This window comes from Amycolatopsis circi (genome assembly GCF_003385235.1).
Classification (GTDB): Bacteria; Actinomycetota; Actinomycetes; order Mycobacteriales; family Pseudonocardiaceae; genus Amycolatopsis; species Amycolatopsis circi.
In genome coordinates, this window is the sequence record NZ_PQIA01000007.1 from 55,956 (window position 1) to 113,230 (window position 57,275).

General features: G+C 68.8%; 51 protein-coding genes and 1 pseudogene (2 of these 52 cut by a window edge). 19 read left to right on the plus strand and 33 right to left on the minus strand.

Annotated elements, in window-relative coordinates; all coding sequences use genetic code 11:
* The 6 genes from D0D37_RS03330 to D0D37_RS03360 form a co-directional block, all read right to left on the minus strand.
* Positions 1–193 carry the 5' portion of a hypothetical protein gene (locus tag D0D37_RS03330; RefSeq protein ID WP_116199009.1) on the minus strand. 638 nt of this gene lie to the left of the window's left edge, so 193 of the gene's 831 nt are visible here — the first part of the coding sequence; the start codon lies at positions 191–193; the stop codon falls past the left edge of the window.
* Positions 190–477 carry a hypothetical protein gene (locus D0D37_RS03335; RefSeq protein WP_009075085.1) on the minus strand — a complete coding sequence of 96 codons (288 nt, stop codon included), beginning with the start codon at positions 475–477 and terminating at the stop codon, positions 190–192. Before D0D37_RS03335 ends, D0D37_RS03330 begins: the two co-directional genes overlap by 4 nt.
* 200 nt (positions 478–677) lie before the next feature.
* Positions 678–1,454, minus strand: coding sequence for a tyrosine-type recombinase/integrase (locus D0D37_RS03340; protein WP_116199010.1), 777 nt, complete (start codon positions 1,452–1,454; stop codon positions 678–680).
* Between the two features lie 568 nt (positions 1,455–2,022).
* Positions 2,023–2,949 (minus strand): helix-turn-helix domain-containing protein, encoded by a 927-nt coding sequence (locus D0D37_RS03350; protein WP_116199011.1) that lies wholly within the window; start codon positions 2,947–2,949, stop codon positions 2,023–2,025.
* A gap of 53 nt (positions 2,950–3,002) precedes the next feature.
* Positions 3,003–3,461, minus strand: coding sequence for a hypothetical protein (locus tag D0D37_RS03355; protein WP_116199012.1), 459 nt, complete (start codon positions 3,459–3,461; stop codon positions 3,003–3,005).
* Between the two features lie 35 nt (positions 3,462–3,496).
* Positions 3,497–3,769 carry a hypothetical protein gene (locus D0D37_RS03360; protein ID WP_244223361.1) on the minus strand — a complete coding sequence of 91 codons (273 nt, stop codon included), beginning with the start codon at positions 3,767–3,769 and terminating at the stop codon, positions 3,497–3,499.
* 156 nt (positions 3,770–3,925) lie between these two features.
* On the opposite strand from D0D37_RS03360, the gene D0D37_RS03365 reads away from it, so the two are divergent.
* Complete coding sequence (locus tag D0D37_RS03365; protein ID WP_116199013.1) at positions 3,926–4,225, plus strand: MafI family immunity protein; 300 nt, start codon at positions 3,926–3,928, stop codon at positions 4,223–4,225.
* 6 nt (positions 4,226–4,231) lie between these two features.
* Here the strand turns inward: D0D37_RS03365 and D0D37_RS03370 are convergent, their stop codons facing one another.
* From D0D37_RS03370 to D0D37_RS03390, 6 genes and pseudogenes are all read right to left on the minus strand, one after another.
* On the minus strand, positions 4,232–4,792 hold the full coding sequence (locus D0D37_RS03370) for a flavoprotein (RefSeq protein ID WP_116199014.1): 561 nt from the start codon (positions 4,790–4,792) through the stop codon (positions 4,232–4,234).
* Between the two features lie 4 nt (positions 4,793–4,796).
* Positions 4,797–6,034, minus strand: a pseudogene (locus D0D37_RS03375) (helix-turn-helix domain-containing protein).
* Positions 6,035–6,094: 60 nt separating this feature from the next.
* Complete coding sequence (locus D0D37_RS03380; RefSeq protein WP_162834059.1) at positions 6,095–7,339, minus strand: pentapeptide repeat-containing protein; 1,245 nt, start codon at positions 7,337–7,339, stop codon at positions 6,095–6,097.
* Between the two features lie 329 nt (positions 7,340–7,668).
* Positions 7,669–8,118: a DUF6313 family protein gene (locus D0D37_RS48715; protein WP_425266895.1), complete on the minus strand. Its 450-nt coding sequence runs from the start codon at positions 8,116–8,118 to the stop codon at positions 7,669–7,671.
* Positions 8,119–8,450: 332 nt separating this feature from the next.
* Positions 8,451–8,609, minus strand: coding sequence for a helix-turn-helix domain-containing protein (locus D0D37_RS03385; RefSeq protein ID WP_162834060.1), 159 nt, complete (start codon positions 8,607–8,609; stop codon positions 8,451–8,453).
* 850 nt (positions 8,610–9,459) lie between these two features.
* Positions 9,460–10,359 carry a helix-turn-helix domain-containing protein gene (locus tag D0D37_RS03390; protein WP_116199017.1) on the minus strand — a complete coding sequence of 300 codons (900 nt, stop codon included), beginning with the start codon at positions 10,357–10,359 and terminating at the stop codon, positions 9,460–9,462.
* A gap of 320 nt (positions 10,360–10,679) precedes the next feature.
* Here D0D37_RS03390 and edd point away from each other — a divergent pair, with 320 nt between their 5' ends.
* Both edd and eda read left to right on the plus strand, forming a co-directional pair.
* Positions 10,680–12,620 carry a phosphogluconate dehydratase gene (gene edd / locus D0D37_RS03395; protein ID WP_116199018.1) on the plus strand — a complete coding sequence of 647 codons (1,941 nt, stop codon included), beginning with the start codon at positions 10,680–10,682 and terminating at the stop codon, positions 12,618–12,620.
* On the plus strand, positions 12,617–13,240 hold the full coding sequence (gene eda, locus D0D37_RS03400) for a bifunctional 4-hydroxy-2-oxoglutarate aldolase/2-dehydro-3-deoxy-phosphogluconate aldolase (protein WP_116199019.1): 624 nt from the start codon (positions 12,617–12,619) through the stop codon (positions 13,238–13,240). The genes edd and eda overlap by 4 nt, the downstream gene beginning before the upstream one ends.
* A gap of 63 nt (positions 13,241–13,303) precedes the next feature.
* Here the strand turns inward: eda and D0D37_RS03405 are convergent, their stop codons facing one another.
* The 4 genes from D0D37_RS03405 to D0D37_RS03420 form a co-directional block, all read right to left on the minus strand.
* Entirely contained in the window at positions 13,304–13,822 is a 519-nt protein-coding gene (locus D0D37_RS03405) for a regulatory protein RecX (RefSeq protein ID WP_116199063.1), read from the minus strand.
* A gap of 609 nt (positions 13,823–14,431) precedes the next feature.
* On the minus strand, positions 14,432–15,475 hold the full coding sequence (recA, locus tag D0D37_RS03410; RefSeq protein ID WP_116199020.1) for a recombinase RecA: 1,044 nt from the start codon (positions 15,473–15,475) through the stop codon (positions 14,432–14,434).
* A gap of 246 nt (positions 15,476–15,721) precedes the next feature.
* Complete coding sequence (locus D0D37_RS03415; RefSeq protein ID WP_116199021.1) at positions 15,722–15,916, minus strand: DUF3046 domain-containing protein; 195 nt, start codon at positions 15,914–15,916, stop codon at positions 15,722–15,724.
* 34 nt (positions 15,917–15,950) lie between these two features.
* Complete coding sequence (locus D0D37_RS03420) at positions 15,951–17,780, minus strand: Hsp70 family protein (protein WP_116199022.1); 1,830 nt, start codon at positions 17,778–17,780, stop codon at positions 15,951–15,953.
* Positions 17,781–17,921: 141 nt separating this feature from the next.
* Between D0D37_RS03420 and D0D37_RS03425 the strand changes: the two genes are divergently transcribed.
* From D0D37_RS03425 to def, 3 genes are all read left to right on the plus strand, one after another.
* Complete coding sequence (locus D0D37_RS03425; protein WP_116199023.1) at positions 17,922–19,130, plus strand: glycosyltransferase family 39 protein; 1,209 nt, start codon at positions 17,922–17,924, stop codon at positions 19,128–19,130.
* An 81-nt stretch (positions 19,131–19,211) separates the two neighbouring features.
* Positions 19,212–23,870 (plus strand): ATP-dependent helicase, encoded by a 4,659-nt coding sequence (locus D0D37_RS03430; RefSeq protein WP_425266891.1) that lies wholly within the window; start codon positions 19,212–19,214, stop codon positions 23,868–23,870.
* A 178-nt stretch (positions 23,871–24,048) separates the two neighbouring features.
* On the plus strand, positions 24,049–24,549 hold the full coding sequence (gene def, locus D0D37_RS03435; RefSeq protein ID WP_037809726.1) for a peptide deformylase: 501 nt from the start codon (positions 24,049–24,051) through the stop codon (positions 24,547–24,549).
* On the opposite strand, the gene D0D37_RS03440 is transcribed toward def, so the two are convergent.
* From D0D37_RS03440 to D0D37_RS47760, 4 genes are all read right to left on the minus strand, one after another.
* Positions 24,482–25,261, minus strand: a complete 780-nt coding sequence (locus D0D37_RS03440) for a GNAT family N-acetyltransferase (RefSeq protein WP_244223364.1) — start codon at positions 25,259–25,261, stop codon at positions 24,482–24,484. The genes def and D0D37_RS03440 overlap by 68 nt on opposite strands.
* Positions 25,262–26,058: 797 nt before the next feature.
* Positions 26,059–26,757 carry a VOC family protein gene (locus D0D37_RS03450; protein WP_116199025.1) on the minus strand — a complete coding sequence of 233 codons (699 nt, stop codon included), beginning with the start codon at positions 26,755–26,757 and terminating at the stop codon, positions 26,059–26,061.
* A 167-nt stretch (positions 26,758–26,924) separates the two neighbouring features.
* Positions 26,925–27,689 (minus strand): maleylpyruvate isomerase family mycothiol-dependent enzyme, encoded by a 765-nt coding sequence (locus D0D37_RS03455; protein ID WP_116199026.1) that lies wholly within the window; start codon positions 27,687–27,689, stop codon positions 26,925–26,927.
* On the minus strand, positions 27,679–28,230 hold the full coding sequence (locus D0D37_RS47760) for an SAV_6107 family HEPN domain-containing protein (RefSeq protein ID WP_116199027.1): 552 nt from the start codon (positions 28,228–28,230) through the stop codon (positions 27,679–27,681). The genes D0D37_RS03455 and D0D37_RS47760 overlap by 11 nt, the downstream gene beginning before the upstream one ends.
* Positions 28,231–29,258: 1,028 nt before the next feature.
* Here D0D37_RS47760 and D0D37_RS03465 point away from each other — a divergent pair.
* Entirely contained in the window at positions 29,259–29,783 is a 525-nt protein-coding gene (locus D0D37_RS03465; protein WP_116199028.1) for a YbaK/EbsC family protein, read from the plus strand.
* Entirely contained in the window at positions 29,780–30,355 is a 576-nt protein-coding gene (locus D0D37_RS03470; protein WP_116199029.1) for a GNAT family N-acetyltransferase, read from the plus strand. Before D0D37_RS03465 ends, D0D37_RS03470 begins: the two co-directional genes overlap by 4 nt.
* On the opposite strand, the gene D0D37_RS03475 is transcribed toward D0D37_RS03470, so the two are convergent.
* From D0D37_RS03475 to D0D37_RS03490, 4 genes are all read right to left on the minus strand, one after another.
* On the minus strand, positions 30,294–31,229 hold the full coding sequence (locus D0D37_RS03475; RefSeq protein ID WP_116199030.1) for a DMT family transporter: 936 nt from the start codon (positions 31,227–31,229) through the stop codon (positions 30,294–30,296). The two genes, D0D37_RS03470 and D0D37_RS03475, sit on opposite strands and share 62 nt — an antisense overlap.
* Positions 31,230–31,432: 203 nt before the next feature.
* Positions 31,433–31,933 carry a GNAT family N-acetyltransferase gene (locus D0D37_RS03480; protein ID WP_116199031.1) on the minus strand — a complete coding sequence of 167 codons (501 nt, stop codon included), beginning with the start codon at positions 31,931–31,933 and terminating at the stop codon, positions 31,433–31,435.
* A 53-nt stretch (positions 31,934–31,986) separates the two neighbouring features.
* Positions 31,987–33,666: a DUF885 domain-containing protein gene (locus D0D37_RS03485; protein WP_208719776.1), complete on the minus strand. Its 1,680-nt coding sequence runs from the start codon at positions 33,664–33,666 to the stop codon at positions 31,987–31,989.
* A gap of 140 nt (positions 33,667–33,806) precedes the next feature.
* Entirely contained in the window at positions 33,807–34,694 is an 888-nt protein-coding gene (locus D0D37_RS03490; protein ID WP_116199033.1) for a methylenetetrahydrofolate reductase, read from the minus strand.
* Between the two features lie 187 nt (positions 34,695–34,881).
* On the opposite strand from D0D37_RS03490, the gene merB reads away from it, so the two are divergent.
* The 4 genes from merB to D0D37_RS03510 all read left to right on the plus strand — a co-directional run bounded on the left by merB (position 34,882) and on the right by D0D37_RS03510 (position 39,084).
* Entirely contained in the window at positions 34,882–35,526 is a 645-nt protein-coding gene (gene merB, locus D0D37_RS03495; protein WP_116199034.1) for an organomercurial lyase, read from the plus strand.
* A 71-nt stretch (positions 35,527–35,597) separates the two neighbouring features.
* Positions 35,598–36,689: a polyprenyl synthetase family protein gene (locus D0D37_RS03500; RefSeq protein WP_116199035.1), complete on the plus strand. Its 1,092-nt coding sequence runs from the start codon at positions 35,598–35,600 to the stop codon at positions 36,687–36,689.
* The gene (gene crtI, locus D0D37_RS03505) at positions 36,689–38,164 is read left to right on the plus strand and encodes a phytoene desaturase family protein (protein WP_116199036.1); all 1,476 of its coding nucleotides are present in this window, start codon (positions 36,689–36,691) and stop codon (positions 38,162–38,164) included. Before D0D37_RS03500 ends, crtI begins: the two co-directional genes overlap by 1 nt.
* Positions 38,161–39,084 carry a phytoene/squalene synthase family protein gene (locus D0D37_RS03510; RefSeq protein ID WP_116199037.1) on the plus strand — a complete coding sequence of 308 codons (924 nt, stop codon included), beginning with the start codon at positions 38,161–38,163 and terminating at the stop codon, positions 39,082–39,084. The genes crtI and D0D37_RS03510 overlap by 4 nt, the downstream gene beginning before the upstream one ends.
* Here D0D37_RS03510 and D0D37_RS03515 read toward each other — a convergent pair.
* A complete protein-coding gene (locus tag D0D37_RS03515) occupies positions 39,056–39,484 on the minus strand; it encodes a pyridoxamine 5'-phosphate oxidase family protein (RefSeq protein WP_116199038.1) in 429 nt (142 codons plus the stop codon). The two genes, D0D37_RS03510 and D0D37_RS03515, sit on opposite strands and share 29 nt — an antisense overlap.
* A 5-nt stretch (positions 39,485–39,489) precedes the next feature.
* Complete coding sequence (locus D0D37_RS03520) at positions 39,490–40,038, minus strand: CGNR zinc finger domain-containing protein (protein WP_116199039.1); 549 nt, start codon at positions 40,036–40,038, stop codon at positions 39,490–39,492.
* Between the two features lie 22 nt (positions 40,039–40,060).
* Between D0D37_RS03520 and D0D37_RS03525 the strand changes: the two genes are divergently transcribed.
* Complete coding sequence (locus D0D37_RS03525; RefSeq protein ID WP_244223362.1) at positions 40,061–41,212, plus strand: MFS transporter; 1,152 nt, start codon at positions 40,061–40,063, stop codon at positions 41,210–41,212.
* Here the strand turns inward: D0D37_RS03525 and D0D37_RS03530 are convergent.
* The 3 genes from D0D37_RS03530 to D0D37_RS03540 form a co-directional block, all read right to left on the minus strand.
* Positions 41,190–42,311, minus strand: coding sequence for a S53 family peptidase (locus D0D37_RS03530; RefSeq protein WP_116199041.1), 1,122 nt, complete (start codon positions 42,309–42,311; stop codon positions 41,190–41,192). The two genes, D0D37_RS03525 and D0D37_RS03530, sit on opposite strands and share 23 nt — an antisense overlap.
* Complete coding sequence (locus tag D0D37_RS03535) at positions 42,308–44,479, minus strand: hypothetical protein (protein WP_162834061.1); 2,172 nt, start codon at positions 44,477–44,479, stop codon at positions 42,308–42,310. Before D0D37_RS03535 ends, D0D37_RS03530 begins: the two co-directional genes overlap by 4 nt.
* A 150-nt stretch (positions 44,480–44,629) precedes the next feature.
* Complete coding sequence (locus D0D37_RS03540; protein WP_116199043.1) at positions 44,630–44,998, minus strand: Rv2175c family DNA-binding protein; 369 nt, start codon at positions 44,996–44,998, stop codon at positions 44,630–44,632.
* Positions 44,999–45,090: 92 nt separating this feature from the next.
* On the opposite strand from D0D37_RS03540, the gene pknB reads away from it, so the two are divergent.
* The 5 genes from pknB (at position 45,091) to D0D37_RS03565 (ending at position 50,950) form a co-directional block, all read left to right on the plus strand.
* Complete coding sequence (gene pknB, locus D0D37_RS03545; protein ID WP_116199044.1) at positions 45,091–47,121, plus strand: Stk1 family PASTA domain-containing Ser/Thr kinase; 2,031 nt, start codon at positions 45,091–45,093, stop codon at positions 47,119–47,121.
* Entirely contained in the window at positions 47,118–47,327 is a 210-nt protein-coding gene (locus D0D37_RS03550) for a hypothetical protein (RefSeq protein ID WP_037809693.1), read from the plus strand. Before pknB ends, D0D37_RS03550 begins: the two co-directional genes overlap by 4 nt.
* A gap of 66 nt (positions 47,328–47,393) precedes the next feature.
* Positions 47,394–48,869, plus strand: coding sequence for an SPFH domain-containing protein (locus D0D37_RS03555; RefSeq protein ID WP_116199045.1), 1,476 nt, complete (start codon positions 47,394–47,396; stop codon positions 48,867–48,869).
* Positions 48,869–49,552, plus strand: a complete 684-nt coding sequence (locus tag D0D37_RS03560; RefSeq protein ID WP_116199046.1) for a hypothetical protein — start codon at positions 48,869–48,871, stop codon at positions 49,550–49,552. The genes D0D37_RS03555 and D0D37_RS03560 overlap by 1 nt, the downstream gene beginning before the upstream one ends.
* Positions 49,553–49,669: 117 nt before the next feature.
* Complete coding sequence (locus tag D0D37_RS03565; RefSeq protein WP_116199047.1) at positions 49,670–50,950, plus strand: wax ester/triacylglycerol synthase family O-acyltransferase; 1,281 nt, start codon at positions 49,670–49,672, stop codon at positions 50,948–50,950.
* A 143-nt stretch (positions 50,951–51,093) separates the two neighbouring features.
* Here the strand turns inward: D0D37_RS03565 and D0D37_RS03570 are convergent, their stop codons facing one another.
* Positions 51,094–52,485 (minus strand): class II 3-deoxy-7-phosphoheptulonate synthase, encoded by a 1,392-nt coding sequence (locus tag D0D37_RS03570; protein ID WP_116199048.1) that lies wholly within the window; start codon positions 52,483–52,485, stop codon positions 51,094–51,096.
* A gap of 52 nt (positions 52,486–52,537) precedes the next feature.
* Positions 52,538–55,633 (minus strand): P-loop NTPase family protein, encoded by a 3,096-nt coding sequence (locus D0D37_RS03575; RefSeq protein ID WP_116199049.1) that lies wholly within the window; start codon positions 55,631–55,633, stop codon positions 52,538–52,540.
* Positions 55,634–55,762: 129 nt separating this feature from the next.
* Here D0D37_RS03575 and D0D37_RS03580 point away from each other — a divergent pair, with 129 nt between their 5' ends.
* Positions 55,763–56,665 (plus strand): NADP-dependent oxidoreductase, encoded by a 903-nt coding sequence (locus D0D37_RS03580; RefSeq protein ID WP_116199050.1) that lies wholly within the window; start codon positions 55,763–55,765, stop codon positions 56,663–56,665.
* On the opposite strand, the gene D0D37_RS03585 is transcribed toward D0D37_RS03580, so the two are convergent.
* Together D0D37_RS03585 and D0D37_RS03590 are read right to left on the minus strand one after the other, a co-directional pair.
* The gene (locus D0D37_RS03585) at positions 56,662–57,033 is read right to left on the minus strand and encodes a MerR family transcriptional regulator (protein WP_116199051.1); all 372 of its coding nucleotides are present in this window, start codon (positions 57,031–57,033) and stop codon (positions 56,662–56,664) included. The genes D0D37_RS03580 and D0D37_RS03585 overlap by 4 nt on opposite strands.
* A gap of 62 nt (positions 57,034–57,095) precedes the next feature.
* Positions 57,096–57,275, minus strand: the 3' end of a protein-coding gene (locus tag D0D37_RS03590; RefSeq protein ID WP_116199052.1) for a glutamate synthase subunit beta. 1,329 nt of this gene lie beyond the right edge of the window; only the last 180 of its 1,509 coding nucleotides appear in the window; the start codon falls outside the window, past its right edge — the gene reads right to left on this strand; it ends in the stop codon at positions 57,096–57,098.

Genomic DNA, 57,275 nt, shown 5'->3' on the forward strand with positions numbered 1-57,275 from the left:
GCACCCAGTAGGCGGTGCGCACGAATGCCCGGACAGTCGCGTAAACGACGAAGGTGGCCAGCCCCAGCACAGTGAGCAGGGGCGACAGCCACCACCGGTCGGTGCGCAGTGTCCGGGCGGCGAGCCGCGCCCGCCCCGGCGCCCGAACGCCGGTGCGGGCGCGGCTGACGTCGTTGTCAGCGGGGGCGCTCACCGCTGGTCGCGCTTGTAGCCACCGACACCTTCGTCGTCTGCGCCGCTCCACAGCGCCGGATCGTAGGGAGTATCGGGAACCGGAACGCGTTCGACGGCTTTCGCCTGCGCGGGCACAGCGGGCGGGTGCCCGTCCAGATCAGCGGTGTCGATGTCGAGCCGCTCGACGTCGTTGGCCAGCCGGCGCACCGCGGACGCGTCGCCGTAGCGCGATCGCAATGCGCCCACGCACTGCCGCAACTGGCCGATGGTGCGCCGGAGTTCGGCGATCTCTGTGGTGGACATCGGAAGCCTCCCTGATGGTGGGGCCGGCAGTTCGGGTGACGATCAACGTCGCCAAGTACGACTCTGCCTCGCGCGGTGCACTGTGACAAGTAGCACATTTACCAGAAGGAAGCATCCTGTACCGGTTGACCTGGGGATTTATGACTAGATAGGGGCCGAAAGTGGGGTCCAGGACGTCACCAGGACGTCAGCCGAACAACTCAGGCCGCCGACGCGAGATCGCTCGACGGGCGGAACACACTGTCGATCGCCGCCCGCGCCCGCTCGTAACTCGTCTCCATGAGGTGGGTATAGACACGGAGAGTGAACGCTTCGCTGGAGTGCCCGAGGTATGCGGAGAGTTCTTTGATACTCACGCCGCGTGACAGCATCAGCGAGGCGGACAGATGCCGGAGCGCGTGCATGCCGTCCCGGTCATTGACATAGGCCAGCCCGGCGGCGACGAACGCGGGCAGCCACACGCCCATGTGAAACGACTGGTTCTTGTACGGCACACCGCTCGGCTTGGTCATGAGCAGATTGACCGTCTCGTAAGCCTGCCCGTCCCGCTCGCCCCACGGCAGCGTGACCGCGACCGGCCGGTACTTCTCGATATAGGCGTCGATCTTCTCCAGCAGGCCGTAGCCGAGCGGGATCTCCCGCACCTTCCGCCCTTTCGGAAGCTTGAACTTCTGCACGCCCTTGACCATCACGAGCTGCCGCGTGCACCGGTAGACCATCTTCTCCCGGTCGATGTTGTCCGGGCTGAACGCCAGCACCTCACCCGGCCGCAGCCCGAGGCCCGCGCCGATGAAGACCGCTGGCTTGAACCGGTCCTCGACGGCTTCCTCCAGGGCGTGCACCCGCTTCTCCGGCCAGACTTGCACCTCCTTGGTCGTCGCGTTCGGCCGAGGGATGGTCGCCTTCTTGAGCGGGTTGGACCGCATCTTCTCGTCGACCACCGCAGCGTCCCAAATGGACAGCACGAGATCGAACACCTGACGCTGGTAGGTGCCCGACAGCTTCCAGCCACCGCGAGCACAGCAAGGCAGGTGCGCCAGTGCGTGGCCAGTTGCCGAACAATCCAGCCACCCACACGCACGAGGCCCCACAGGGCCAGACCGAGGAATGCCAGCGCGGCCAGGGTTTCCGCGATCACGGCGAAGGCCCGGCCGAGTTTGGCCAGCACCCACACCCGCACCGCCAGGCCCACACCGCCGATCAGCACCGTTGCCGCGTTCATCGGCGCGGCGCTCACCGCCCTCAGCCGCGGTGAGGTCAAGCGGCAGCATTCCTTGGCAGGAAGCGCATTTCTTCTCACCCAGAACAAGGCGAGCGAACTTCTTGCATGCAGCGCAACGCATCCGGGTGACCCCCGTTGACGCACGCCGTCCAGAACCGGTTATGTTCGTCATTGTTCACTTCCCAGTGGACAGCGCAGAACCGGTGAAAGTTGGCAGCCAGAGGCCGGTTCTGCGTTTATACGGAACAATTCCAAGCGCGAATGAGCGCGTTGAACACAGCACACGTCGCCGTGCGCTTTCCAGTACCCGCTTGGTTTTTCGACTAGTCGGCGGTCGACTCGTCCGTGGTCGGTTCCTCGCCGGTCAAGAGCTGAGTCAGCCCGGCGTCAGTCGCCCGCCGCTGCGCTTTCACCTCTTTCAGGAGCTGATCGACCACCACCGACAGACGCGCCAGAGATTCCGCCGGAGACAACGCCGCCTCCCTCAGCCGCTGGATCGTCACCTCGTACGAGGCCGCTTCCTTCCCCACCAGAAACACGCCCATCGCGCGATGCGGGCAGTAGACGACATCCGAGGTGTCCTTCAGCGCGTACCGGCTGAACGCCTCCTCCGTCACCGCCTGACTCGGTGCCAGCCGGATCGTCATCGTCCGCGACAGCCCGACCAAGTCCTTGAGGAACCGCGTCTGCCGCAGCATCACCTCGGCATCCCCGAAATGGTTCCGCAGCGCCTCCGACCCGATGAACATCTCCGCCTTCACCGCGCCCGCGCCGAACAGAATCCGGTTGCGATCCATCCGGCTCTCCACGACCTGATCCAGCGCCTCCTTGTCCCGCAAATCCGGGCCAAAGACGAGCCGCGCGTAATCCGGTACCTGCAACAGATCCGGGATCAACAGCGGAGCCCACACCGTCACCGCCGTCGCCACCCGCTCGTGCGCGATCAACGTCGTGTAGTGCGCCGGGTCCGCCTGCGACCCCACCGACGACCAACTCGGCCCTGTCACGCCATGCGCCAGCAGCATGATCCAGGCTTTCCGCTCCCCGGTCACGCCGAGCGCACCGAGCACGTTCGACACCTCTTCCGGGGTCGGGACCCGCTGCCCGAGTTCCCAGTTCGACAACAACGCCGGGTTCACCCCGATCCGCCGCCCCAGCTCCCGCAACCCGAACCGCGCCTCGATCCGCGCATCCCGCAACGCCGCACCCAGGCCGCGTGCTCGCGGGCTCGCCATCTCCGTCCCACGCATCAACCACACCTCCGGCCCGGGATCGTCCCTGTCTGCAAAACGAGAACACCCATCTACGCCGCCTTGCCCTCACCAGACGCCGACGAGGCGCTGGCCGACCGCGACGACGACTTGCCCGCCGCAGCCTTGAACCCCGTCGCCCGGAAGACGTACGTCTGATACTTGAACTCGCCCTGCCCGCCGACACGCGGCTCCGCCGTCAACCCGTCCAGCTCCACCGGCCGCATCCCCGGCAACGCCTCCGCCGTCGTCGGCACCGGCTGAACATCCGCCAGGAACGTCACCTCGAACGACGCCCGCTTCGCCCGCGTCTCACCCGGATCCGTGACCGCAGCCCTCCATTGGCGCTTCCCGGTCACCTCGTCAACCCGTTGCCGCACCGGCCGACCCGCAGCCCGGTCCTCCCGCGACTGATACTCGTTGTCCGGGATCACTTCCCCCACCATCACAAGCCCCTGCGGGAACGCCTCGTCGAAGTCGATCGCGAACCGGTGTCCCTTTTCGATAGCCATGCTGAATTCCCTTTGCTGCTCTAGGTTTTGTGCGCTCAGTCGCGCTCTTCCGGCCACTGGTCGCCGAGAGGAGAGGAGTAGGTGCGGGTACGGTTCTGCGTCTCGCACCACTCGCCGAACTCGCCAGCGGCGACAGCGAGGCTCCGCGCGAACCGCGCGGTGTCCATCAAGCCGCCGATCCGAGCCGGTACCTGGATCACGATCGCGGTCTCATCGCCCCCGGCCACCAACTGGCGAACCCCCGGGGCAGGCGACACGACGGCAGCGCCATATCCGACGAGGGGCTGAATCACCACGTGAATGCCCATGTGCTCTCCCGATGTCTCGGCTTCCGCACGCCCGATTTGGCGCGCTGGAACCAGGAGACACCCGGGTAAGACAGATCACCCGGACAAACTGTCCGGGTAGGTTCGCGCAGGTCAAAAGTGCGTGCTCAGCACCCGCGGAGCCACCAGAATGACCCCGTGACCGAAGACCGCTCGACCCTCTACGCCAGCTGGAACCGCACTCGCCGACACCTGGCAGCGGCGCGAGCCGACATCAGCGACCAGCCGGACGTCGACCTCTCGATCGCAGACGACTTCGTCAAGCACAACGAACTCGGCTTGGCGTTCGACTGCCTGGTCGAGATCGGCGACGAGGTGAACGCGCGAGTGGCGTTCTGGCAAGCACTGGACGAGGCAGCGCGTGAAATGGGGATGTACGAGGAACCGCAATCAGGTTCGGCCAGGCTCTGTCTAGAACGGTTGGCCGCAGCCGAGTAACGTGCCTCAGCTCTCGACCGGCACGGCCTTCTCGATCGCATCGAGCATCGCCGACCAGGGCAATTCCCGGCCGGGAGCGCTGCGCGGCTCGTGCAACGGCCACACGTCGTCGCCGTAAAGCAGCTCGACACCGACGCGCCGCAGGTTCTCGATGTGCATCTCCCAGAACGGCTGACGCGCATGCGCCGCGTTCACGCGCGGGAAAACCACCACCGGCAGATTGTGCGTGCCGATGGCCTCGTTGACCTGCGTCAACGCCTGATTGTCCGCGATGCCGAGCGACATCTTCGCAACCACGTTCGCCGAGGCCGGCGCGACCAGGTAGCAGTCCGGCGCAGGATGCGGACTGCGCTCCGACGGCGACCGCGGCTCAACCCGCACCGGGTAGCCCGTCGCTTCCTCGATCTCCGCCAGCGCACCCGACTCGGCCAGCCAGCGCCCAGCCGTCGGCGTCAACGTCACCGCGACCGTCCACCCCGCAGCCTGCGCAGGACGGATCAGCTTCGGCAGAAGATCTTCAACCCCGCCGGCACCGGAACCGACCAAGCCGAGAACACGCGACGACATCCGCCTACCTCACCGCGCCGCAGCGCTCAGCCAGCGCCAACAGCGCCGAGGACTTCTTGCCCGCCGACGCCGGGGCACGCCGGTACATCGACCGCATCACCTCGCGGACCATCGTGTTGTGCCGGACGACAGTCGGTGCCTTCGTCTCGGCCTCCAGCAATGCGTCGAGCGCTTCATCGTCCTTCGCGACCAGGCTCAACGCCCGCGCGAAGTCGATCAGGTGCGTGACTTGCCGCTCCGCTGGGAGATGATCGACGTTGACACGCGGCGCGGCCTCGATCACCTGCCCGACGTCGCCGAGATCCAGCGCCGCCGACAACCGGTGCAACTCGACGTTGGCCGGTCCGAACCCGGTCTGCCAGTAGTTCGCATCGACGCCGAGCTGGTCCGCCGCCTGCCCCGCGTGGCCGAGAAGGTCATTCGCCGTCGACCAGTCCTGATGCCGAGCCGCGGCCACCGCAGTCCGGAGGTAGAGCATCCCGTAGAGCTCAACGCCGCCGGATCGCCTTCGGCCATGCGCGGCAGCAGCCACTTGGCCGCGACGTCGCCCAGCTCCAGCGCGTCATCGAACCGGCCCACCGCCAGCAGCGCATGCGTCCCCGACCGCGCAGCCGACGCCAGCACCCGCGGATCATCCGCATCATCAGCGGCCTGCATCGCCCGCTCCGCCGCGATCCACGCGAGGTCAGCTTCACCGATCTTGCTCAACGTCGTCGCAGCGAGGTGGTGGACCCGGGCCGACACCGCCGCGCACGCCCGCTTGTATGTCGCGTCGTCTGAGGAGGCGGCTTCCATTGCCTGGCTGGTTTTGATCAGACCAGGCAGCGCCGCGACAACGCGGCCGAGTTCGCCGTTCTGATAGCTGGACCAGACACCTTCCACCAACTGCGCAACCGGCGCGGGGTCGATGTACTCGGGCGACATCGCCGAGGAGAACAAGGTCCGGGAGAGCCGACGCGGAGCCATCAGCGCATCCCGGATCGCCGGGACATCGTCGTTCTTCTCCTGGTCCTCCAGCAAGACCGGTTCGCCGAGCAAGTCGCCCAGCGTCACGCGCAGTGCTTGCGCGACCTCTGCCAGCACGTCCAACCGGCGTATATCCCGCTCGCCGCGCTCGATCTTGCTCAGCCAGTCCTCGGTGCGACCCACCAGGTCGGCAAGCACCGCCTGCGACAGCCCACGCCGCCGCCGGTAGAAGGCAATACGCTCCCCGATGCTGAGCTGATCACCCACACCTCGCATGCGACCATGCTAACAAACACTGCACTCATATGGCCTCTGAACGCCACCTTTATGCGGCTGTCATTCTTGCGGCGAGCTATTGATGTCCACTATCCAGCCTTTAGGGAACCTGACACCTCCCGGGGTCTTGAATTCTGCGCGGTCAAAGTGCGCCGCTCTTGTCGACTCAACTTCACTGAAATCTGCAACACTTTCGAATCTTGACTGATAGAAGTCTGCACGAAATCCAAATAGAGCCCCCATAAAGGAACTGTCGCCAATAAATACGGCTCGATCAAAATCTGCAAGACCGACAAATTCCGAACCTTCGAAATGTGAGGCGCGCGAGAAAGTAGCGTTACCAAAGGTTGCCGCGCTCGCGAAGCCTGCGCTATCAAAGTAAGCAACATCGGAGAAATGCGCATACATGAATTCTGCGGCATCTTCAAAGCGAGCAAGCCGAAACGAAGTAGGCCCAGTGAATTTCACATTAGCGAAGTCAGCTGATTCCAAAAATCGTGAACTGCTGAAGCTTGCAGAGCCCACGAATGTAGATCCATGGAACGACGCGCGTGTCATTTCAGACGAACTAAAGTCGACATTGTAGAGAACCGTTCCACTGAGATCAATCTCAATATCCGACCAGAATTTCGGAGTAGAGATTCGAAGATGCGAAGTCAAAATATTCTGGATGATTATACGTTCCTGCAAATCACGATATTCAGTAACCTTTACCGAATCTCCGGTTGGCTCACCACCCGAGTAAGAAGAAAGTCGCAGGAAACCACATAGAATATTGGCGACCAACTGCCGATACTCAGGGTTGACCTCAGCTAAACCCTCAAGAGCGTAGAGTCCGGAAACTCGAACCTTGGGCTTTTCTGATCCGATGTGCTGTATTATTTGCGAGTAGCGACTGAACACCGAGTCCTCGCGCATCGTCGAAGACTCAAGAGAAGATATTTCAGCAGCTTGAAGAACCCTCTCCTGCGAGGCTTCACGGCGCCCTTGAGCGACCAACATAACCCAGCTTGCCGCGGATGCAATAACCACAGTTCCGATTGGAACGACAATTGAAATCCAAGCCACGTTGCTCAACTTGAAGTTCGGCACGGCAATCGTTACCAGCGCAAGCAGGCAGAGAGCTACGAGGCCGACGAGACTTATGGAAATACTCACACCTCGGCCAAGAACAAGATGCAGCGGCTTTCTCGTGCGAGCTGTTCCGAGCTCTCGCCGCACTTCGCGCGTAAGATTACGTGACATTGACGCGATTGACTTCGTGTCAGCGTCAGGAATAGCATCCCGCAAAAGTTCTTCGGTCAACTTCCTGAAACTGCCGGGCCCACTTAGACCTTTTGAGCTACTCATGCTTTGCCCCCTCCCAACGCTTGCGCCTCCGGCAATATGGGCATCTCATATCGGCTTGTTGCAGCAATAATCCAGCTGCAGCTACAGCCTGTTTAACGGCTTTTAAATTAGAAGCCGAAGGGGATACTGCATCAGTATCAAGAACCCGACTAACCAAGTTTTCCCAATGATCCTCAGCCAAACCCCAGTGGCCCCCATGCACCTTGACGAATAACTCAGCCAACCCCGGCGGTACTTCATACCCACTTCGGGCGTAAATCAAATTACGCAGTGGCGGAATTAGGTTACTCATCTTCACTGCCGTCAAACAATTGGCCGACGGGCTTCTTTCTTCTGCCCGATATTGAAGCAGTAACGACGTGGCCAGCGACAGCTCCAGCTAACGCAGGCGCGGCCAGCCATCCCGCCACGGACAGGATCCACGCCGTTAGAGGACTGCTTGTCGATGCGGGCGAGGTGATTGACAAACTGACATCGTACGCTTCACGCCATCCGATTACGAACCCGTTCAGCACGAAGAGTGCACCAAAGAATACAGCGAAGGGAATTCCCCGAAACAAGATCCAATACTTGAAGGCCGTGTGACGCCCCCGGGAGCGCCACCTCGTGCGCATCCGCGCAAACAATGATCTTGGCGGTGGTGGTGGCAGATCCGGCGCATGAGTGCCAGTTGGCTCAGTCGCATCGATGCGCGAATCAGACGGCATGACTACGCAGGGTACTCCAGTTGGCATCGACAAGCGCTTCAAGATGCTGCCGAATTTGGCTCTAAAGGATCAAGGCGCCGCCGACGGCGGCGCGCAGTCACCACCCGTACGGCGCGCCCATCCGGGTTGCGACACGCCGCCCCCGCTCCGCTATGGGCGGCGCGCCGCCGGATGCGCGCGCCGACGGGCGGCACCGCGCAGCGCGCCACTGCCGACGACAGAGATCCATTGAGCAGCACGGACACCACCCGCCGGGCAAACCACTGCGCAGCGACCGTCAGAGCACCCCTCGCTATCAACGCCTTACGCCGATGCCTGCGCCAAGGCGCGAAATCGGCCGCGCCGTCCGAGCACTCCGATCAGGAGTGGAACCCCATCGCGCGAGTGAGACGCACCAGCATCGGCTGCGAGGGGGCGACCGCACCAGCCTCGAACTGCGTCACGTCGCCGTGTGACACCCCGGCTGCTTCCGCGAGCTGGGATCGCGACCATCCGCGCTCCTCACGGATCAGCCGCACGACCCGACCGGAGTCTTCGGCATCCCAAAGGACTTGCTCCCTGTCCTGGCGAAACCAGTCGACCGTACCCGCCATTTTTCCACCGACCCTCTCTCGGTTACCCAGCCTGTGCGTCTCTCGCCGATGCTACGCAATTCGGCCCGTCGAAGGTTCTTCTCGTCAGCGATTGGGCAAGGCCGCCAATGCTGCTTCCGCCCTCAGCACGAAGGTTCCTCCGCTGAAGCCCTGGCATGCTGGCTGCGAAGCCCAGGGTGTCCACCTCCGGTGTCGGGCCGTCATCCTCGATGCCCGATGATCGAACGCCGCGCCACCGGCATCAAGGGCGCCTACGGCGTCACTTCGCGATGAGCTTCGCTCACCCTTGACCCCGGCACCGTCGCACTCAAGCTGGCGAGGGCGAGAACGACGGATCAGACCGCCCGACGCCTCTCGCGACCCCCGGTTCGCCACTCCGAGTAGTCAGTCGACAGGCACGGCTAGAGGCCGGTCCGCCAGGCCGCAAAGGGGCTCAGACAGACCGGCCTCAGGACGTCTACAGGACGTCAGAGATCCAAACCGGACCAGACTCAACCGGTCCCGACCGACTCGAAAACGCAGGTCAGAGCGTTATCCGGGCGAAGGTCCCCAGGTCAGGAAACCCCCTCGGCAGAAGTAGCACATTTACCAGAAGAAGGCATGTTGTACCTGTTGACCTGGGGATTTCTCGCCAGATAGGGGCCGAAAGCGGGGTCTGGGCCGTCTCTGGGACGTCAGCCGCGCAACTCAAGCCGCCGACGCGCGCCCGGCTGACCCGGGAACACGCTCCCGGCGGACAGAGAGTCATCCGAATGTCACCCGATGCGACAGGCCGCTAGTCCGTCGGATCCTCGCCCGCCAAAAGCTTCGTCAATCCGGCCTCATTCGCCAGTCTCTGGGCTTTCACCTCCTCCGCGAACCCGGCAGCCGCGGCCGACAGTTGGCGTAGCGAATCCGCTCGGGACAGCGCGGACTCGGCCAGCCGTTCGATGGTTTCCGCATACGGGGCAGCCTGTCGACCCACCAGGAAGACACCGGCGCGATGATGCGGGCAGTACACGACTTCCGTCGCATCCCGCTGCCGGTACCAGCTGAATGCGCCTTCCGTAACGGCTTGGCTTGGGACTAGCCGGATCGTCACCGTCTGCGAAATCTCCATGAGGTACCGCATCTGGCGCAGCATTGCCTCGGCGTCGCCGAAGTGGTTCCGCAGCGCCTCGGTCCCGACGAACAGCTGCGCCTCGACCGCCTCCGCGCCGAACAGGATCCTGCTGCGGCTCAAGCGGTTCTCGACGACCTGTTCCAGGATTTCCTTGTCCCGCAACCCTGGACCGAACACCAGCCGCGCGTAGTCGGGGATCTGCAGCAAATCCGGGATCTGCAGCGGAGCCCACACCGTCATCGACTCCGCGTGCCGTTCGTGCCCGGACAAGATCGCGTAGTGCGCCGTATCCGCCTGCGACCCGCGCATGACCCAGCTCGACCCCGCCAGCTCACGCGTCAGCGCCATGATCCGCGTCTTCTTCTCGCCGACCACTCCGAGCGCGCCCAGGACCCCTGCCACGTCCTCGAGCGTCGGGATCCGCTGGCCCAGCTCCCAGCTCGACAGCAGCGCCGGCTCGACCCCGATCCATCGGCCCAGCTCGCGCAAACCCAGGCTCGCCTCGATCCGGGCATTCCGCAATGCCATACCCAGAACGCGCTCGTACGGAGCGGGCATCTCCGAATCTCGCATCCACCGTCACCTCCAGCGGCGGATAGTGCCTGTCCCAAACTGCTGACACCTATTCATGTCGCCCGATCCGTGTCCTCACCCGCAGACGACACGCCTCGCCCTCCTGTACCAGCTCCACGGCGGCATCACCGGCGTCGTCGGCACAGCCGCGCGTCCCGAACCAGCGCCACCGCCCGACGCAGCTCCGGCACCGTCACCCCATAGGGGGCTTCTGAATCGATTTTGTTTCCGGAGGGTTTTCGGGTTACCGTGTGCACCGTCACGTTCCCGCGACGCCAGCGCCGCCGTCTCGCGAACCCGTCACGAGCCGGGAGCTTGAGATGAGCAGCAGCCCGAACCCGACCGCCGCGGTGCACCGCGTTCTTGCCGACGTCACCGACCGGATCGCCGAGCGCAGTGCGGACACGCGGGCGGCGTACCTCGCCCGCAGCGCGGCCGCTTTCGAGGAGGGGCCGGTCCGCCGCGGTCTCGCTTGCAGCAACCTCGCACACGGTTTCGCAGCCATGGACGGCGTCGACAAGCAGGCGCTGCGGCAACTGCGCGCGCCCGGCGTCGCGATCGTGTCCTCCTACAACGACATGCTTTCCGCGCACCAGCCGATGCAGGAATACCCTGCGTGGCTGAAGAAATCGGTCCGTGAAGCCGGAGGTGTCGCGCAGTTCGCCGGCGGGGTGCCCGCGATGTGTGACGGCATCACGCAGGGGCGTCCGGGGATGGAGTTGTCGCTGTTCAGCCGCGAAGTGATCGCGATGGCGACGGCGATCGCGTTGTCTCACGACATGTTCGACGCGGCGTTGCTGCTGGGCGTGTGCGACAAGATCGTGCCGGGGTTGTTGATCGGTGCGCTGTCGTTCGGGCATCTGCCCGCGGTGCTCGTGCCGGCCGGGCCGATGAACTCGGGCTTGCCCAACAAGGAAAAAGCCCGGGTGCGCCAGCTGTACGCGGAGGGGCTCGCGACGCGGGAAGACCTGCTCGACGCGGAAGCGGCGTCGTATCACTCCGCTGGTACCTGCACGTTTTACGGCACCGCCAACTCTAACCAGATGGTGGTCGAGGTGATGGGCCTGCACCTTCCGGGCGCTAGCTTCGTGCCGCCGAACACGCCGTTGCGTCAGGCGCTCACCGAAGAGGTGGGGCGGCGGGTCGTCGAGCTGTCCCGAGGCGAGGCGTACACGCCGATCTCGCAGGTGCTGGACGAAAAAGCGTTCGTGAACGGCATCGTGGCGCTGCTGGCCACCGGCGGGTCGACGAACCACACGATGCACCTGGTGGCGATCGCCGCGGCAGCCGGGATTCAGTTGCGCTGGGACGATTTCTCGGACCTTTCAGCGATCGTTCCGCTGCTGGCGCGCGTGTACCCGAACGGCAGCGCGGACATCAACCACTTCCACGCGGCCGGCGGCATCCAGTTCCTCGTCGGCACGCTGCTCGACGCGGGACTGCTGCACGAGGACGTGCTCACCGTCGCGGGTCCCGGTCTGCGCCGGTACACGCAGGAACCGATTCTGTCGGACGGCGAGCTGGTGTGGCGAGACGTGCCGACGCGGAGCCTCGACGAAGAGGTGCTGCGTCCGGTGTGGCGGCCGTTCGCGCCGGACGGCGGGCTGCGGATGGTGGAGGGCAACTTGGGCCGCGCGGTCACGAAGGTGTCGGCAGTCGCCCCGGAGCACCGTGTGGTCGAGGCTCCGGCGCGGGTGTTCACGTCGCAGGAGGCGTTCAGGGTCGCGTTCGAGGCCGGGGAGCTGGATCGGGACGTGGTCGTGGTGCTGCGGCAGCAGGGTCCGCAGGCGAACGGCATGCCGGAGCTGCACGGGCTGACTCCGGCGTTGGGGGTCCTGATGGACCGCGGATTCCGGGTCGCGCTGCTCACTGACGGACGGATGTCGGGTGCGTCGGGCAAGGTGCCGGCCGCGATTCAGGTGACGCCGGAAGCCGCGGTGGGCGGGCCGATCGCCCGGATCGCCGACGGCGACGTGATCCGCTTCGACGCCCGGTCCGGAACCTTGGACGTGCTGGTCGCGGGCGACGAACTGGCACAGCGGGACTTGGCGGACGCTCCGCCCTCGGAGGCCGCGTGGAGCGGGACCGGACGGGAGCTGTTCGGGGCGTTGCGGCGCGCGATCGGCCCCGCTGACCAGGGCGCGAGCGTGTTCGGGGCGCTCACGCCGGAGCTGGACCTCGCCCGGGGCGTTCCGCCATTCGGAAACGGGACAATGGACGCGTCCCCCTACGCTCTCCAGACCCAGGAGGTCGGTCAGTGACCACCGGCACGGACCTGCTCGCCCTGTCCCCCGTGATGCCCGTCGTGGTGATCGACGACGTCGCCGACGCGGTCCCGACGGCCCGCGCCCTGCACGCCGGCGGGATCGGGGTGATCGAGCTGACGCTGCGCACGCCGGTCGCGCTGGCCGCGATCGAGCGGGTGGCCGCGGAGGTGCCGGACATCGTCGTGGGCGCCGGCACGGTGACGTCGCCGGAGCAGGCGAAACAGGCCGCCGACGCCGGCGCGAAGTTCCTGGTGACGCCGGGCTGCACGGACGCGGTGCTGGACGCCGCGTTCGCCACCGGGCTGCCGTTCCTGCCGGGCGCGGCCACCGTGTCGGAGGCGATGCGGCTGGCCGAACGCGGGTTGAGCGCGCTGAAGTTCTTCCCGGCGGAGGCCAGCGGGGGCGCGGCGTTCTTGAAGTCGATCGCCGGACCGCTGCCGCAGCTGCAGTTCTGCCCGACCGGCGGGATCACGGTGTCGTCGGCCCCGTCGTATCTGGCGCTGCCGAACGTCGGCTGCATCGGCGGATCGTGGCTGACGCCTGCGAAACTGTTGGCGGCCAAGGACTTCGCTGCCGTCGAGAAGCTGGCCGCCGAAGCTGCCGCGTTGCGCTGAGCCTTTCCGGAAACCCGTCACCTTCGCGCTGGAGGTGGCGGGTTTCTTGGTGTCCGAGGCCGGTCAGTCGACCGTCGCGTCGTCCAGCAGACTGGATTCCGCCCCGAACTCGCGAAGTTCGTCGCGGATCACCGTGTACGCCAGTCCTTGCGGATAGCCCTTGCGCGCGAGGAACCCGAGCAGCCTGCGGATCGCGGTCTGCTCGTCGACGTTCCCGAGCGACCTGAGCCGTTTGCGCACCAGCTCTCGGGCACGTTGTTCCTCGGACTCCCGGTCGACTTCCTCCGCCGCTTGCGCCGCGATCTCGTCGTCGACGCCCTTGCGCCGCAACTCCGCGACCAGCGCCGTGCGCGACAGCCCTTGGTTGGCGTGCCGGTCGCGGACCCAGGCTTCGGCGAATTCGGCGTCGTTGACGAGACCGGCACGGTCCAGCTTGCCGAGCAAGGTTTCGATGGTCTCGCTGTCGAAACCCTTGCGCTGCAACGTCTGCCGCAGCTCCTCGACCGCCCTCGGCCGGGCGGCGAGGAGGTCGAAGCAGATCTCCTTGGCCTTCTTGGCCCGCTCCTCCGGAGGCAACTCCATCGGCTCGACCTTCGGCGCCCTGGCCACGACCACACTCCTTGTTCCCGGTGCCGCCCTCGGACGACGACACCTCCATCTCGACACCGATTTCCCGGCACCGGGCCCCTGTGATTCGGCACGGCACACAATCCCGCCGACCGAACCGCAGCCGCCGAAACCCGCACCAGCTCGAGCTGATCCGGACTCCGCACCGACGCTCTTCGCACCGGCCAGCTCTCTCGCGCAGAGCGTGCCCGTGCGCGCACCGCTTCGGCCCGGCCAAGCACGTCGGACTGGCCAAGCACGCCGTACCGGCAGAGATCCCCACCGCTCCGGCAGCGAGATCCCGGCCGCGATCCGCGCCCGGCCCCGCTGGCCGCGCCAGTCGCCCCGCACCCAGCCGGAGAACCATCGCCGCCGGGCGACAGGACACCGACGCGTCCGGACACCGCCACGCCCGAAGAACCTGTCGCGTCTCACCGAAGAACCCGTCGCGGCGAACCGCACCAGGCCAGATCTCACCGAAGATCCCGGCGCGGCGAAACCGCATCGGGCCCCGGTTTCAGCGGCGGGCCGACGCGCGACCCGAGCACCGGGGAGGGAACCCGCCGATCCCCTCCCCTCCCCGGATCAGAAGTCGACCGGCGCGGGCACTGCCTCGGCTTCGGCGTCGACCTGCGGACCGATGTTGAGCTTCTCCTTGATGCGTTTCTCTATCTCGTTGGCGATGTCCGGGTTGTCGCGCAGGAACTTCCGCGCGTTCTCCTTACCTTGGCCGAGCTGGTCGCCCTCGTACGTGTACCAGGCACCCGACTTGCGCAGAATGCCCTGGTCGACGCCCATGTCGATGAGCGAGCCCTCGCGGGAGACGCCCACGCCGTAGAGGATGTCGAACTCGGCCTGCTTGAAGGGCGGGGCCATCTTGTTCTTGACCACCTTGACGCGGGTGCGGTTGCCGACCGGCTCGCCGCCGTCCTTGAGCGTCTCGATGCGGCGGACGTCGAGCCGGACCGAGGCGTAGAACTTCAGCGCCTTGCCGCCCGTCGTGGTCTCTGGCGAGCCGAACATGACGCCGATCTTCTCGCGCAGCTGGTTGATGAAGATCGCGGTGGTGCCGGAGTTGTTCATCGCACCGGTCATCTTGCGCAGCGCCTGGCTCATCAGGCGGGCCTGGAGGCCGACGTGCGAGTCGCCCATCTCGCCCTCGATCTCGGCGCGCGGCACGAGCGCGGCCACGGAGTCGATGACCAGGATGTCGAGCGCGCCGGAGCGGATCAGCATGTCCGCGATCTCCAGCGCCTGCTCGCCGGTGTCCGGCTGGGACACCAGCAGCGCGTCGGTGTCGACGCCGAGCTTCCTGGCGTACTCCGGGTCCAGCGCGTGCTCCGCGTCGATGAACGCCGCGATGCCGCCGTTGCGCTGCGCGTTCGCCACCGCGTGCAGGGCGACCGTGGTCTTACCCGAGGACTCCGGGCCGTAGACCTCGATGACGCGGCCGCGGGGCAGGCCGCCGATGCCGAGCGCGACGTCGAGAGCGATCGCGCCGGTGGGGATCACGGCGATGGGCGGGCGGTTCTCCTCGCCGAGGCGCATCACCGAGCCCTTGCCGTACTGCTTGTCGATCTGCGCAAGGGCGAGCTCGAGCGCCTTGTCCTTGTCGGGTGCTGCTGGCATGGAAGTCCACCTCGCTGGTTGGGCCTGTGTGTTCGGTTGTCCAGATCAAGCTTGTCCGGGGTCCAAGCTCTGTCCGGTCCGACGCTACGGGGAGGGACCGACAATTCCAGGCGCGGCGACTGATCTGTGGATCGCTGGCCCCGTTGTGCACAACACCATAGACGAACAGGTGTTCGAGGTTTACGGCGACACGCCCATCCGGCGAGGTTTTCGCCCTCCGCCGCGTCCGGTGCCGGAACTCGCAGGTCAGCGCCGCTCCGGCGGCACCTCGAACTCGGCGCAGACCGCTCGCCAGATCTCTTTCGCCGACGTCCCCGAGCTCAGCGCCTCTTCGACCGTGCGCCCGCCGAGCCCGCTGAACACGTGGTCCTCGGCGAGCATCTCGGCGCGTCCGGACCCGAACTCCTCGGCCATCAGCCGTCGGAACACCGTGATACGCATCGGTCGAATGCTAGCTTTCCCGCTCCGCCGGGGATCACTCCCCCGGCTGGACGTTCTGCTCGAAGTAGTCGGCCAGGGCGCCCGGCGTGGCCGCCTGCCCGCCGGAATTCACCTGATAGAGGAACCCGAGGAGGGGTCGGTCCTTCACCGTGAACACGAGGACCGCCGACGACTGCCCGGCCGCCGCCGCGTAGTGCCCTTCGAGGGCGTTGCCCTTCCAATCCGCTTCGGTGCGGTCGCCGCCCGCGGAGGAGAGCAGTCCGTCGGTGTACTGCTTCAGCTCCGCTGCCGACTGCCCCTGCACGTACGTCACCTGAGTGCCCGCGCGGCCCGGGGCGGCGCACGTCGACGCGGCCCCGAGGCTCTTCGCCGGCGCAGCCGGACCGTTGCCCATGCCGGGAGCGCAGCCGCCGTTGTCGGCGACTTTGCCGGCCAGCTGACGCATACAGCCGGTCAGTCCGGACGAGTCGGCTTGCCCCGGCGTACGGCACTCTTCAGCGGTGTACGTCTTTACTGACGAACCCTGTGTTGTCAGGAACACGGTCAGCCCCGCAGCGAGCACGACCACCACAGCCGCCGCGATGCCGATCAACAGCTTGGTGCGGCTCTTCTTCTCCGGCGCAGCGGGCGTGTACGTCGGGAAGTTGGACGGTGCCGGCGAAGGCTGGAACGGCGGCATCGGCTGTGGCTGCGTCGGCGAGTACGCCGGGTAGTTGCCCTGTGGCGCAGCAGGCTGCGCGTACGGCGCACCTGACGCCACCTGGCCCTCGACGTTCTGCGTACGCATCGACAGTCCGTCTTTAGCGACGTGTTGCGCACCCAGCGCGACGGCCGTCTCAGGCTGGTCAAGGCTCGTGGGGACGACGCCGAGCTTCTCCGCGATCATCGAACCGACCAGCGGCAACCGGCTCGAACCGCCGACGAGGTAGATGCCGACGAGACGATCCGAGGTCAGCCCAGCCGAACGCAGTGTCCGCGAAAGCAGCTCCACGCTGCGCAGCATTGCCGGACGCACCAAGCCTTCGAGCTCTCCGCGCGTGACGAGCACGTCCTTGAACGGCTCCGGCATCGGCACCTCTGTCTGCGGATGCCGAGACAGTGCTTCCTTCGCGGCCTTCACGTCTTCTTGCAGCGCGCGTCGCGTACGCCGGTCCGCAGTGGACTCGGGGCGAAGCAGCCGCTGCCAGCGCTGTGGGTCCGAGTGCGACACCTCACGTCCGACGTGGACCATCAGCGCCTGGTCGACGTCGAGGCCGCCGAGGTCGGGCAGACCGTCCTCGGCGAGCACTGTGTAGCCGTTCTGGTTCGCGCCGACGACTGCGACGTCGAAGGTCCCCGCGCCGAGGTCGTACACCGCGAGAGCCTTCCCTGGCGCCAACGCGCGTTCCGGAAACGACGCGAAATGCGCCGCGGCCGCGACTGGCTCCGGCACCAGGACTACGTTTCCGCGAATGCCGGCAAGTCGCGCCGCGCTCAGCAATACGTTGCGGCGCACCGGACCCCACTGCGCGGGGTGTGTGAGACGGACCTCGTCCGGCTGCTCGCCGCCGAGCTGGCGCGTGGTCTCGTCGAGCACCCGGCGCAGGATCGCGGCCAGCGCTTCGTTGACTGGCACGACGTCTGTGCCGAGCAGCAGCGTCTGCTCGTCGATGCGCCGTTTAGGGTTGGGCTCGAACCGTGTCGGGTCGAGCCGCGCGCGACGTTCGGCGTCCCGGCCGACCATGAGCGTGCCGTCTTCCCCGGCGAAAACCGCGGAGGGCATGTTGGCCGACCCGTCGACCTCTACGACGCGAGGCGGCCTGCCGTGCGCGGAAAGGACGGCAACGGTGTTGGACGTCCCGAGGTCCACCGACAGGATCCGCACAGTAATTTCCCCTCGACTCAAGCAGCGCTGGCGGAGATGCTGCCACGTGCCCGGTCACCGTGCGTGCGGACCCGCGAAACTCGCGGCGCGTGCAACCCGGGGAGGCAACGGAACGTCTCGTCTTCCGAGGACGGGGAGGCAATGACAGAGCTAGTGGACAAGACTCGCCGAGACCAGTTCGGACAGTCGGCGACGGGCGGTCCGGCGAGCCCGTGGCGGGTCGCGGCGGGCAAGTGGGGCCGTTCCGGCTATCTGCACGCGGCAGTGCTGTTCCTTGTGGTGCGGCTGATCGGCCTCGGTGCGCTCGCCGCCATGGCCGCGCCCCGGGACCTGCCGCTGGGCGAGCGGCTGCAATCCTGGGACGGCTGGTGGTACCTGCAGATCGCGGAGCACGGCTACACCGGCGTGAGCAATCCGCTCGACGCCGCCGGGCTGCCGTATCCCGACGCTTCGTACGGCTACTTCCCACTGTACCCGGCCTTGACCGGGCTGCTCGAGAAGCTGCCCGGGGTGTCCTACTTCGGGGCGGCCCTCCTTCTGTCGACGCTCGCCGGAATCGCCGCGGCGACGGCGATGTACCGAATCGGCCGGCTGGTCCACAGTCATCGAGCGGGGCTGCTGCTCGCTGTGTTGTGGGGCGCCGCGCCGATGGCGATCGCCGAGAGCATGGTGATGACGGAGGCGCTCTTCACCGCGCTCGCCGCGTGGGCGCTGGTCGGCGTGCTCGAACGCAAGTGGTATCTCGCTGCCACCGCGACGCTGTTCGCTGGGCTCACCCGGTCCACCGCGTGCGTGCTGGTCGCTGTCGTGGTGATCGCCGCGGCCATCGACGTGTGGCGGAACAGACAGCGCTGGAACGCGCTCGTGTGCGTCTTCGTCGCGCCGCTCGGCCTGCTCGGGTACTGGATGTACGTCGCGGTGAAGACCGGCAGCTTGACCGGTTGGCAGGACATCGAGCTTCGCGGCTGGAACACGCGTTTCGACGCCGGTGCCGAAGCCTGGAAATGGATCACGCAAACGCTCTTCACCTCGGGCAACGCCTGGGAAACGCTGGTCGTGCTCGTGACGGTCATGGCGATCGCCCTCGCGGTCATCACGGTGACCGGCCGCCGGATGCCGTGGCCGTTGGCTGCGTATGCGGTGGGCGTCGTGGTGCTGGTCCTGTGCAGCGCCGGGCTGCCCGCCCTGAAGTCGAGGTTCCTTCTTCCCGACTTCGCGCTCCTGCTGCCCGTCGCGATGGGGCTGGCCGGTCGCAAAAGGTCCACGATGATCGCCGCCGCGACCGTGTTCGTGCTGGTCGGGGCCTGGTATTCGGCCTACTCGCTGACCGTGTGGAAGTACGCGATCTAAGCCGATCGGTCACCCACACGAGGGGATCCGGACCCGCGTGCCCTGCCCGGGCCCCGGAAATTGTCGGGGGTGCCGCGCATGATGGATCCCGTGGCAAACAACGTCCTCGACCTCTTCTCCCCGGCGACCAGCACCTGGTTCGCCGGAGCCTTCGCCGCCCCGACGGCCGCGCAGGAAGGGGCCTGGCGGGCCGCACACGCCGGGCAGCACGCCCTGGTCGTGGCGCCCACCGGGTCCGGCAAGACGCTGTCCGCGTTCCTGTGGGCACTGGACCGGCTGTCGGCGGAACCGCCGCCGGCGAACCCGCGCGAGCGGTGCCGAATCCTCTACGTCTCGCCGTTGAAGGCGCTGGCGGTCGACGTGCAGCGCAACCTGCGCGCGCCGCTGGCGGGCATCTCCCAGGCCGCGCACCGGCTGGGCCTGCCCGCGCCGGAGATCGAGGTCGGCATGCGCACCGGCGACACCACGGCGGCGGAGCGCCGGTCGTTCGGGAAAACCCCGCCGGACGTGCTGGTCACCACGCCGGAGTCGCTGTTTCTCATCCTCACGTCCTCGGCGCGGGAATCGCTGAAGGGTGTCGAGACGGTCATCGTCGACGAGGTGCACGCCGTCGCGGGCGGCAAACGCGGCGCGCACCTGGCGTTGTCGCTGGAACGGCTCGACGCGCTGCTGCCCAAACCGGCCCAGCGCATCGGGTTGTCGGCAACGGTGCGTCCGATCGACGAGGTGAGCGCGTTCCTCGCCGGCGGCCGCCCGGTCACCATCGTGCAGCCGAAGCTCGCGAAAACGATCGAGGTGCGGGTGGAGGTGCCGGTCGAGGACATGGCGAACCTCGACGGCCCGGCGCCGTCGCCGATGGAGCGGCTCGACGACCTCACGTCGCTGTCGCAATTGCCGTCGGAGGGCGGGATCGGCACCCAGGAAGAAGTCGCGCGCGCGGCGGTGAAGCGGCCGTCGATCTGGCCAGCGGTCGAGGAACGGGTGCTGGAGCTGATCCGCGCGCACCGCTCCACCATCGTGTTCGGCAACTCGCGGCGGCTCACCGAACGGCTCACCGCACGGCTCAACGAACTCGCTTCCGAGCAGACCGGTCTGTCTCGAAGCGATGCGTTCCCGGCCGAAGCGGTCGGGCAATCCGGTGTCACGACAGGTGCGGAGCCGGTCATCGCGCGGGCGCACCACGGGTCGATGTCCCGCGAGCAGCGCACCCATGTCGAAGAGGAACTGAAGTCCGGGCGGCTGCCGTGCGTGGTGGCCACGTCGTCGCTCGAACTCGGCATCGACATGGGCGCGGTGGACCTGGTCGTGCAGATCGAGGCTCCGCCGACGGTGGCGTCCGGGCTGCAGCGCGTCGGCCGGGCCGGGCACCAGGTCGGCGCGGTGTCGTCCGGCGTGATGTTCCCGAAGTTCCGCGGCGACCTGGTGTCGTGCGCGGTGGTCGCGGAACGGATGGCGACCGGGGCGATCGAGGCGGTGCGGTATCCGCGCAACCCGCTCGACGTGCTCGCCCAGCACGTCGTGGCGATGGTGGCGCTCGAACCGTGGACGGTGCCGGAGCTGGCGGCGCTCGTCCGGCGGGCGGCGCCGTTCAGTTCGCTGCCGGACGACGCGCTGCACGCGGTGCTCGACATGCTCGCCGGCCGCTATCCGAGCGAGGAGTTCGGCGAACTGCGGGCGCGGATCACGTGGGACCGGGTCGGCGGCGAGCTGCGCGGACGGCCGGGTTCGCAGCGGCTGGCGGTCACGTCCGGCGGCACCATCCCGGACCGCGGGCTGTTCACCGTGATGACGCCGGGAGCCGAGGGCAAACCCGGCTCGCGCGTGGGCGAGTTCGACGAGGAGATGGTGTACGAATCGCGGGTCGGCGACACGATCCTGCTCGGCACCTCGTCGTGGCGGATCACCGACATCACCCATGACCGGGTGATCGTCGTGCCCGCTCCGGGCCAGCCCGCCCGGATGCCGTTCTGGAAGGGCGACGCCGCGGGGCGGCCGCTGGAACTGGGGCGGGCGCTCGGCGCGTTCGTCCGCGAACTGTCCACTTCGGACACCGCGACGGCGCGGGACCGGGCCGCCGCGGCCGGGCTCGACCAGCGCGCGTGCGACAACCTGCTGGCGTATCTGGAAGAACAGAAGTCGGCGACCCGGCACGTGCCCAACGATCGCGTCATCCTGCTCGAACGCTACCGCGACGAGCTGGGCGACTGGCGGATCGTGCTGCACTCGCCGTTCGGCGCACAGGTCAACGCTCCGTGGGCGCTCGCGATCGCCGCGCGGATGAGGGAAAACCGCGGGGTCGACGCGCAAGTGGCGCACTCCGACGACGGCATCGTGCTGCGGCTGCCCGACGCGCTCGATGCCGACGGCGGCGAAGTCACCATCGGCGCCGACGACGTCCTGCTGGACCCGGAGGAGGTCGAGCAGCTGATCGTGGCGGAGGTCGGCGGCTCGGCGGTCTTCGCGGCTCGGTTTCGGGAGTGTGCGGCACGCTCGCTGCTGCTGCCGCGTCGTGATCCGCGTCGGCGCACACCGTTGTGGCAGCAACGGCAGCGGGCGTCGCAGCTGTTGTCCGTGGCAGCGAAGTACGAGCGGTTCCCAGTCGTGCTGGAGGCCATGCGCGAGGTTCTCCAGGACGTCTACGACGTCGGCGGTCTGCGGGAGCTGATGTCCGACGTCCGGGCGCGCAAAGTGCGGCTGGTCGAGGTGGAGACGCCGGCCGCGTCGCCGTTCGCACGGAGCCTGTTGTTCGGTTACGTCGGGATGTTCCTGTACGAGACGGACGCCCCGCTGGCCGAACGCCGGGCCGCCGCGCTTTCGCTGGATTCCGCGCTGCTGGCCGAATTGCTGGGCACGGAAGCGATTCGCGAGCTGCTCGATCCGGAGGCCGTGGCCGAGGTCGAACGGTCGTTGCAGCGGCTCGATCCGGACCGGCACGCAAGGTCCGCGGAGGACGCGGCGGACCTGCTGCGGTTCCTGGGCGACCTGTCCATTGCGGAAGCCGCGGAACGAGGGATTCAGCCGGAATGGCTGGCGGAACTCGCCTCGGCACGGCGCGCGATCCAGGTGCGCATCGGCGGCGAGGAGCGGTATCTGGCCATCGAGGACGCCGGACGGGTACGAGACGCGCTGGGCGTCGCGCTCCCGGTCGGCGTGCCCGAGGCGTTCACCGAGCCGGTGGCGGATCCAGTGGGCGATCTGCTCGGCCGCTACGCACGGAGCCGCGGTCCGTTCTCCGCGACCGCCGCGGCAGACCGGTTCGGGCTGGGCACGGCCGTCGTCACCGGAGTGCTCGACCGGCTCACCGGCGAAGGCAGGCTGGTCCGCGGCGAGCTGAGTCCGGTCGGGCATCCGGAAACCCATGGCGTGGGCGTCGAATACTGCGACGCGGCCGTACTGCGGCGGTTGCGACGCGCGTCCCTCGCTCGGCTGCGGGCAGAGGTCGAGCCAGTGGAACCGGCGGCGCTGGGCCGGTTCCTGCCCTCGTGGCACGGAATCGGCGCGCGGCTGCGGTCCGCGCCGACGGCCGACGACGTGCTGTCGGTGGTCGAGCAGCTGGCCGGTGCGCCCTTGCCGGCGAGCGCGGTGGAGTCGCTGATCCTGCCCAGCCGGTTGCCGGGCTACTCCCCCGCGCTGCTCGACGAACTCACCACCGCGGGCGAGGTCATCTGGGCAGGCTGCGGGGCACTCTCCGGCGGGGACGGCTGGCTGGCGCTGGCTCCGTCCGACGTCGCGGACCTCCTGCTGCCCGAGGTCGAGGAGAATCCGCCGACCAGCCCGCTGCACGAAGCGATCGTGACGGCGCTGGAAGGCGGAGCGTTGTTCTTCCGGCAGCTTGTCGACCGGGTCACGCCAGGCCTGGAGCAATCGCCGGACGACGGTGCAGTAGTGGCCGCGCTGTGGGATCTGGTGTGGGCCGGGCTGGTCACCGGCGACACGCTCGCGCCGCTGCGCGCGCAGGTCGCGGGCCACGGCGCGCACAAGCCGCGGCGGCAAGCACCACGCGGCCGGTACGCCCGCATGCGCGCCGGGCGTCCGGCAATGCCGTCACGCACCGGACCGCCGACCGCGGCTGGCCGATGGGCGCTGACCCCGCCTCGCGAAGCCGAGCCGACTCGCCGCGCGCATGCCCGCACCGAGGCATTCCTGGAACGGCACGGCGTCCTCACCCGAGGCGCGCTCGACACTGAACGGGTCACCGGCGGGTTCTCCGGGATCTACAAGGTGTTGCGGGGCATGGAAGACACCGGACAGGTCATCCGCGGCTATGTCGTCGAAGGTCTCGGTGCCGCACAGTTCGCGGCGAAGGGCGCAGTCGACCGGCTGCGTGCCCTCTCCAGCACCGCACCCGCCGCCGCGGGCCGCAACGACACCGCTCGTGCGGTGGTTCTCGCCGCAGCGGATCCAGCACAGCCGTACGGTGCGGCTCTGTCCTGGCCCGCTGCAACAGGCGACACGAAACACCGGCCAGCGCGGAAAGCCGGAGCGCTGGCGGTGTTGGTCGACGGAGTCCCAGCCCTGTACGTCGAACGCGGCGGCCGTTCGTTGCTGAGCTTCACCGAGGAACGCAGCTCGCTGCAAGCCGCTGCGGCGGCCTTGTCGACCGCGGTCCGGGAGGGCTGGCTGGGTCAGTTGGCCGTCCAGCGCGCGGACGGAGAACACGCGCTTACGTCGGAACTGGCCGAAATCCTGCAGGAAGCCGGCTTCCGCGCGACGCCGAAGGGACTCCGGTTGAGAGCTTGACGCCGCCCGGGTTGTCGCTCGGCCAAGCCACGAACGCACGCGCGTCCGGCCTCTGGTTCCGCCGACCGGTCGGCTCTGTCGCGCGGCAGGCGGGCGTGCTCGGCGGACCCGCGTCGGGGAAGCAGGTGGTGTCACTAGACTTCTCGTGGCCCCTCGGTGGACAAAAGGACGTTCGATCATGGCGATGCGCGAGTTGCGCTACTTCGGTGACCCGGTGCTCAAGTCCGTGTGCGACCCGGTGACCACGTTCGACAGCAAGATCGAGGCGCTGGTGAAGGACCTCCTCGACAGCGTGCAGCCGGAGGGCCGGGCCGGGCTCGCGGCACCGCAGATCGGGGTCGGGCTGCGGGTGTTCAGCTACGACGTCGGCGGGCTGACCGGGTACGTCATCAACCCGGAGATCGCCCATCTCTCCGAGGAGACGCACGAGATCGGCGAGGGCTGTCTGTCCGTGCCGGAGCTGTGGTTCCCGACGGTCCGCGCGAAGCACGCCGTTGTGCGCGGCGTCGACCTGCGCAACGAGCCGATCGAGGTCGAGGGCGTCGACGTGCTGGCCCAGTGCCTCCAGCACGAAACGGACCACCTCGACGGAAAGCTCTACCTCGACCGGCTCACTCCCGATCGGAAGAAGCAGGCGCTGCGCGAGGCGCGAGGCAAAGACTGGTTCTGGAACCGCTGACCGTCCGCGGCGTCCGGGCGGCGGAGAGCCGAAGCAGCGTGTCGTCGTCCGGACTGGTTTCGACCTGCATCCCGGCGCGGAGAGCAGTCCGAGCCATGGCGTCGTTGCCCGGAAGACGGACCGCAGTCAGCTCTGTGGTCCCGTCAGCCTTCGCGAGGGCGACCAGCCGGGCTAGCAACGCCGTGCCGATTCCCTGTCGCTGCCAAGCATCCTCGACGAGCAGCGACACCTCGGCTGTGCCGTCGCGCTGAGAGATCAGCTGTCCGAACCCGATCACGTCCCGGCCGCACACCGCGAGCAAGCTGGTTCCGCGCGGCGGCATGAGCAAGCGGTGCAGCCATTTTCGGGGAACCGTGCGCAGGCCAGTGTGGTAGCGATTGAACAATGTCTTCGCCGAACAGCGAAGATGCACCGCACCGATCGCGTCGACGTCGCGCGGAGTGCCTACCCGCAGCACGACCGCGGCCCCGTCCGGACGGTCGAGCACGACCGGGCCAGCCAGATTCTGCTCCGCCGCGGCGAGTAGTTCCAGGAATGCTGCAGCCTGAGCAAGTTCGGGTTCAGCGAACGCGACCCACCGCCGTCGCGCGACGAACGCCTGCCCGTCGCCGAGGGGAAAGACCGCGCGGTGCCCGGCCTCCGTGCGCGCCGGGTTGGCCTCGTTTGCCGGGACGAGCGTGACGAGGTCGGCAGACAGGACCATCCGCAGCATCGGTGCCCGGCAATCGGGATCAGCGATCGCTCGCTGTGCGGCGACGAGCGCAGTTGCGGTCGAGTCGCGAAGTCCGCGGACGGTGGTTTCGGCAATCGTCTCTCGTGCGACGACGCGGGCGGGTGCTGCCGGGGCACGCAGTTCCCCAGCCCCGATGCACAACTCCCCCGAGACGGGAAGCGCAGTTGTTGCTGGGACAGGCGGTTTTCGGGCATCGGTTTCAGCGGCTGTTGTCCGGTTAGCGGCTGGTGTGATTGGCGTAAGGAGTTCTCGGGCGACGGCCTCGGCGATCGAATCTTCGGCGGCGGGCGGAGCGGCAGGGGCGCGCAGTTCGGGGATAGCCGTTTCGGTCATCCCCAGGCAATCGCCGCCTTCGTCGCGGAGGGCGTCTATCAGGAGGTGTGGAGGCAGGCCGGTTGCGGGGCGGAGCACGAATTCGTCTAGGACGCCGCCGGGTACGGGGTGTCTGGTGAGGCCGACGATGCGGCATTCGAGGTCGGCTAGTCGGATTGCGAAGCGGGCCAGCGTTCCGGGGTGGTCGTCGGAGCGCACGCGTACTCGCCAGGTGCCGGTTGGCGGCGGTTTTTCGTTGGCGTTGCCGGGGTTTCGCTCGAGGCGAGAAGGCGGTAGGTGCGCTGACTCGGCGGGAATGGCGTTCGGGAGAAGGCTGCGGGATGTCGGGGGTGTGTTCATGGGACTTACCGTCCCTGACGCGAGTAACCGGAGGTGTCCTGTGGTGTTTCGGGTGTGTCAGAGGGTGGCTGGAAATGCGTGATCTGCGGGAAACGTGGTGCGGGTCAGCGTGGGGTGAGCAGGCGGAATTCGTTGTCTTCCGGGTCGGTGAAGGCGGTTTGGTCGCTATCGATCGGGTGGGCGCCGGCGGCTTGCAGGCGGCGGGTTTCGGCGGCGTGGTCGTCGTGAGGGGCTAAGTCCAAGTGCAGGCGGTTTTTGCCGTGCTTCGGGGTGTTCGCGCGGAGGAATTCGAGGGTGGGGCCGCGGCCGCTGGGGTTGCGGAGGGTGGTGAAGGCGGGCTCGTCGGCGGTGATCGGCCACGCTGTGAGCGGGGACCAGAAGCGGGCTAGGCGCGCGGGGTCCTGTGCGTCGATGACGATTGCCGCTAGGGCAGCGGAATCGGCGTATTCCTCGCGGGGTTCCAGTACGCAGAACTCGTTGTCTTCGGGGTCTGCCAGGACGATCCACGGAACGTTGCGCTGGCCGACGTCGATCGGGCGCGCGCCCAGGGAAACGGCTCGGGCGACCGTTGCGCGTTGGTGTTCGTCCGACGTACTGGAGAGGTCCAGGTGGAGCCGGTTTTTGGTGGTCTTCGGGCGGGAGGTCGGGGCGAAGACCAGGTTGAGTTCGCAGCCGTCTTCGGACGGGGGTTGGACGGTGACCTCGTCCGCGGTGGCCTGCCAGCCTAGGAGGTCGGACCAGAACCTGGCCAGGCGTGCCGGTTGTTCGGCGGCGGTGACCAGGTTGGCCAGACGTGTTGCCATGCCGCCACGGTAACGAGGAGGGCCGACAAAAACGGCGGTTCGGGGGCTGGCTGGATCGGGTGAAAGAACTGTGCCGGCAAGCGCGGGGGTATCGCGCTTGCCGGCACAGCCGGATCGCCGCGGTGGTCAGAGAACCGAGAAGCTTCCCCACTTTCGGTTCTCAGCGGTCACCGGGTGGCTAGTCGCAGCAAGGCCCAGGTTTGGGCGGACAACTCGTGGTCCCCGTCGGTGTGGACCATGGTCACCGGGACTCTTCCCCAGAGCCAGAGGTACACGTTCTCGGGCGAGCCGGTGACTATCGCGTCCGCGGCGTCGGCTTCTCGGGGAGAGCAGCGCCAGGCTTCTGTTTCGCCGGGGCCCGCTCTCGCGATCCAGCTGTGGCCTCCGGTGTGGAAACCCACTGTGCCGTTTCGGGTTCCGGAGATGCCCATGGTGGTGAGCTTGTGTCCGAAGTAGAGGGTGAGGGCTTCGTCGACGCCGTCGGCGGCCAGGTCGGCCGGGACTGTCGAGTCGCCGATTCCGGCTGCGTTTTCGGCGTCGACTCGGTGCACGAGGGTTTCGTGGAGCATGCGACGACGCCAGAACCCGTGGGTCGGGTCGGCGGACCACCAGGTGGCGGCTCGGCCAGCAGGGTCGTGGTCGGCCAGTTCGACCTGTAGTTCGGTGCGGGCGGCGGAATAGAAGTCGACCACCGGCTGGCCGGGAAGGGGCTCGCGCCACGGTTCGGGGCGGCGGCCTTCGCGGATCCAGCCGAGCACTTGCCAGTACACGGAACCGACGTGCTTGAGCAGCTCGTTCAACGTCCAGCCCGGGGCGGTGGGCACCGGCGAATCGGGCGACGCCGAGTGTGCCACCTCCCCCAGCAGTTGCGCCTCCGCTGAGAACGCCTCGAGCAGCCGGCCGTGGTCGACCGTGCCGAGTTCACGCGACATGGGCTTCCCCGGACATCGGCAGGCCGTGCACGACCCGGCGGACCAATTCGAGGAACTGAGCGGTCGCCTGCAGCAGGCCCTCGGCCAGTTCAGCCGTGACGCGGCCGGTGATGCCCGCCTCGGCGGCGGCCCGGGTTTCGGAATGGTCGGCGAAGAATGCCGACCATTCGCGCAGTTCGGGGGCGACGGCGTCGAGCAGCACCCAGCCGCTGGCAGGACGGCCCCGGCCACGACGCGGGCGGCCTCGGACGGCGAGCACCGCACCTGCGCCGCGCAGGGCGGCGAGGTAGGCGCCGATGAAGCGTTCGGCGGGGTCTCGTTCGTTTTCCGCGTGATCGAGTCCGCGGTTGGCCTGGGCGAGGAGGGTGACCGCCTCGGGAGCGGCCGGTGGGCGCAGGGACAGCGGAAGTTGCGGCTGGCCCGGGCCGCCGGAGCGGCGAGCGGACGGTTCGGCGGACGGCCGGACCGCGGCACGGGTGCGGTGGACGACCTGCCTCGGAGGCGAGGAACTGGGGAGGGTGGTTTCGGGGACGTGGTGCACGGTTGGCCTCGAGGTTGGGGAACCTGCTGGGGTGTGCTCGGGCTGGGGAGCGGGAGTGGCCGCCGCAGATGGCGCGGTCGGGCGGTTCTCCGATGGCCGCGAGGCTGGGGAAACTGCCGGAGTGCGCTCGGGCTCGGGAGCAGGAGTGGCCACTGCGGCAGATGGCGCGGCGGAGCTGCTCTCCGACAGCCGCGAGATTGGGGAACTTGCCGGGCCGCGCTCGGGCTCGGAATTAGCCGCCGCAGATGGCGCGGCGGAGCGGTTCTCCGACAGCTTCGAGGTCGGAGAACCTACTGGAGTGCGCTCAGACTGGGGAGCGGAACCGGCCACCGCGGCAGATGAGGCGGTGGGGCTGTTCTCCGACGACCGCAAGGTTGGGGAACCTGCTGGGGTGTGCTCGGGCTCGGGAGCAGGATTGGCCGCCGCGGAGGGTGCAGGAGAGTGGTTCTCCAGGGCAAAGGGCAGTGCGGGGTTGGTCACCGCAGCAGCGGGCCGAGCAGGACTGGTCAGCGAAGTCGACGGCATGGCAGAACCGTTCTCCGACGCGGACCACAAATCGAGGCCAGGCTGTCCAGCCGCGGGGCGAACAGAGCCAGCGGACGTCGGAACCGGAGCAGAGGCAGCCCCGGAAGCCTGAACACCACCGTCCGAGGGGACCGCCGCAGCAGCACCCTCCGCGGCATCGCCCGAGACAGAACCGTCCCCAGCACCGGCGGGCTGTCCGATCGTCGCGCCGAACGTCAGCTGTTCGCCAACCGCACCGGGGCGGGATGGGCGTCCATCGGCAGCACGGTCCGCGGGGGACACGACCGGGACGGACATGGCGACCCTCCTCCTGCTCGGGCGGGCCCGGCCGGTCCCGAGGTGCTTCCCCCACCCCGGGACCGGCCGGTGCGCTCCCACCGGGTATCGAACGTCTGTTCGATCTGTTTCCAGAGTAGCCGCGCCGGCCACTCCGCTCAACCCCGCCGGTGGAATCCGGGCACGTGGTGCGGGACACGGCTGCACCGGCGTGGTCTCATAACGGAGTGAGCACCCACGACCATCCCGCTGTCGCCAAGGTCACCGCCGCGCTGGACGAGGCCGGGCTGCACGCTTCCGCTGACGGAGTGCGAGTGCTGCCCGCCGAGGTGCGCACTGCCGCGCAGGCCGCGGAGGCGCTCGGCGTACCGGTCGGCGCTATCGCCAACAGTCTGGTTTTCCGGGCCCGTACGAGTGCCGGGGCTGAGGTCGCGTTGCTTGCGCTTACTTCCGGGGCGCATCGGGCGAAGGAGTCGCGGCTGGCTGAACTCGCGGGGGTCGCGGAGGTCGGCAAGGCGGACGCGGCGTTCGTCCGGGAGCACACCGGGCAGCCGATCGGGGGCGTCGCGCCGGTGGGGCATCCGGAGAGGCTCGTGACGCTCGTGGACACAGTGTTGCGCGAGTATCCCGAGGTGTGGGCCGCGGCGGGGCATCCGAAATCGATCTTCCCGACCACCTTCGACGCGCTCGTCGCGCTCACCGGGGGCACCCCTGGCGATCTGGCGGGCGAGGGGGAGGATGGTCGACTGTGACCGCCATGTCCTCCTCCGGATGCTCCCGGTACGTGCAGCTCTCCGCCGACGAGTTCCGCTCCCGGCTGCCGGAAGCGCTGGCGATCTACGTGAACGCGATGCGCTACCCCGAGGGCACGGCCGAGCAGCGCGCGCCGATGTGGCTCACTCACGCGTTGCGCGAGGGCTGGCGCTGCATGGCCGCCCTCGACGACAACGGCGTGCTGCTCGGCGTCGCGTACGGCTACAAGGGCCGCGCCGGGCAGTGGTGGCACGAGCAGGTCCGGCACGGCCTCACCCGCCGCGTCGGGGCGGAGGAGGCCGAGCGCTGGCTGTCGGACTACTTCGAGCTCACCGAAATCCACGTGCGCCCGGAGAACCAGGGCAAGCAGATCGGCGAGGACCTGCTGCGCCGGCTGCTCGACGGCGTCCCCAGCGCGAACGTCCTGCTCTCCACTCCGGAGGGCACGAGCCGGGCGTGGAAGCTGTACCGGCGCATGGGGTTCGTCGACGTTCTGCGCGACTACCAGTTCACTGGCGATCCGCGGCCGTTCGCGATTCTCGGGCGGTCGCTTCCGGTAGAACCTCGCTGACCGGCTCCGGACGCCAGTAGCCCACAGCCAGCGCCGCGACCAGCAAGGTCGCGCCGGTCCAGGCCAGCACGCCCAGTCGTTCGCCCAGGAAAGCGACGGACAGAACGGTCGCGGTCAGCGGTTCCAGCAGGGCCGACAGTGCGCCGAGTACGGGATGCGCACCGGCTAGGCCGCGGAAGTACGCGGCGTACGCGGCTGCTGTCGGCACGATGCCGAAGTAGGCCGCGACGAGCAGGACGTCGAGGCGAAGGGGCAGCGCCATTCCCAGCCACGCCGCGGCGGGCGTGAGCAGTAAGCCGCCGATGAGGCAGCCGTACGCAGTGGTCGTCATGGGATCTAGGCCGGGCTTCGCGGTGACTGTCGTCAGGATGGCGAAGCCTGCGCCCGCTAGCAGCGCGAAGAGGATTCCGGCGGGTTGTGCGACAGAGTCCGGAGACCAGCGCAGCAACACCAGACCGGCGACAGCGCCTAGGACGGACAACAGAGTCGTCACGCGCGGGGCGCGGCGGGTACGGATGGCGGACGCTACGGCCAGCGCGACCGGAGAGCTGCCGATGGTGGTCATGGTCGCGACGCTGACTGAGCTGAGCGCGACGGCGGCGAAGTAACTGGCTTGGAAGAACGCGAAAAGAGCGCCGATGAGGACGAGACGGCGCCAAGTTTGCTTGCTGGGAAGGCGAAGTCCGCCGGTGAGGGCGACGTAGACCGCGCTCGCGGCGCCACCGATCAGCAGGCGGTACGTGGCGACGACCAGTGGGTGCAGGCCGGCTTGCTGGGCGAGAAGCGAACCGGACAGGCCGCCGGTTCCCCAGAGCACACCGGCAACGACCAGGGCGACCGACGAGCGGGCGCGCGAAGGCATGGAGACAGACATTCGGAAGTGGGCTCCTGCGTCGAAGGAATCGGAAATCGACGACGCGGGGCAGCGTGCTTCGGCCGGTTCAGGACATCATCCGGTGGCCGCGGGCCCGGTTCGGGCGCACGCGGCGAAAACTGCCCCGCTCAGGAGGCTGGTGGTGGGATGACGACGAGAAGCCACTGCACGGGCGGGAGCCTAACCAGAGACCGAGGAGACAATCAACGGGTTTGTCGCGCGCGGCGCCAGCGGATTTCGCCGTCCTGCCACTCGTCGGTGGCCGTGAGCCCGACCGCGGCGGCGACGGCGGCGGAAGCCCGGTTTTCCGGGTGGATGTGGGCGATGATCGCGTCCACCGGCTGTCGGCAGAGCCAATCGACCAGTCCTCGGGCCGCTTCGGTGGCGATGCCTCGGCCTTGCCACGGAGTGCCCACCACCCAGGCGATTTCGGCGACCGAACCGTCGACCGTCGCCTGAACAGTGCCTGCCAGGCCGGAATCGCGCTCCTGGATAACCCAGTTCAGCCAGGACACCGCGGGGTCGGGCGAGCCCGCGGTCATCCGCCGGTAGCGCGAGCGGAGAGCTGCCACGGAGTCCGGAGCACCGCCGATATAGGTGTGCAGGGACGGATCGGACAGCACCGACGCCATCTCCTCGGCATGCGAGACGGACAGCGGCACCAGGTCCAACCGGGTGGTTTCGATGAGCTGAGCGGTAAACATAGGCAACGAGACTCCCGGGCCAGCAGAAGAAACCCTGGCCCGGGAAAGCAGTCTCAGTCCAGTTGCGCCAGCTGTTCGCGCAGCGTGTCCAGTCCCATGCCGCCCATCTGCAGGGCCTTGGTGTGGAACTGCTTGATGTCGAACGCCGAACCCTGCCGTGCCCGGGCGTCGTCGCGCGCCGCGAGCCAGAGGCGTTCGCCGAGCTTGTACGCGGGGGCCTGGCCCGGCCAGCCGAGGTAGCGGTCGATCTCGTCGTGGACGTGCGCGTGGTCGGTGATCGTGCGGGTCAGCATGAACTCCAGGCCCAGCTCCGGCGTCCAGCGCGAACCCTCGTGGAATCCGGTGCCCGCCGGGATTTCCAGTTCCAGGTGCATGCCGAGGTCGACCACGACGCGGGCGGCGCGGAACATCTGCTCGGACAGCATGCCGAGCAGGTTGCCGTCGTCGGAGAGGTAGCCCAGCTCCTCCATGAGGCGTTCCGCGTACAGCGCCCAGCCTTCGCCGTGCGCCGAGATGAACGTCATCAGCCGCTGGTACTTCGTGAGCGTCTCCGCCTGGTTGACCGCCGTCGCGATCTGCAGGTGGTGGCCCGGGACGCCCTCGTGGTAGACCGTCGAAACCTCGCGCCACGTCGTGAAATCGTTGCGGTCCGCGGGAAGCGACCACCACATCCGGCCGGGGCGGCTGAAGTCCTCGCTCGGTCCGGTGTAGTACGCGCCGACGCCGCCGCCGGGCGGGGCGATCTTGCACTCCAGCGCCATCAACCGGTCCGGGATGTCGAAATGCTTGCCGCGCAACGACTTCAACGCGTCATCGGACAGCTGCTGCATCCACGCTTCGAACTGCGGGCGGCCCTGCACGCGGTAACGCGGGTCGGCGTCGAGCACTGCCGCGGCCTCAGCGGGCGTCGAGCCGGGCTTGATGCGGTTCGCAACCGCGCGCATTTCCGTTTCGAGACGCGAAAACTCGTGCCAGCCCCACTCGTACGCCTCGCGCAGGTCCAGCTCCGCGCCGATGAAGTAGCGCGACCACAGCCGGTAGGTGTCCTCGCCGACGGCGTCCTTGACCGGGGCCTTCGGGGCCAGTTCGGCGCGCAGGAATCCGGCGAACTCCGCGAACGCCTCGTCCGCGGCCCGCGCCCCGGCGGCCAGGTCGGACTTCAGCGAATCGACACCCGCGTCGGCGACCATGCTGGCGAAGAAACCTGGGCCGTCCTTGAGCCCGGCCCAGGTCTCGCACTGCTCGGCCACCTTCGAGACCTGCCGCAGCGCCGAAACCTGTCCCTTGTCCGCCGCGGCCAGCAGCGACGCGCGGACCCCGGCCAGCGCCTCGGGCACCTTCGGCAGCCGGGCCGCGACGTTCGCCCAGTCGGCCGGGGTGTCGGTCGGCATCAGGTCGAAGACCATGCGCAGGCCCTGCACCGGGCTCTCGATCACGTTGAGCGAGGCGGCGTCGAGGCCCGCGTCGTGGATCTCCAGCTCGAGGCCGATCCGCTCGCTGAACACGGCCTTCGCGACCCGCTCCCCCGCGTCCGCCGGTTCCGCGGCGGTCACCGCGGCCAGCGCGCGCCGCGCCAGGTCCGCGCGGGCGTCGTGGCCCGCGGGCGAATAGTCGGTCAGTTGGTCGTCGTAGCCCGCGACGCCGAGCATGGTGGCCGCGACCGGGTCCACGGCCACGTAATCGTCGACGTACCGGTCGCAGATCTCCGGAACGCTCTGTTCGGTGGAAGCCATGTCCGGCACGCTACCGGCCGGAGGCGCCCCGAGCCCACGGAGTACTGTGCCGATCGTTACTAATCCGACCACAGTCACGGCCTAATGGCTTCGCAGCAACGGTTACGTGCCGGATGGGGGTCGGCCTGCTTTTGGTCGGATTAGTAAGTGCGGGCGGGCACCAGCCCGAGCCGGGTGACCACCTCGCGGGTCGCCTTGGACCGGTTGAAGGTGTAGAAGTGCAGGTCGGGCACGCCTTCGGCGATCAATTTCTCGCACAGTTCGGTAACCCAGTCGATCCCGGCCGCGCGGAACGCCTTGGGGTCGTCGGAGAACGGTTCGAGCCGGTCGAGCAGGCGCTGCGACGCCGGGGCTCCGGAGAGTTTGATCGTCGTGTGCAGCGTCCGCAGGGTGGTCAGCGGCATGATGCCGGGCAGCACGAGCGCGTCGCAGACCGCGGCGGCGACCCGGTCTCGCAGCCGCAGGAAATCCTCGGCCTCGAAAAACAGCTGCGCGATCGCGAAATCGGCTCCCGCGCGGAACTTGCGGACCAGGTGCTTCGTGTCCGCTTCCAGGTCCGCCGAACGCGGGTGGCCGTACGGGAACGCCGAGACGCCGACGCAGAAGTCGCCGAGCGAGCGGACCAGCTCGACCAGTTCCTCGGCGTAGGTGAGGCCCTCGGGGTGCGGCACCCAGTCGCCGTAGACGTCGCCGGGCGGGTCGCCGCGCAGCGCGAGGATGTTGCGCACGCCGACCGCCGCGTACCAGCCGATCACGTTCCGCAGTTCGGACACCGAATGGTCGACCGCCGTCAGGTGGGCCATCGGGCAGAGCGTGGTTTCGGTGGCGACGCGGGCGATGCTGCGGATGGTGCCGTCGCGGCTCGAACCGCCCGCGCCGTAGGTGATCGACATGTACGCCGGGTCCAGCGGTTCCAGCTCGCGGATGGCCTTCCACAGGACGGCCTCGTCGGCCTCGTCGCGGGGCGGGAAGAACTCGACGGAGAACGCGGGCCCGTCCCCCCGCAGCCTTTCGATCACCGACGTCATGGGGTGAAATGGTAGTGGCTCGCCTCGAGCCGCGGCAGAGCGTCGAGGTGGGCTTGGCCACGCGCCTACCCCGTGCCGGGAACGTCCGTGAGGGGAACCCTGAGGGACTCTGAGTCCCTCAGGGTTCCCCTCACGGACCGCGAACCCCGCGTACCGTCAGGGGCGAACCCTCCGGGGAGGCGAGCCCATGAGCAGTAAAGACGATCTGGCCTGGGACGAAGACGTGCGCGTGGCCGTCTACCGCGCGTTCGCCGCCCGCGGCCGCCCGCCCACCGCGCCCGAATTGGCCGACGCCGCGCACGGGTCGCTCGCGGTGGCGAAACAGGCGCTGCACCGGATGGCCGACCCGAGATGGCTGTGGCTCGACGAATGCGAGCACGTCGCGCTGGCCGCGCCGTTCGCGGCGGTCCCGCTCGGATTCGCGGTGATGGGCGAGCACACCATGTGGTGGGGCGGGTGCGCCTGGGATTCGTTCGCGATCCCGCACCTCGTCTCCGGCGAGCCCGAGGTGCTGGTGGCGACGCGCTGTCCCGGCTGCGGCGAGCCGTCCGCGCTGGTCGTGCGGCGGGACCGGCCGCCGGGCGGCGCGCAGGTCGCGTACTTCCCGGCTTCGCCCGACCAGCTCGCGGGCGACCGCGGGAAGCAGCGGCTGTACTGCGGAGAGTCCTGTGTGGACAGTCCGGGCGAGGTGCTCGGCCTCGGCGATCTGTGGCATCTCGCGAAAGACTGGTACACGGGCTGTCTCGAACCCGGCTACCGGCCGCGCGGACCGGTCGAGGCGGCGGGCTACTTCGCGGCGAGCGGGCGGCCTGACGCGTTCCGGAGCGGCTGAGCGCGTCTGGTGCGCCACATCCGGGGGCGCCCGGCGTGACCCCGACCGTCCTCGTCCCGGAGGATGAAGGCATGGACGCGCCCGGATTCGACGCCGATCTCCCCGTGCACGTGGAGCGTGCGCTGGCCGATTTCCTCGGCCGGGCGGGGACCGAGATCCTGCGCACCGAGCCGAGCGTCGCGCCCGGGATCGAGGCGCTGTCCGGTTTCGTGCTGGGCGGCGGCAAGCGGATCCGGCCGACGTTCGCCTGGTGGGGCTGGCGCGGCGCGGGCGGCGCGGCGTCCGGACCGCTCGCCGAGGGCGCGCTGCAGGCGGTCGCGAGCCTCGAGCTGATCCAGGCGTGCGCGCTGATCCACGACGACCTCATCGACTCCTCCGACTCGCGCCGCGGCAGGCCGACCGTGCACGTGGCCGCCGAGAAACTGCACGCGGACCGCGGCTGGCTCGGCTCGCCGTCGGTGTTCGGGCTGGCCAGCGCGGTGCTGGTGGGCGACTTGGCGCTGGCCTGGGCCGACGACATGTTCGCCGAGGCTCCGCTGCCCGCGGCCACCATCGCCGCGGCTCGTCCGGCTTGGCGCGCGATGCGCACGGAAGTCCTCGCCGGGCAGTACCTCGACGTCCGCACCCAGGCAGTGGGCGACGCTTCGCCCGAAGCCGCGCTGCGGATCGACCGGCTCAAGACCGCCGCGTACACCGTCCAGCGGCCGCTGCACCTCGGTGCCTCGCTCGCCGGGGCGGACGAGCGGCTGATCGCCACGCTGCTGGAGTTCGGCGGCGACGTCGGCGTGGCGTTCCAGCTGCGCGACGACCTGCTCGGCGTGTTCGGCGACCCGTCGGTGACCGGCAAACCCGCCGGCGACGACCTGCGCGAGGGCAAGCGCACCCTGCTCGTGGCGCTGGGTCTGCAGCTGGCCACTGGGCGGGGCGACCACGTCGCGGCCAAGGTGATCGCCGACGCGATCGGGGCGGCCGACCTGACCAGCGGCACGGTGGACCAGGTGCGCGAGGCGCTGACCTCGGTCGGCGCGGTCGCCGCGGTGGAGCGCCGGATCGACGAGCTGACCGCCTCCGCGAACGCCGCGCTGGAGCGCGCGCACCTGGCCGAGCCCGCCCCGTCGGCACTCGCCGGGCTGATCCGGCTGGCTACTCAGCGGAAGTTCTGATGCGGACGGTGAACGGGCCCGCCGACCACGTGGTGGTCGTCGGCGCCGGGCTGGCCGGGCTGTCGGCGACGCTGCACCTGCTCGGCGCGGGACGGCGGGTGACGCTGCTGGAGCAGCAGAAGATGCCCGGCGGACGGGCCGGGCAGCAGGACTTCGGCGCGAACGCGGTCGACACCGGGGCCAGCGTGCTGACCATGCCGGAACTGGTCGACGAAGCCCTGCACGCCGTCGGAGAATCTCTGGCCGAGACAGTGCCGCTGACCAGGCTCGATCCGGCGTACCGGGCTCGCTTCGCCGACGGCAGCACGCTCGCCGTGCACACCGACGGCGACGCGATGGAAGCCGAGATCCGGTCGTTCGCCGGTCCGGCCGAGGCGGACGGTTACCGGCGGCTGCGGCGGTGGCTCACCGAGCTGTACGCGGCGCAGAAGGACCACTTCATCGGCGCGAACTTCGATTCGCCGCTGGATCTGGTCCGTCCGGAACTCGTGAAGCTCGCCGCGTTGGGCGGCTTCGGACGGTTAGGACCGCGCGTCTCCAGCTTCTTGCACGACGAGCGCGTACGGCGGCTCTTCTCGTTTCAGGCGCTGTACGCGGGTCTCGACCCCGCGCGTGCGCTGGGCGCGTACGGCGTCATCGCGTACATGGACACTGTCGGCGGTGTGTACTACCCGCGCGGCGGCATGGGCGCTATCGCCCGCGCGATGTCCGACGCTGCGACGCGCGCTGGTGCCGAGCTGCGGTTCGGTACGGAAGCTGCATGGCTTGAACGGGTGTCATCTCGCGTACGCGCTGTACGCACGCGTTCGGGCGAGCGTATTGAATGTGACGCCGTGGTGCTCGCGACAGAGCTTTCGGCGGCGTATCGGTTGATCGGCGCGCGTCCGCGTCGTGTGCTGCCCTTGAAGTACTCGCCGTCGGCGTTCGTGCTGCACGGGCACGCGGACCGTTCGTGGCCCGAGTTGGACCACCACACGATCTTTTTCGGCCAGGCTTGGGAGCGGACCTTCGCCGAGATTGTCCGCGAGGGCAAGCTGATGAGCGATCCGTCTCTGCTGGTCACGCGCCCGACCGCGACCCAGCCGTCGCTCGCCGGCGACGGCGGCGAGATCGTCTCCGTGCTCGCTCCGGCTCCGAACCTGAACACTGGTCCGATCGACTGGACGCGCGTCGGCCCGGCTTATCGCGAAGAACTGTTGCGTACGCTGGAATCGCGCGGGCTCACCGGGTTCCGCGAAGAGTACATTGTGGACGAACAGCTGACTCCGGCCGACTGGGCGGCGCGCGGTTTGACCGCCGGGACACCGTTCTCGCTCGCGCACACCTTTCCCCAGACCGGCCCGTTCCGGCCCGCGAACCTGGTGCGGGCGGCGGAAAACGTCGTGCTCGCCGGATGCGGGACGACGCCGGGCGTCGGGATCCCGCCAGTGTTGATCTCCGGACGGCTCGCTGCGGAACGGATCACCGGCCGGTGAGCGAACTCGACGCGGCTGGCATAGTCGAGCCCGCGCTGCGCTCTGCCTATACGGAGTGCCGCCGCATCAACGCCCATCACGGCCGCACGTTTTTCCTTGCCACGCGCCTGCTTCCGGCGCGGGCTCGGCCAGCAGCGCACGCGCTGTACGGCTTCGCGCGGATGGCTGACGAACTGGTCGACAATCCTGAGCCCGGCACCGATCCGGCGGTCACGCTGGACAAAGTCGCCGGGCTCGTCGACGAGGTTTACGACGGGAGCGCCCCGGCCGATCCGGTGCTGGCCGCGCTCGCGGATACGGTGGCTCGCTACGACATCCGGCGTGATTTGGTGGATGCGTTCCTGCATTCCATGCGCATGGATCTGACCGTTACGGAGTACGCGACTTACGCCGATCTTGGCGAGTACATCTACGGTTCGGCTTGTGTGATCGGGCTGCAGATGTTGCCGGTGTTCGGGACTGTCGTGCCGCTGGAGGAGGCTTCGCCTAGCGCGGCGGCGTTGGGGGAAGCGTTTCAGCTGACCAATTTCCTGCGGGACGTCGGGGAGGATCTCGACCGTGGGCGGTTGTATCTGCCTACCTCCGAATTAGCGGCGTTTGGGGTGGACCGGGCTGTGCTGCTGAACGCGCGCCGGGGCGAGCCGGATCCTCGGGTACGGGCGGCGCTGGCGGTGGCGGTTTCGCGGACGCGTGCGGTGTATCGGCGAGCTGAGGCGGGGATTCCGTTGCTGCGGCCGGAATCTCGGCCTTGTGTGCAGACGGCTATTACGTTGTACGAAGGCATTCTCGATGAGATCGAGGCGATGGACTACGCCGTCTTGAACCGGCGCGCGGTCGTGGGCACGGGGCGGCGGCTTGCGGTCGCGTTGCCTGCACTAGTGCGGCGGGCGGTTACTTCCAGGCCGGGACGCCCTCGCTGACCTGGGCTGGCTCGACGCTGGCGTCGTAGGAGCGCAGCCAATCCGGGGTCAACCGGATGAGGGCGAAAGCCTCGTCGAGGGCTCGGGAACCGGGGAACTGGTCCAGGTAGACCTCGCCAGCGTCTCGGCGGGCGGCACCGGATTCGATGACTGCCGGGCCTTCTGCCTGGATCGAAAGGGCGCCAGTGCAGCCGATTACCGCAGCGGCGCGTGGGTTGGCGCGGAGGTTGGCGACTTTGCGTGTGGCGAGGTTGGCGTTGAACAGCAACGATCCGTCCGAGGTGACGGCGAAGCTGACCAGGGCCGCTTCGGGGTGGCCGTTCACCGCAGTGGTGGCGACGACGCCCAGTGGATTGGCCTGGACGAAACGTCTGAACGCCGCCAGGGAAAGAAGCTCCATGGTGGTCAGGTTAGCCGGGCGCGGTGGGCGGCGACGCGTTCCCTTGTGGCGCAACGGGAAGAGCAGTAGCGGCGCGGGCTTCCTCCGCCTAAGTGCGCGAAGGGTTTCCCGCACGACGGCGACGCGCACAGGCCGCCGGGGACGCTCTGGCGGTCGGCCAGCAGGGTCGCTAGGGCCAGCGCGGAGGAGGTGATCAGCCAGGCGCCCCACGGGCCGTCGTCGGTCGCGTCGACGTGCAGGTGCCAGCCGAAGTCGTCGTCGTGTGCGGTCAGGCGCGGGGGTCCGGCGTAGGCGGTGAACAGGGCGTTCAACACCTTGGCTGCCGAAGCGGCGTCTGGTGCGGCGAAGACCTCACGCAGTTCCAGCGCGGCGGCACGTAACTCAGCGACCTCGCGCGCGGAAAGCTGGAGCTGCGGTTCGCCGTGCTCGACCAGTACTGCGGCTACCGAATCCGGGGACGGGTCCTCCGTCAGCAGCACGTCGAGCAGCGCTACGGCACGGCGGACGGCGTCCCGAGCGGAGCGGCCCGCGAAATCCGGCTGCGTTCCAGGCATGAGCCACTGTAACATCTCATCGGTGACAAGCCGTTACAGATTCGCGGCGTATCTGACCGGGGCGACCGCTGCGCGCACTGGCGACGAACTGTCCAGTCCGGCATTGCTGCTGCTCGGCGTGGGTGCTTCGGGGGCGGTCGCGGGGTCGGCGCTGCTGGCCGGGCTCACTGTCGCGGCGGCGGTCGGCGGGCCGTTGCTGGGCGCGGTCCTGGACCGGTCGCGCAGTCCTGGCCGGATCCTTGCGGTCGGGTTGATCGGGTACGCGGCGGGGTTGGCCGCGATCACCGCGCTCTTCGGGACGGCGCCGTTTGCGCTGGTGGTGGGGATTGCCGTGCTGACGGGGTTGCTGGCACCGGCGATCGGGGGCGGGTGGACGGCGCAGGTGCCCGCGCTCGTACCGGCGGCCAAGCTCGGCAGGGCGAGCACGCTCGACGCGATGACGTTCACCGCGGCGGCGCTCGTCGGACCGGGGCTCGCGGGCGTGCTCGCCACGGCTGCAGGGGCGCCGGTTGCGATGGTCGTGGCCGGGGCGCTGGCGTTGCTCGCGGTACCGTTCGCGTGGCGGCTTCCCGCGAGTGGCGAAAAGCCGCGGCCGCGGTTCTTTGAAGCAGCAACGGTTCTCCTCCGAAATCCCGCGCTGCGGCAGTCGACCGCCACCTCGACGCTGTCGTGCGTCGGGATCGGGATGGCGTTCGTCTGCTACCCGCTGGTCGGCGAGCAGCGGCTTGGCGGCGCGGGGTACGGGACATTGTTGCTCATCGGATTGTCGGTCGCGTCGTTGCTGGCGAATGCGGTTCTCTCGCGACGGTCGTATTCGCCGGATCGTGCGATCCAGTTGAGCACTGTCGCTATTGGGATTGGGCTCGCAGGCGCTGCGGTAGCACCGAATGCGCCTCTACTGGTCGCGGCAGTCGCGCTCACGGGAATCGGCGAAGGGCCGCAACTCGCATCATTGTTCGCGGTTCGGCATCGGGAAGCGCCGCCGGAAATGCGGGCGCAGGTGTTCACCACTGCGGCCAGCATCAAGATCGCCGGGATAGCTTTGGGGAACGCAGTAGCTGGGCCGCTGGCCGCCTGCTCCCCCGCCGTCGCATTGGCTGCGGCGGCGGGGATGCAGGTGGTCGCGGCGGTCGCGCATCCGTGGTGGACGGTCAGAAAGCAGCTAGTCCATTAGGAGTTCCATTGCCGGTCGGACCGTCGTAGCCCGGGACGCCGGTGCAGAGGTAGTCTCCGCATTCCTCGAATCCGACATTGTCTCCGCCGACGACATCGTTCAGTTTCCCAGCGTACAGTCGCGAAGCGTCCGGATACTGGTCGTGGTGTCCGGACAAAGCGATGACTCCTGCGATGAACGGCGCCGACGCGCTCGTGCCGCCGACTACCGTCCAGCCGGACAGGACCGTTGTCTCATAGACAGCGGGTCCGGTGGCGGGATCAGCTACCGCAGCGACGTCGGCGACGGTCCGGCCGGGGCAGTTCGGGTCCTTCTGCCACGCGGGTTTCGCCACCCAGGCCGAGCATCCGCTCGACGCGCCCTTCCACACCGATTCGGTCCAGCCGCGCGCGTTGTCCGCTTTGGACAGTGAGGTGCCGCCGACTGCGACGACGCTCGAGTACACCGCGGGTGCGCTCGGTGCCTCGAATCCGCCGTCGCCGCTCGACGCGACTATCGCCACGCCAGGATGCTGGTAGTGCGCGGCGTAATCGCCGGACCAATGGCTTTCCGTTGCACCGTAGCTGTTCGACACGATCGTCGCGCCGAGTTTCACGGCTGAGTCCACTGAGGTGCCGAGTGCTTCGAAGGACGCATCGTCGCCCTCGACCAGCAGGAGTTTGCATTGAGAGCAGGCGGCGGAGGCCATGTCCAGGTCTAAAGCAGTCTCGACCGGCCAGTCGCCTTGCCGCGGTGGAAGTGGTGCGGCATCCCCGTGCTGGTTGACTTTGCGGAAGCAGCCGTTCGCCATGGTGCAGGGCGGGAGGCCGTAGGTTTGTCGATATACCGCCAGGTCCGCTTCGGCGGTCGGGGCGTCGCCAGCGTCGACGATGGCGATCGTTTCGCCTGCTCCGCCGGTGTCGGGTAAGCGGTAGGCGGAACGCAGGTCAGCTAGGCTGTATCCGTTGGCGCGCAGGGCAGCGCGACTGTCCACTTTGGCGTAACAGCGAGCGAATCCCGATGCAACAGGGCCGCAGATGTCTCGTGGGCCGGCGGACGCGACGGACGGGACGAGTGCGGCGAGGACGATCAGCGCCGCCAGGAAACTGATGCGTTTCATCGCTCGGCCTTCCCGACGGTGTAGGCGTTGCTGATCGTCTGCGTGATCGCGTTGCCCGCCTGATCCCGCGCGGTCACCCTCAGCGACGGCGACGTTCCGGCTGGCGGATTCCGCCACATCGCCACGTATTCGCCGAACAGTCCGAAGACCTGCGCGGGCTGCCAGGTGGCCCCGTTGTCGACGGACACCGAAACCGTCGCCGAGGTGATCGGCGAATGCGATCCGGCACCGCTGTAGGCCGCGTGGCCGACGTGCAGCTCAAGCACCTGCATCGGCGAGGACGACGTCGTGGAGAGATCGGAGTCCAGCCGATAATCCACGGTCAGCGCACCAAGGATTCGGCACGGCTGCGTCGGATCGCTGGCCCGGCACCGATGCGGGAGCGGTAGCGCGGCACCGCCTGCGGCCGGGTCGTATTGCAGCGTCAGTTCAGTGCGCAGTTTTCCGGCCTGGCTGACGCCGGGCAGCGCGGTCCGGTCGACGTCCAGCACGCCGCGGAAGGTCGCTGGCGTTTTCGGCGCCTCGACCGACGCACCATAGGCACCGTCCTGATCGAAGACTTGCTGATCGTTGCGGTACAAGGAGAAATGTATCCGCGGCGCGTAGAACAACGGAACCGCGGTGTGGTCCGGTTCGCTGTCCCGCAATTCCGGAATGGCGACCGAAACCGTGCCGCCGGAGTAACATGCCTCGCACAGCCGGTCCCGTTGCCACTGGCCGAGACCGGCGGACAACGGGCCGCGCGACCAGTCGACGGTCGTGGTGCTGCCCGGGCGGTAGGCGTGCGGATCGGCGGTCATGAGCTGGTAGGACGAGCCTTTTTGTTCGTACTGCACCCATTCCCTGGTGTGCGTGGTGCCGAGGTAGTCGGTCAAAACGCCCCGAGCGGGGATGAAGAAACCGCTCGCGCCCAGTCCGTGCCGCTCGATCACCGGGTCCACCGGACCGTTGTCGATCGCGACCGGCATGGTGTCGGCGGGGTCGGCGTACATCCGGTCCCGGACCGTCGCGAGTTCACTGTCCTTAGTGGAAAACGACTGGTTCTCGGCGATGCCCTCGCTGGCGAACGAAAGGTCGACGCGGTACCGGTCCTCCGGCTTGGGCGCTTTGCCGCCCCATTGCACGACGTAGTGCAGCACGCCCTGAGCCGGTTTCGGCACCGGTCGCACGTACTGCTTGGTCGTGCTGCCCACGATGCTGACGGCGAATCCGCGGCCGGTCGGGTCCTCGCGGTAGTAATTGGTGGTGATCAAGTCCTGCGTGGCCGACTTCGGCGCGGCCACCTTGACCTCGGCGGTCGCGAACTTCTCCTCCACGGTCAGGGTCTGCGCGTCCGGAGAGTCGCCGACGGTGAATCCCTCGACCCACGACGTCCGGGTGGCGGTCACGCTCCCGCTGCTGTCGAAGTCGGAGAAGGTCGCGGACGCGGCGTAATGCCCCTCGGGAACCGCGATCCGGGTGACTCCGTCCACGTCGACGTGCCGCAGCAGTTTGGCCGCGGAATCGGTGTTGACCAGCGACACGAGGCCGTTGACCGAGCGGCCCCGCAGGTCGGCGAGACGGAGTTCGAGGATCTTCATCGGATAGCGCGGCTGCTGTTCACGGGGCGCGTCGGCCAGCCGGATCGTCGCGGGCAACGCGCTGCTGCCTGCCGAACGTCCGGCGGCCGCGTCAGCCGCGAGGCGTCGATGCAGGTCAGCGGTGAATTCGGCGGAGGAAGCGAGGTAGCCGGTCGCGGTGTTCCCCGCGGACGAGGTGAGCGTGATCCCAGGCAGCGCCGTCGGGGCCGCGCCAGCCGGGAACGTCAGATCCAGCGGCGTCTTCCCGGACCGCATCCGGGCCAGCGCGGTGACGTCGAACAGCGATTTGTCCAGCTGCCCCAGAAACGGAACGGCCTCGCCGGGAATGACATAACGGTCGCCGCCGTCGGCTTGATACGACTGAAAAGTGGTGCGCGGCGGCGACGAAAAGGCGTAGTTAGTACCGCCGTTCGGACCCGGGAAAACCGTGAGCCGGTCCCCCGTCATCAGCGTCACTTCCCGCGCTTGCGGTGCCGCCGCGAAGGGCGCGACCGCGGCGACCGCGGGCGTTGCCAGCAAAGCGGAACCGCCCAGCACCAGCACCGTCGACGCGATGGCGCAGCGTCTTCTGGAAACCCGTCCTCCCATGCCCGATGCTCCTCTCCAGCATGCGGCAGAGCAGGATTTTCAGGACGGTTTCCGAGGATGGACTGGACCAATTGACCGCGTCAACGAAAAACGCGGTTTCTGTCCGGGAGGGCAATTGTTGTCAGCCCGTCCGGAGCAATGCGGGAAGGGCTAGAACGCCATCGCCTGCGCGCGCCTCTTGACCTCGGTCCCGTGGCTCGTGCGCAGCGCGTTGATCGGCGTGCTGCCGGGGAGCGTGTCGTCGGGGGCGAAGAGCCAGCGAAGCATCTCGGTGCGGCTGAATCCGGAGTCGGCGAGCACGGTGATGGTGCCGCTCAGCCCCTTGACGATGCCGTCCTTCACGAAGAAGGCGGCGGGCACGCAGAGTTCGCCCTTGCGCCGGACGGCGATCAGCTCGCCGTCCCGCAGCATCTGGCGGACCTTGTTGGCCGACACCCCCAAGGCGGCCGCCACCTCCGACAACGTCTTGACCGCGACCTCGGTGTCGAGGATGTCGTCGGCAACAGGAATCCCACTCACACGTGACACTGTGCCACATTGCCCCGACCGGCCCGCTGCTACGCACGGGTGACCCGCCCCGGCACGCGCGCCGTTCCGTACGATTGCCCACCGTGACGCGCACCCAGCCCAGCCTCGTCGGCACCCTGCTCGAACGCCGGTACCGCGTTGACCAGCTGCTGGCCAGGGGCGGGATGTCGGCCGTCTACCGGGGCCTCGACACCCGCCTCGACCGGGCGGTGGCGATCAAGATCATGGATCCGCGGTTCGCCGACGACCGGTCGTTCGTCGACCGGTTCGTGCGCGAAGCGCGTTCGGCCGCCCAGTTGCATCACCCGAACGTGGTCGCCGTGCACGACCAGGGCTTCGACACCCCGGCCGGCCAGGACGCCGGCCTCGCCTTCCTGGTGATGGAGCTGGTCAACGGCGGCACGCTGCGCGACCTGCTGGACGAGCAGGGCCAGCTGGACGTCTCGCTCGCGCTGAGCGTCGCGGAGCCGGTGCTGGCCGCGCTGGCCGCCGCGCACGCCGCCGGGCTGGTGCACCGCGACGTCAAGCCGGAGAACGTGCTCGTCGGCCGCAGCGGGCAGCTGGCGGGCGGCGTGGTGAAGGTCGGCGACTTCGGCCTGGTCCGCGCGGTGGCCAGCGCGGGCACCACCAGCTCGAGCGTCATCCTCGGCACCGTCGGCTACCTGGCCCCCGAACAGGTCGCCACCGGCGACACCACGGCCCGCGGCGACGTCTATTCGGCAGGCATCCTGCTGTACGAGATGCTCACCGGCCGGCTGCCCTACACCGGCGACACCGCGATCTCGGTCGCGTACCGGCACGTGAACGACGACGTCCCGCGTCCGAGCGAACTGCGGCCGGACCTGCCGCCGGTCCTCGACGACCTGATCCTGCGCGCCACCCGCCGCGATCCGGAGCAGCGTCCGGCCGACGCCAGCGAGTTCCTGGCGCAGCTGCTGGCCGCGCGCGCCGAACTCGGGCTGCAGCCGGTCGCGGTGCCGGTGCCCCCGCCGCCGGACGGCGACCGGGTGTCGGACGTCGAACGCACGCTCCCGAACATCCCGGCCGTCCAGCAGAACGTTCCGCTGGGCCAGCAGACCATGCCGGTCTCCGGGCCCCGCGGCACACGCGCCCTGACCCGCGCCGTGCCCGCCGCGCCTCCCCCGGCCGGGCCGCCGCACGCCGGGCCGCCAGCTCCCGCTCCCGCTCCGGACGAACCGCGGAAACCGCGCGACAAGCGCAAGCTGATCGCGCTGGCGATCGCCGGGGTGCTGGTGCTCGGCGGGCTAATCGGCGCGTTCGCGTTCATCCTCAGCGATTCCAAGGTCACGACCACGACAGTGCCGAAGCTGGCCGGGCTGACCCAGGCCGAGGCCGGCGACCAGCTGCGCGCGGCGAAGCTGAACCCGCGCTACAGCCAGGAATTCGACAACACCGTCGACGCCAACAGGGTGATCAAGGTGGATCCGGCCCCGGGCACCACGCTCGACCAGGACGCGACCGTGTCCGTGGTCGTGTCGAAGGGCAAGCCGAAGGTGCCGAACATCCAGGTCGGCACCGCGCTCGACACCGCCACGAAAGCGATCCAGGCCGAGAAGCTCACCGTCGTCCAGGGCACGCCGGAATACAGCGACACCGCGCCGCAGGGCACTGTCGTGAGCGTGAGCCCGGCGGCGGGCACCCCGGTGGACATCGGCGGCCAGGTGACGCTCGTGCTGTCCAAGGGCCCGGAGCCGCTTCCGCCGGTCCCGGACGTCGCCGGGCGGTCCAAGGACGAGGCGTTCCAGATCCTCAAGCAGGCCGGATTCCAGCCGCAGGACGGCGGCGAGGAGTTCTCGCAGTCCGTGCCCGCGGGGGCGGTCACGCGCACCGACCCGGGCGCGGGCGCGGCGGGGACCAAGAAGGTCAAGGTCTACGTCTCCAACGCGGTGCAGGTCCCGGACGTGCGGTACCGCCCGTTCGACCAGGCCGCGGACATGCTCAAGCAGGCCGGGCTCGACGTCGACCGCAAGGGCGGCGACGGGAACGGCCACGGGCACGGCGGCGGCTTCGACTTCGTCCTGCAGCAGGACCCGGCCCCCGGCTCGTTCGTGCCCAAGGGAACCAAGGTCAAGATCCGGGGGTTCGGCGGATGATCGGCAGCCGCGGCCGGGTCACCGGCACCGTCGGGCCCGGGCTGATCGGCGAGGTGCTGCTCAGCGTCCGCGGCGGCACTGAGGCCTTTTACGCCTATCCGGCCGAGCCGGACACCACCTTTGCCGTGGGTACACCCGTTCTAGTGGTCGATTTCGAGCCTCCGCGCACGGTCTACGTGGAAAGGTGGCAACCGTTGCGCGCTTGACCGCGTCGCAGTGCTGACGGCGCCAGAGCGCCGTGCCAGCTGAATACGGAAAGTGCGGCGAGGGCTATGGAAATCTGGGTCATCGTGGGGATCGCGGTCGTGGCCGTGATCCTGCTGTTCGGGCTCCTGCGGATCCTGTACAAGGTGGCGGAGCCGAACGAGGCGCTCATCATCTCCGGCTGGGGCGTCCGGGTCGAACGCACCGAAACGGCCGACAGCCTCGGGTTCAAGATCATCACCGGCCGCGGCGTGAACGTGCTGCCGGGCTTCCAGACCGCGCGCAGGCTGTCGCTGGACACCCGAGGGGTGAACCTGCAGGTCTCGTGCGTGACGAAACAGGGTCTTCCGGTCACCGTGCGCGCGGTCGTGATCTACAAGGTCGGCGACGATTTCGCCTCGATCGCGAACGCCGCCCGCCGGTTCCTCGACCAGCAGAAGGGCATGAACGACACCATCCACGAGCTGTTCTCCGGGCACCTGCGCTCGATCGTGGGCGGGCTGACCATCGAGGAGATGATCCACAACCGCGACGCGCTGACCGGCGAGGTCCGCCAGTCGTCGGCGACCGAGATGATCAAGCTCGGGCTGATCGTGGACTCGCTGCAGATCCAGGAGATCGACGACGAGTCCGGCTACATCGTCAACCTCGGCAAACCGCACGCGGCCGCGATCGCCGCCTCCGCGCGGATCGCCGAGGCGCAGCGCGACCAGGAGGCCACCGAGGCCGAGCAGGTCTCCGCCGCGCGCAAGGCGGGCGCGATCCGGGAAAGCCAAATCCAGCAGGCCGGGTACCAGGCCGAGGTGGACCAGGCGAAGGCGAAGGCGAGCCAGTCCGGCCCGCTGGCCGAGGCGACCGCGCGCCAGGAGGTCGTGGTCCAGGAGACCAGGGCCGCGGAACTGGAGGCGGCGCTGTCCGAGCAGCGGCTGCAGTCGCAGGTCCGCAAACCGGCCGACGCGAAGGCGTACGAAACGCGCACCACGGCCGACGCGGAACGCGACGCGCAAATCGCCCGTGCGCAGGCTCAGGCGAAGGAAACCGAACTGCGGGCGGGCGCGGACGCGACCCGGGTCAAGACCGCGGCGGACGCCGAAGCGCAGGCCACGAAGGCCCGGGCGGAAGCCAGCGCGAGCGCGACGAAGGCTACTGGTGAAGCCGAAGCGGCGGCAGCCAAGGCGAAGGGCCTCGCGGACGCCGAGTCGGCGAAAGCCAAGGGTCTGGCCGAAGCCGAAGCAGCGAAGGCGAAGGGGCTCGCCGAGGCCGAGTCGATCAAGGCGCGCGCGGCCGCACTGGCGGAGAACCAGGAGGCTGTGGTAGCACAACAGCTGGCCGAGCGCTGGCCGGAGATCGTCGAAGCCGGCGCGCAGGCCTTCAGCAATATCGACCACATGGTGGTCCTGAACGGCGCGGACGGGATGTCGGACATGTTCACCAAGGCGCTCTCCCTCGGCGGCACGGGCCTCGGCCTCGCCCGCCAGCTGATGGACGCCATGGGCGCCAAGAAGCCCGATTCCGACGGCAGTCTCGCCCCTCGCGAGGACTGATGAGCTTCTTCACGGACGGTCCTCGCGAGCGACCCCTGTTCCCCGTCCGGGAGCGGGAGCTGTTCGGCTACGAGGGCCGTCCGTGGACGGGCCCGCCCGCCGACCACATCGTGCCCGCGCTGGTGCCGTGGGCGACGCCGCTGGGCCGGTCCGAGCGCACCATCGTGGCGCTGCGCGCGGTCGAGGTGTGGCCGGAGGCGCTCACGCTGCGGATCACGGTGTACTCGCGCGACCGCATGGACGGTGCGCCGTTGATCGGCCACCGGCGCATCCCGGACTACAACTCGCTGCTGGTCGGCGTGCTGTTCCCGGACGGCGGACGGGCCAGCTCCGAAACCGTTTCGGTGCCGAGCGCGGGCGAACCGCACGAGCCGGTGCTGCGCGTCGAGGACGGGAGCGGGTCGGAGTTTCATTACGAGCACCCGGTCTTCGTGTGGCCGCTGCCCAGCGCCGGTCCGCTGAAGCTGATCGTGCAGTGGCTCGACCGCGAGATCCCGGAAACGCACACGAAACTCGACGGCGGACGGCTGCGCGCCGCGGCCCGCGAAGCCAGCGAACTGTGGCCGGGGCTGCCGAAACGGCCGGGCAACGGCGTCGCGATGCGCCAGATCGCTGCCGAGGTCAACGACTCCGCCGGGCCCGGACTGCCGCAGCGGCAGCCGCGCCGTGCCCCGGGCGAGTGAAATTCCGGGAAATTAGCGTCCGCGAAACATAACGGCCGTCCGCCGGTCATACCCGAGTAGTGTCGTGACATTCGCCCTCGACATTCGCACTCGACGCCAGACGTTGGATGGTGGACCGTGGCGCCTGCCCCGCTCAGCTCGCTCGATGTCGCTTTTCTGTGTCTCTCCAGGGAAACCGCGCCGATGCAGATGGGCGTGGCCCTGGTTTTCGCGCCGGACGAGCCGATCTGCCCGGACCGGCTGACCGCGCTGCTCGCGCGGCGGGCCGCGAATATTCCGCCGCTGCGCCGGAAAATCCGCGCCGGGCTGTTCCCGCCCGGCTCCGCGACCTGGGTGGACGACCTGGATTTCCAGGCAGTGAAACACATTCATCAGCATCGGCTGACCACGCTGTACGACCCGGACCCGCTGCCGGAGTTCGCCGCGAGATGGATCGCCGAACCGCTCGACCCGCACCGTCCGTTGTGGGAACTCACTGTGGTGACAGGTTTTCCGGACGGCGCATTCGCGATTCTGCTCAAGCTGCACCACGCGCTCACCGACGGCGCGGGCGCGTACGCCGTCACGGTCGGACTGCTCGACGGGTTGCCGCTTCCCGAGCCCGCACCGGCGATCCCGCAGCCTCGTACGCCGCTGGACGCGATGCGGGATACGTTGGAGACAGCGGGAATCGCGTCGTCGGTGGTCCGGGCGGCCCGGCCGCCGTGCCTGCCGCTGGCCGCACCCGCCACCGCCGGACGGCGCCTCGGTTTCGCCCGGCTGGCGTCGGCGGATCTTCGCCGGATCCGGCGAACGCACGGCGGGACCACGAACGACGTCGTGCTCGGGGTGTTGTCCGGCGCGTTGCGCGAATGGCTGGTCAATCGCGGCATTCGCGCGACCGGACGGTCGGTGCGTGCGCTGATTCCCGTGAATGTGCGCGGGAGAGCGGCCGGGCACGTGGGCGGGAACAAGCTTTCCGGCTATTTGTGCGATCTGCCGATCGGAATGGACGATCCGGTGCGGCGGCTGGCCGAGGTGCGCGAGGCGATGGCGCGCAACAAAGCCGCCGGACCTTCTCGCGGAGCCGGGGCTTTTCCGCTGCTGGCCGACCGGATGCCCGCGGCCCTGCACTGGCTGGGCACGCGAACCGCCGGGCTGGCCGCGCCGCTGCTGTTCGACCTGGTGGTGACGACCGTTCCGGTGCCACCCGCGCGGCACGCGCTTGCCGGAGCGCCGCTGACGGAGGTCTATCCGTTCGTGCCGCTGGCCCCGCACCAGGCGGTGGGCATCGCGGTGGCGCCTTATCGCGACAGTGTCCACATCGGACTGCAGGCGAACGCGGACGCGGTGGAGGACCTCGGATCGCTGCGCGACGCGGTGGCCAAATCGGCGGCGGAACTGCTGGACGCCTCGTGAGTGCTCGCGCCGGTTAGAACCGGCTTGGCCAGGAGCGGGGGCCTTGGCTGCCGCGCCGCTTCCTTCACGCGCGCAGGCGAGGAGCGGGGGCCTCGTGAGTGTTTATGCCGGTTAGAACCGGCATAAACACTCACGAGCTGTCGTCAGCCGCGCAGCATCTCCGCGACCAGGAAGGCCAGCTCCAGCGACTGCTGGGTGTTGAGCCGGGGGTCGCACGCGGTCTCGTAGCGGCCGGAGAGGTCGACGTCGGAGATTTCCTGCGCCCCGCCGAGGCATTCGGTGACGTCCTCGCCGGTCAGCTCGACGTGGATGCCGCCGGGGTAGGTGCCGAGCTTGTGGTGCACCTCGAAGAAGCCCTGGACCTCGTCGACGATGCGGTCGAAATGCCGGGTCTTGTAGCCGGTGGACGACTCGTGCGTGTTGCCGTGCATCGGGTCGCACTGCCAGATGACCTTGTGCCCGGACGATTCGACCTTCTCCACGATCGCCGGCAGCACCTCGCGGACCTTGCCGTTGCCCATCCGGGAGATGAGCGTGAGCCGCCCCGGCTCGCTGCGCGGGTCGAGCCGCTCGACGTACTCCAGCGCCTGCTCGGGCGTGGTCGTCGGGCCGATCTTGAGCCCGATCGGGTTCGACAGCAGTTCGGCGAACGCGATGTGCGCGCCGTCGAGCTGCCGGGTGCGCTCGCCGATCCACAGGAAGTGCGAGGACAGGTTGTACAGCTTCGGGTTGGCCGCGTCCGCCTGGTCCAGTCGCAGCATCGCGCGCTCGTAGTCGAGCAGCAGCGCCTCGTGGCTGGCGAAGATCTCGGTGTACTGCAGCGAGGTGTCGGTGACGCCGCACGCGTTCATGAACCGCAGACCACGGTCGATTTCGGCGGCGAGCGCCTCGTACCGCTCCCCCGCCGGCGACGAGGACACGAAGTCCTTGTTCCAGTCGTGCACCTGGTGCAGGTCGGCCATGCCGGCGCCGGTGAGCGCGCGGACGAGGTTCATCGCCGCGCCCGCGTTCGCGTAGGCGCGGATCATCCGGCCCGGGTCCGGCACCCGCAGCTCCGGCTTGGCGACGAGCGAGTTGATGATGTCGCCGCGGTAGACGGGCAGCCCGAGCGCGTCGGTGCCGGACGAGCGCGGCTTCGCGTACTGGCCCGCGATCCGGCCGACCTTCACCACCGGCAGGCTGGCCCCGTAGGTGAGCACGACGGCCATCTGCAGCAGAGTGCGCAGATTGGCCCGGATGTGCGGTTCGGTGTTGGACTCGAACGTCTCCGCGCAGTCGCCGCCCTGCAGCAGGAACGCCTCGCCGCGAGCCACCATGGCGAGCCGGCTCTTCAACCGGTCGATCTCGGCGGGCACGGTGATCGGCGGCACGCTCTCCAGCACGCCGCGCACCCGCTTGGCCAGCGCGACGTCCGGCCACTCCGGCTGCTGCGCGGCAGGCAGCGACAAGGCGGTGTCGAGGCGGTCCCGCAGCTCAGGAGGCAGGGGCGGCAGCTCGGGGAGAGTGTCTACGGGAACGTCGACTGTCCAGTTCACGCGTCTCAGGATAGGGTCTGCCGCGTTTGTCCGGGCCGGTGGGCGTCGAGGGTCACGCGTCCGGGTCTTCCGGGAGGTAGAGGGCGCCGAATCGGTCGGCCACGTCGAGGAGACCTGCCAGTTCGTCGGTGTCCAGGGCGGGGACGATTACGGACCAGTGGTCGAGGCTCGCTGCTTCGGCGAGGATTCTTCTCCGCTGCTCCGGAACGGCGTGCCGGGCCAGCTCGGCGAGCACGTTCGCCCGGTCTTCCGGCAGCTCGATCTCGGCGGCTTTTTTCAGTGCGCGGTCCAGATCCCGGGAGCCGAGGCCGCGCACGAACGCGTTCAGCAAATCGCGGCGCTCGTCCGCGTCCTGGAAGCGGCTCATGATGGTCTCGGCCCGGTCCGCGCAGCCCGCTTCCGCCAGCCCGGAGATCAAGATGATCCTGGCTCGGCGGCGGAGGGGCTCGGGCAGGACCCAGCACAGTTCGAGGGCCGCGCCGTCCTCGCCCCGTGCGGCCAGTTCGGCGATGCCGTCAACGATCTCGCCGGCCTCCTGCGGACGGGTCTCGAGGCCGCGGGCGAGCAGTTCGACGATTTCGCGGTGCGAGCCGATCGCGCACATCATCGTCACGCACTGGGCCCACCCCGAGTCGTCGTTCAGCGCGTCCATCCGGACGCGCACGTGGTCGGCCAGCCGGGCGAGGGCGGCCGTGTCGCCTGCCTGGCGGTGCCTGCGGGCGAGCAGCAGCATCGGCTTGGTCGCCTCGCGCAGGTCCTGGAGGCCGGTGAGCACTTTTTCCGCGATCGCACGGTCTCCTTCGGCGGCGAGGAACCGGACGAACCCGCTCGGTCCGGGGAAGCTGTGCCAGCTGAGCGGCAGCAGCGGGGCGAGGATCTCGGCGCGCCGGACGTCCCGGGAAACGACGGTCGCTCCGGCCAGTGCCACGACCGCGTCCGCGACGCGGCGGTCGAGCACGGGACGGCGGGCCAGCTCTTCCGTCTTGACGGCGAGTTCCCGGGCCTGGCTCCGATGCCCGGCTCGCAACGCGACCTCGGTGATCAGGACGAGGAAATCCACGATCTCGCTGCTCGGATCGTCGTAGGGAGAGGTCGCGCGGATGCGAGCCGCCAACTCGACCGCAAGATCCACGTGGCCGGTCTCCACGAGTTCGGCGACGTGCCGCGACGTGAAGACCGGCCACGAGCGCGAAACCTGGATCATGTCGAGGATGCCGGACAGCTGCCCGGCCTCCGCGAGGGCGTCGACCAGCGACCGCAGCATCCAGTTGTCGCTGGACTCGCGGCCCAGCACCAGCGCGGGCAGCTCGGCGTCGTCCAAGCGGTACCGCTCCCGCAGTGCGTCGGCCCGGGCGTCGTCGCCACGGCGGAGAAAAGCCGCGGCCATGTCGTGCGCCAAAGTGCCGGGTTCCCTCTGCGGGCCTGCGGCCTCGATGAATCGCTCGGCCAGCTCCGGGTGCGCGACCACGACCAACCGCCCCAGGCGGGCGAGCGCCGGCGCCGCGTCGGTCGTCATCTCCCCGATCCGGCGGAGCGCCCTGGCGAAATCCGGATCGGGGCGGGCGACCGCGAGGTGGGCTTCGAGCTGTTTGCGCCGGTCCTCGGAGAGCCCGTCGAGGACCGCTTCGCGGCGACGTCCGTCCTCGATCAGGGCGAACGCGATCTCCGCGCGGAGATCGTCTCGCAGGTCCGGATCGGATTGGTCGTCCGCCAGCCGCCGCGCCAGGTCCGTCCGGTCGGTGCGGGCGAAGGCGCCGGCCACCCCTCGCAAGGCAGCGCGTTGCCGAAACGGATCGATGATGGACTGCGCCAGCGCGATCGCGTGGTCGACCTCGCCCAGTTCTGCCCAAAGCCCGGGGAGCCGCTCCGGGATCTGGTTGTTGCGGTCGCGGAAGTTGTCCCGGTACGTCTCGAGCGTGATGATCCGGACCAGGTCCGGGTCGGCTGCTTGCAACGCCGCGAGGAGGGCGGAATCCAGCTCGGCCAGCGCCGCGAGATCGTTCCCGGACACGTCCAGCAGGCGGGCGTGCCGCGCGGGGTCAACAGCCAGGTCGGCCAGTGCGGCGACGTCTCCGGACTCCCGCACGAGCCGGAAATAGCCGCGCAGCAGGTATTGCGGGGTGTCCGCGGGCCAGCCTGCTTCTCGGTAGCGGCGAGCCCATTTGTCCAAAGTGGACCGATGGCGGGCGAGTTCTTTCGGGCCCAGCGCGTCTTCGGCTGCGCGCTGGAGGTTTTCGTGGCCCAGCAAGTAGATCTCGGGTGCGTCGCCGGAACGCCAATGTGCCGGACGGCGCGAGAACGACCGGCTTGCCGCGCTGTTGAGGATCCGTTCGACGTCGCGGGGCCGCCGCTGGGTCAGTTCGGCCAGGTCCGGGGCGGTGAGGCCGCCTCGGACGGCCACGAGCAGGCCGAGCAGCTCCGGTTCGCCGGAAAGGAGGGCGTCCAGTTCGCGTTCCATGTCGCCGCGGGCGAAGCGGGCCGCCGGGGAGGGGGCCAGCAGCTGTTCGATTTCCGGGGCGCGCAGCGGGTGGTCGGGCCGGACGTCGGCGGGAACGTCGGGGTTCAGGCGGCTCGCGGCGATCACCCGCAGCCCGTCGGACGGGTACGGCAGCAAAGCCGCGATGCTGTGCCCGCTCGCGCTGCGGTCCTCGTCCAGGCCGTCGACCGCGAGAACCAATCGTTCGCCCCGGGCGCGGCAGTGCGCGGCGGCTTCGGCGAAGACCGCGGGGAGGTTCCGCGCTTGCGGATCCTTCGCCGTGCCGAGGATTTCGGCCAGCTGCTCCTGCACCGCGTCGACGAACGCCTCCCGCGTGTCGTCTCCGGCCGAGCGAGCGGTGACGAAGAACGAGACGATCCGCACCCCGGCGGGCGGGTCCAGTACGAACGACGCCATCAGAGCCGATTTGCCGGTCCAGGGTTCGGCGCGGAACCAGACGTAATCCGGGCCTTCCGGGGCGGTGCAGAACCGCGCCAGCCGGGCCAGTTCTCGCGCGCGGCCGACGAGTTCGCGCGGCGCGATCTGCCGCACCCATTCCAGGTAGCGGGACCGGACGGGCGGGGCGGTGCAGGTGACCGAATCCGCGTGGCCGATCTGCACGACCTTGCCCGTGACCGGCCCCAGGATCCGGTTCGTGATCCGCTCGCCCACCCGCAACCCCCTCCGACGGTTCAGCTTCCCACGAACCGTGTCGGCCGGGTCACATCAGCTGGAAGTTGACACCAATGTCAACGAATAGCGTCGGTTTCGGACAGACCGGGACGCGGGAGGAATCAGCAGATGAGCACAGCCTTGGGATATCGGGCGTTCGGCGCGGCCGACGTCCAGGAGTTCTTCGAACGGCCGGATCCGGCACCCGGTCCGGCCGAGGTTCTCGTCCGCGTCGCGGCCGCGGGAGTGAATCCGCTCGATCATCTGCTGCGGTCCGGGCATGTTCCCGACCTGAACGGCCACCTGCCCTTCCCTCAGGTGCTCGGGATGGAGACAGCGGGAACGGTGCTCGCCGTGGGAAAAGACGTGACCGGGCTCGAAGTCGGCGACCGGGTCACTGGGTTCGCGTTGACCGGGGCGGGCACGTATGCGGAAACGACGCTGCTGCTCGGCGAGTCCACCGCCCGCATTCCCGACACTCTGCCGTGGACTTGGGCGGCGACCATCCCTGTCGCGGGTACCACGGCGCTGGACGTGCTTGATCAGCTCGACCTGCCGAAGGGTGCCTCGCTGCTGGTGAACGGGATCGGCGGCGGGGTCGGGATCGCGCTGGCCCAGCTCGCGCGGGATCGGGGGCTCGTCGTGACGGGTACGGGCAGCACGGCCAAGCGGGATCTCGCGACCAAATACGGGGCGAGCTTCGTGGACTACACCGCAGGCAACGTCGTGGACCAGCTCGGCAACTTCGACGCCGTGGTCGACACGGTCGGCGGAGAATCCCTGCGCAGTGTCGCGCCGTTGGCGAAGAAGCTCATCGCGGTCGGAGACCCGTCAGTAACCGAACTCGGCGGCGCGTTCGTCCATCGTCGCCTCGACCGGGCCAGTCTCGAACGAGTCGCCGAGCTGATGGCCGAGGGGCGGCTCGATCCGCACATCACCGGGACTTATCCGCTCGCGCGAGCGCAAGAAGCGTTGGCGCTCGTCGAGTCCCGGCATGCCTCGGGCAAGCTAGTCATCGACCTGAGTCGCTAGCGCGAGTTGCCCGCGCCCTGCCGGTACTGAGTGTTCGCCTCGATCAGTACGTCCAGGGCATCGCGGGCGTCGGCGAGGCGGGTGATGTCGGCGGTCAGCCGGTCGCGTTCGGAAACCATCGTGGTGAAAGCGTCTTCGATGACGCCCTCGTCGTCGCTGTGCACGCAGGGCAGCAGTCGCGCGATCACTTTGCTGTGCAAGCCCGCGTCGAACAACAGGCGGATGAGTTCGACTCGCTCGACCTCCGTCGCCAGGTAGTGCCGCTGTCCGCCCGCGGAACGCGTGCTCTGCACCAAGCCCTGCTGCTCGTAGTACCGCAGCGAGCGGGCACTGACTCCGGTCTTCCGGGCTAATTCGCCGATCCGCACGACACCAGCTTAAAGAAACGGGCCCCGGCGCGCCGTTGCGCCGGGGCCCGAGCCAGGACCGATCACACCACCGCGAGCGGCAATGCGGTCGGGTGCACCGGGGACGGAAGGTCCGAAGCACCGGTCAGATACGTGTCCACCGCGGCCGCCACGGAGCGGCCTTCCGCGATGGCCCACACGACCAGCGACGCGCCGCGGTGGGCGTCGCCGCAGACGAAGACTCCGGGGGATTCCGTTTGCCA

Excerpts from the sequence above, each read along its gene's own strand:
- D0D37_RS03335 (WP_009075085.1), bottom strand. The coding sequence starts at position 477 with ATGTCCACCACAGAGATCGCCGAACTCCGGCGCACCATCGGCCAGTTG.
- D0D37_RS03350 (WP_116199011.1), bottom strand. The coding sequence starts at position 2,949 with ATGCGTGGGACGGAGATGGCGAGCCCGCGAGCACGCGGCCTGGGTGCG.
- D0D37_RS03355 (WP_116199012.1), bottom strand. The coding sequence starts at position 3,461 with ATGGCTATCGAAAAGGGACACCGGTTCGCGATCGACTTCGACGAGGCG.
- D0D37_RS03360 (WP_244223361.1), bottom strand. The coding sequence starts at position 3,769 with ATGGGCATTCACGTGGTGATTCAGCCCCTCGTCGGATATGGCGCTGCC.
- D0D37_RS03370 (WP_116199014.1), bottom strand. The coding sequence starts at position 4,792 with ATGTCGTCGCGTGTTCTCGGCTTGGTCGGTTCCGGTGCCGGCGGGGTT.
- D0D37_RS48715 (WP_425266895.1), bottom strand. The coding sequence starts at position 8,118 with ATGCCAACTGGAGTACCCTGCGTAGTCATGCCGTCTGATTCGCGCATC.
- D0D37_RS03390 (WP_116199017.1), bottom strand. The coding sequence starts at position 10,359 with ATGCGAGATTCGGAGATGCCCGCTCCGTACGAGCGCGTTCTGGGTATG.
- edd (WP_116199018.1), top strand. The coding sequence starts at position 10,680 with ATGAGCAGCAGCCCGAACCCGACCGCCGCGGTGCACCGCGTTCTTGCC.
- D0D37_RS03405 (WP_116199063.1), bottom strand. The coding sequence starts at position 13,822 with ATGGAGTTGCCTCCGGAGGAGCGGGCCAAGAAGGCCAAGGAGATCTGC.
- recA (WP_116199020.1), bottom strand. The coding sequence starts at position 15,475 with ATGCCAGCAGCACCCGACAAGGACAAGGCGCTCGAGCTCGCCCTTGCG.
- D0D37_RS03415 (WP_116199021.1), bottom strand. The coding sequence starts at position 15,916 with ATGCGTATCACGGTGTTCCGACGGCTGATGGCCGAGGAGTTCGGGTCC.
- D0D37_RS03425 (WP_116199023.1), top strand. The coding sequence starts at position 17,922 with ATGACAGAGCTAGTGGACAAGACTCGCCGAGACCAGTTCGGACAGTCG.
- D0D37_RS03430 (WP_425266891.1), top strand. The coding sequence starts at position 19,212 with ATGGATCCCGTGGCAAACAACGTCCTCGACCTCTTCTCCCCGGCGACC.
- def (WP_037809726.1), top strand. The coding sequence starts at position 24,049 with ATGGCGATGCGCGAGTTGCGCTACTTCGGTGACCCGGTGCTCAAGTCC.
- D0D37_RS03440 (WP_244223364.1), bottom strand. The coding sequence starts at position 25,261 with ATGCTGCGGATGGTCCTGTCTGCCGACCTCGTCACGCTCGTCCCGGCA.
- D0D37_RS03450 (WP_116199025.1), bottom strand. The coding sequence starts at position 26,757 with ATGGCAACACGTCTGGCCAACCTGGTCACCGCCGCCGAACAACCGGCA.
- D0D37_RS03455 (WP_116199026.1), bottom strand. The coding sequence starts at position 27,689 with ATGTCGCGTGAACTCGGCACGGTCGACCACGGCCGGCTGCTCGAGGCG.
- D0D37_RS03475 (WP_116199030.1), bottom strand. The coding sequence starts at position 31,229 with ATGTCTGTCTCCATGCCTTCGCGCGCCCGCTCGTCGGTCGCCCTGGTC.
- D0D37_RS03480 (WP_116199031.1), bottom strand. The coding sequence starts at position 31,933 with ATGTTTACCGCTCAGCTCATCGAAACCACCCGGTTGGACCTGGTGCCG.
- D0D37_RS03485 (WP_208719776.1), bottom strand. The coding sequence starts at position 33,666 with ATGGCTTCCACCGAACAGAGCGTTCCGGAGATCTGCGACCGGTACGTC.
- D0D37_RS03490 (WP_116199033.1), bottom strand. The coding sequence starts at position 34,694 with ATGACGTCGGTGATCGAAAGGCTGCGGGGGGACGGGCCCGCGTTCTCC.
- merB (WP_116199034.1), top strand. The coding sequence starts at position 34,882 with ATGAGCAGTAAAGACGATCTGGCCTGGGACGAAGACGTGCGCGTGGCC.
- D0D37_RS03500 (WP_116199035.1), top strand. The coding sequence starts at position 35,598 with ATGGACGCGCCCGGATTCGACGCCGATCTCCCCGTGCACGTGGAGCGT.
- crtI (WP_116199036.1), top strand. The coding sequence starts at position 36,689 with ATGCGGACGGTGAACGGGCCCGCCGACCACGTGGTGGTCGTCGGCGCC.
- D0D37_RS03515 (WP_116199038.1), bottom strand. The coding sequence starts at position 39,484 with ATGGAGCTTCTTTCCCTGGCGGCGTTCAGACGTTTCGTCCAGGCCAAT.
- D0D37_RS03520 (WP_116199039.1), bottom strand. The coding sequence starts at position 40,038 with ATGCCTGGAACGCAGCCGGATTTCGCGGGCCGCTCCGCTCGGGACGCC.
- D0D37_RS03530 (WP_116199041.1), bottom strand. The coding sequence starts at position 42,311 with ATGAAACGCATCAGTTTCCTGGCGGCGCTGATCGTCCTCGCCGCACTC.
- D0D37_RS03535 (WP_162834061.1), bottom strand. The coding sequence starts at position 44,479 with ATGGGAGGACGGGTTTCCAGAAGACGCTGCGCCATCGCGTCGACGGTG.
- D0D37_RS03550 (WP_037809693.1), top strand. The coding sequence starts at position 47,118 with ATGATCGGCAGCCGCGGCCGGGTCACCGGCACCGTCGGGCCCGGGCTG.
- D0D37_RS03555 (WP_116199045.1), top strand. The coding sequence starts at position 47,394 with ATGGAAATCTGGGTCATCGTGGGGATCGCGGTCGTGGCCGTGATCCTG.
- D0D37_RS03560 (WP_116199046.1), top strand. The coding sequence starts at position 48,869 with ATGAGCTTCTTCACGGACGGTCCTCGCGAGCGACCCCTGTTCCCCGTC.
- D0D37_RS03580 (WP_116199050.1), top strand. The coding sequence starts at position 55,763 with ATGAGCACAGCCTTGGGATATCGGGCGTTCGGCGCGGCCGACGTCCAG.